This is a genomic window from Pseudomonas sp. W5-36, assembly GCF_046540455.1.
Taxonomy (GTDB): Bacteria; Pseudomonadota; Gammaproteobacteria; order Pseudomonadales; family Pseudomonadaceae; genus Aquipseudomonas; species Aquipseudomonas graminis_B.
The window spans coordinates 1-57,012 of record NZ_JAXCIQ010000005.1 but is presented as its reverse complement, the minus strand read 5'-3'; the positions used below and the strand labels follow the sequence as shown (position 1 = coordinate 57,012).

The following is a 57,012-nucleotide window of genomic DNA, read 5'->3' as shown; positions in this document are numbered from 1 at the left end:
GCCCAGACGCAGGATTAACGCCATGCTGATACCGATCCGGCGCGCCTTGGTACGCTGATGAACCGGCAGCTTGTTGGTGAGAATAGAGATAAAAATGAGGTTGTCGATACCGAGCACGATTTCCATGACGACCAGTGTCGCCAGAGCGATCCATGCCGTTGGGCTTGCAGCCAGTTCCAGAAGATATTCCATATAGCGAGTGTCCAGGATCAGTTCAGGGGATAGGGCAGCATTCTAGGGACGGAAACACTTCAGCAAAATTCGTATTTTTCAGGCGTATACTTCGGTTTTTCCGAAGTGACAGTGCCCATGCTCAATTACCGACAGCTGCACTACTTCTGGGTCGTGGCCAAGACCGGCAGTATTGTCCGCGCCTGCGAGCAATTGAACCTCACGCCCCAGACCATCAGCGGGCAAATCAGCCTGCTGGAGCAGACCTACGGCGTCGAGCTTTTCAAGCGCGTGGGCCGTCAACTGGAGCTGACCGAAACCGGTCGCGTTGCCCTGCCCTATGCCGAACAGATGTTCCAGCTGGGTGGGGAACTCGAAGCCGTTCTGAGCGCCCAGCCCGACGAGCAGCAAATCCTCTTTCGCGTCGGCGTCGCCGATGTCGTGCCCAAGTCCATCGTCTATCGTCTCATCGCGCCGAGCATGGCGCTCAACGAACTCGTGCGCATCAGTTGCCGGGAAGACCAGCTCGAACGCCTGCTGGCGGACCTCGCGATTCAGCGCCTGGACCTGGTCATTTCCGACAGCCCCATGCCTTCTCATCTGGACATTAAAGGCTATAGCCAGAAGCTCGGCGAATGCGGCGTGAGTTTTTTCGCCACCCGCGCCCTCGCCGCCCTGTACGGCAAGCACTTCCCCCACGGCATGCAAGGCGCGCCGCTGCTGGTTCCGGGCCAGCAGACGGTGGTGCGCAGCCGCCTGATGCGCTGGTTCGCCGAGCAGAATATCCAGCCGAAGATCGTCGGCGAGTTCGACGACAGCGCCCTGATGAAGGCCTTCGGCAAGTCCGGCAGCGGGATTTTCATTGCGCCGAGCGTGATCGCCGATGAGGTGATCGAGCAATATGACGTCGAGCTGATCGGTCACACCGACGCCGTGACCGAGTCGTTCTACGCGATCTCGGTGGAGCGCAAGGTCAAGCATCCCGGCATTGTGGCGATCACTGAAGGCGCACGCCGCCAGTTGTTCCCGGACTAGGCGTCGCAGGTCGCCGGGGTTGGGCGGACTGTCATCAGCAGCAAGGCCAGCAGAATCGACAGCAGGATGATGCCGGCCGCCGCGAAGCCCAGGCTGCCAAGGCCCAGGTGATCGATCACCCGTCCGCCGATGATCGCGCCAATGCCGATGCCCAGGTTGGCCCCCGCGATGTTCAACGAGGCGGCGAAGGCCGGGGCCTGTGGGGCGGCTTTCATCAGCCGCACATGGCTGACCAGAAACAGCGCCGCCTGGGTCGCGCCCCACACGGCCAGCGCCAGGGCCAGCGCAGGCAGCGAATGCATGCTCGGCACCACCATGACCATGCCGCCGATCATGAAGGTGCAGAAGGTCAGGCTGGCGATCAGCGGATGGCGGTCCACCAGGCGCCCGCCCAGGGAATTACCCAGCAAGCCCACCGCGCCGAAGCCCATCAGGCACCAGCCGACCACGGTGCCGTTGAACCCGGCGAGTCGCTCCAGCATGTCCGCCAGGTAGGTGTACGCGGTGAACATGCCGCTGAAAACCAGCACCGACAGCAGCACGTGGCCTTGCATCAAAGGACTGCGCAGAATCCGGAACTGGCTGCGGAAGGAGGCCTGATCCTTATGCACGCTGCGGGGCAGGTAAATGAACAGCAGCAACGCCTTGGCGAACGCCATCACCGCGAGGACGGCGAAGGCGCTGCGCCAGCCGATGGCGTCCGAGATCAAGGTGCCGACGGGGATGCCGAACACCGTGGCGCAGACGATGCCGAAGCCGATCTTGGCAATCGCGCGGCCGGCATGCTTCGGTCCGACGATGTCCACGGCGGTTTCGCTGGCCAGGGCCCAGAACACCGGCAGCCCGAGGGCCGGGATCAGCCGCGCGGCGGCCATCACCCAGATGTTGGGGGCCAGCGCTGCAACAACGTTTGAGACGCCAAACATGATCAGCACCGAAATGAACAGGCGCTTGCGCTCGAAGCGCGAGAAATACGCGGTCAGGAACGGCCCGAAGCAGGCCACCGTAAAGGCGAACAGCGTGACCAGCAAGCCGGCCTGGGGGATGGTGACGGCCAGGTCACGGGCGATCGCGGGCAGCAGACCGACGATGACGAACTCTGTGGTCAGCACGGTAAAGCCGGCGGCCGACAGCAGGTAGATGGGGAAGAACATGAAATCTCCAGAACGACAAAACGACCAGTCCTTGCGGAGCGGTCGATCGGATGTGGCGTGAATCAGGATGCGGAGGGTATCAGAGCCGTGCGTCTGGCTGGCAGACGCCGGACGAAACACGTATCGCTGCCCGGTTAGCGCCGGGCAGCGATGCAATCAGGCCGTGATCGCGTCAGGCAGTCTGACCGATCAGTAAGCGCCCATGTAGTCGCGCTTGCCGACTTCCACGCCGTTGTGGCGCAGCAGGTCATAAGCGGTGGTGACGTGGAAGAAGAACTGCGGCAGCGAGTAATGCAGCAGGTAGGTCTGGGTGTCCAGACGCTTTTCTTTTTCGGTGCCCGGGCGCAGCACGATTTCGCGCGCTTCGTTGCCATCGACCTGTTCGGCCTTGATCGTGTCGAGGAACGCCAGCACTTTGGTCAGCAGCGCTTGCAGGTCGGCAAAGGTGGTTTCGGTGTCTTCGTACTTCGGCGGCTCAAGGCCTGCCAGTCGTGCGCCGGCGCCTTTGGCGAAATCAACGGCGATTTGCACCTGACGCACCAGTGGGAACATGTCAGGGAACAGACGCGCCTGCAGCAGGGCATCGGGCTGAATGTTTTTTGCAGTGGCGTGGGCTTCGCCTTTGGCCAGCACGGCGCCGAGGGCGGTGAGCATTTGCTTGAAGACAGGAATCGAAGCGGCGTAAAGAGAAAGGGTCATGGCAGTTCCTGGGAAATGAGTCGCACGGAGGCGGACGCGAACGCGGCTTGTCTTTTACCTCATCCAGCCCCTACCCTCATAGCCTTTTCAACGCTTGGGGAATGGGTCATGTCTGACGAGCTGGATTCCGAAAACACCGTTGAAGCCTCGGATGCGCTGCAGTTGAGCAGCACCGAAGTGCGCATTCTGGGCTGTCTGATCGAGAAGCAGGCCAGCCATCCCGAGACTTACCCCCTGACCCTCAACGCCCTGGTGCTGGCCTGTAACCAGAAGACCAGTCGCGAGCCGGTGATGAACCTGACGCCCGGCCAGGTCGGCCAAAGCCTGCGCGCGCTGGAAAGCCTGCAACTGACGCGCCTGGTCATGGGCAGCCGGGCGGACCGCTGGGAACAGCGCGTCGACAAGACGCTGGAGCTGGTGCCGGCGCAACTCATCCTCACCGGCCTGCTGTTGCTGCGTGGCCCGCAAACCGTCAACGAGCTGCTGACCCGCAGCAACCGCATGCACGACTTCGAAGACGCCGACGCGGTGGTGCATCAGCTTGACCGGCTCATAGGCCGTGGGCTGGCGGTATTGATCCCGAAACAGGCAGGCCAGCGCGAAGACCGCTACCTGCACGCACTGGGCGATCCGGCTGACAGGGAGACAATCCTCGCCGCCCGGGCACACCCGACCGAGCGCAGCAGTTCAGCCAGCCCGGGCAGTTCGGCGCTGGCCGAGCGCGTCGAAGCCCTGGAAGCCCGCATCGCCGCCCTGGAAGAACGGCTGGCGTTGCTGGAGGGGTAAGCGCGCTAGCCCCGCGCGAACGCCGCCGCTGCGTGATACTGCTCCTGGGTTGGCGTCACACCGGTGTAAAGAATGAACTGCTCCAGGGCCTGGATTGCCGCGACCTGGTCGCCGGTGATCAGGCGTTTGCCGAGCCGCTCGGCCTCGACGATGAACGGCGTGCGCGCCGGCGTGGCGACGACATCAAACGCTGTGTCGGCGTGTTCGAGGGCGGACACCTCAAAAGCCAGCGCCTCGGCCTGATCACCGGCCATACCCAGCGGGGTGACGTTCACCAGCAGCGGCGGGCGTTCACTGCCCAGTTCGGCTTGCCACGCAAAGCCGCACGTCTGCGCGAGCGCCCTGCCCGCCTGCTCGTTGCGCGCCACGATCAGCCCGTCGGTGAAACCGGCGTCGCGCAGGGCGCAGGCGACGGCCTTGGCCATGCCGCCACTGCCACGCAGCGCAAATCGCGTGCGCGGCACTTCATGGGTGTCCACCAGTTGGGCGATGGCAATGTAATCGGTGTTGTACGCTTTCAAATGGCCATCGGTATTAACGATGGTGTTGATGGATTGAATGGCGGCGGCGGACGCGTCCAGTTCATCGACCAGCTCAAGAGACGCTTCTTTGAAAGGCATCGACACGCCGCACCCGCGAATGCCCAATGAACGCATGCCGGCGATGGCGGCGGACAGGTCGGTCGGCGAGAAAGCCTTGTAATAGAAGTTCAAGCCCAACTGTTGATAGAGGTGGTTATGGAAGCGCACGCCGAAGTTGCCCGGACGTCCGGCCAGTGACATGCACAACCGCGTTTCCTTACTGGCAGTGACCAACATGAAATCTCCCGAGTGGTATTAGAAGACGCCTGGGGAAAGGCGTAGAATCGCAACGCTTCGCCGGAATGGGCACAGCTGTTGTTATTAAAGTTGTCGAATACCTTACACAAAATTTACGCAACGGCCTCGCAGATATTTCCTGAACCGTTGTCTGAGAAGTTATCCCGTGGCAGTGCCTGAGCGTAACGCAGGCTCGCGACAACGGGACTGAACACCGAGGAACAGTCATGATTCGTCAGATCCCCAAAGTTGCCCTGTTGTTAGGCGCCCTCGCCCTGGCAGGCCAGGCTGAAGCCCATGGCGGCGGCCCGGGCTGGGGTGGAGCAGCCGTGATCGGCGCGGTCGTCGGCGGTGTCGTCGGCGCGGCAGTGGCGTCCGGTCCGGTTTATGCGTCGCCCGCTCCTGTGTACTACTCGGCCCCGGCGCCGGTTTATTACGCGCCACCGCCACCGCCGCCGGTTTACTACCAGCCGGCTTATGTCGTTGAACGCCCGGTCGTCTACGCCCCGCGTTACTACGGCCCGCCGCGTTATTACGGCCCACCACCGGGCTACTACCACGGTGGCGGTCGCTGGTAACAGCGGTTTGCTCCTGGCCTGAGGGCTGTGGCGTTATCAGCTCCAGCCTCACGTAACACTGACCCCGCCCCTCCGGCGGGGTTTTTGTGTCCGGGCGTTTTATACCGGACGCAAGTGCGGTTTAGAGACCCGTTCCATCACCGCCCCTACCCGCTCATCAATGACGACTATCGAGCGCGTTGATTTCTGGATCAACCTGTCGCGCCGTACAGTGGCGCCATAGATTGATGGAGGCCCCTATGACCAAGGTACAAATCATGTCGGTTGTCGGCAGCGCAGTACCCGCCCAGCTTCGTGAGCGCGGTCTGCTGGCGTGCTGGTACTTGATGCACGATGGCGAACCCGTCAGCGGCCCTTTGCCTTCACTGCCGGCCGCGCAAGCGCTGTCGCAGCAGCTTGAACACCCCCCGCTCAACAGCTGAAGCCCTGTTCCCTTATCCCTGCGAATCGTGCGTTGCTCCGCACACCCCTTTAGCCCGCCTCTTTAATGACGCGGGCTTTTTTTTGCGAGCCAATCCGGTTTTGATGCACGGCCATGACCGTCAGGCGCGCCATAAACAGCAATCCGACCCTTTTAAATACAGGCTTTTTGGATCCGCCACCTGAACCTGAGCTATACAACAGCGGTTTATTAGCGAAACCCCGCGCCAGCCCATCGACAACTTCAGAAACTTGCTCCTAAAATGCGCCGAACGTGTTGTCGTCCTTGAAGAAAGTCCGACGTTCCACGCTATTTCCATCATTAAGTGAGCGTTGCTCTTGAAAATCCGCCCAACCGTCATCGGCCTATTATTTGCACTTACAGGCTGCGCACTTTCCACCGTCACACTGGCCAAAGAATCACCGACCTTCAATCGCGATCCGGCCAATCTGCATCTGGCTTCCGGCAGCGCCATGATTACCGACCTGCAGACGGGTCAGGTGCTGTACGCGAGCAACCCCGACATCGTCGTGCCGATCGCCTCGGTGACCAAGCTGATGACCGCGATGGTCACCCTCGACGCCAAGCTGCCCATGGACGAGATGATCAAGGTCGACATCTCCCAGACCGCCGAAATGAAAGGCGTGTTCTCCCGGGTCAAGCTGGGCAGTGAGCTGAACCGCCACGACATGATGCTGATCACCCTGATGTCGTCGGAAAACCGCGCCGCGGCGAGCCTGGCCCACAGCTACCCGGGCGGCTACCCGGCCTTCATCCGGGCGATGAATGCCAAGGCCAAGGCGCTCGGCATGAACCACACCGTGTACATGGAGCCCACCGGCCTGTCGGTCTACAACGTTTCCACCGCGCGGGATCTGACCAAGCTGGCCCTCGCCGCACGCAACTACCCGATGCTGCGCGAGCTGAGCACCACGCCGGAGAAAACCGTGACCTTCCGCAAGCCGAATTACATCCTCGGCTTCAGCAACACTGACCACCTGGTGCGTAAATCCAACTGGGACATCAAGCTGACCAAGACCGGCTTCACCAACCAGGCCGGCCACTGCCTGGTGCTGTTGACCAGCATGGCCAATCGTCCTGTGTCGGTGGTGATTCTCGATGCCTTCGGCAAATACACCCACTTCGCCGATGCCAGCCGCATGCGCTTGTGGATGGAGACCGGCAAAAGCGGTCCGGCGCCGGAAGTCGCCCTGCAGTACAAGAAAGAAAAGAATCAGGTGCTGAGGCAGAAAGGTTTGCAGGCGTCGGAATAACACCTCCCGCCACGTTCAGTGGGAACCCGCCGGGCTCCCACTGATCACTGACTCGCCCGCGCCATGCGCTTGAGTATCACCACCATCCCCACGCCCAGCCCGGCCATGCCGACCAGCAACGCCGGATAACTGACCCACCACGGGACGGGCGTGGTCATCATGCTGAATTCCGACATCCCGCCGATCCCCGCCACCAGATTCAATGGCAAGAACACCACATTGATCAACGTCAGCTTGCGCAACAGATTGTTGGTGTTGTTGTTGACCAGATTGCCCCGCGCGTCCATCAGGCTGGCGAACACCGTGGAATAGATGTTCGCCTGTTTATGGCACTGCTCGTTCTCGATGATCATGTCTTCGATCAGCGCCAGGCTGTCGCCGGAAAACTGATGTTTGTGCGCATGATTGCGCAGGCGCGTCAGCACCGAGCCGTTGCTGTCGATGGCGTTGATGTAATAGACCAGGCTTTCGCTCAGGTTGAACATCTGCACCAGATGGCGGCTGTCCATCGAGGCATTGAACTGCTGTTGCAGTTCCCGTGCGATCATCTTGATCACCTTGAGGTGACCCAGATAATGATGGATGTTGTGGAACAACACCTCCAGCAACACGTCCAGCAGCGTGTGCATCGGCCGGTGCTGTCCCAGGTCGCCGAACTGTCGCTCGTCCGCGCAGATCAGCACCATGTGATGGGGGCTGAGCAGCACCCCGAACGATGACACGTCGAAGGAAAAGGTGTCCTTGCCCGAATAGTTTTCCGGGCGCTTCCAGATCATGAACAGCGCGTCCGGGTGAAATTCGATGCGCGACACCTCGTCGGGGTCGAGCGCCGAGGCCAGGGCGTGGTCGTCCAGATTGAAGCGCTCCAGCAGCAGGGTCTTTTCCGCTGCGTCCGGATCGCTGAACCACAGCACACTCGCATCGGCTTCGGCGCATTCCCGTAACCGGCCCGCCTCAAGGCGGTGAACCTTGACCACCGCCCTAACCCGCCAGACCGCGACGTTTGATGTCGAGCCGGCGAATGAACTCCTCCAGCACCAGCGCGTACAAGTCGTCCTGCAGCCAGGCGTCTTCGATGCCGGCGTCGAGGTTGGGGTTGTCGTTGACTTCGATCACCACCACGCGGTCGCCGGATTGCTTCAAGTCGACGCCATACAGCCCATCGCCGATCAGGTTGGCAGTCTTCACCGCCAGGTCCACCACGGCGCGCGGCGCATCATGAACGGCCAGGGTGCGGCACTCGCCGTTGATCTCCGCGTCGATGGCCTTGTGGTTGTAAATCTGCCAGTGCCCCTTGAACATGAAGTACTGACAGGCGAACACTGGCTTGCGATTGAGCACGCCAATGCGCCAGTCATATTCGGTGTAGAGGTATTCCTGGGCCAGCAGCAGCACCGAGTGCTCGAACAGCTCCCGCGCCGCATCCTGCAACTGCTTCGCGTCCTGCACTTTGATCACGCCCTTGGAAAAGCAGCCGTCGGGTATTTTCAACACCCAGCGGGAAACCCAGTCTCGCCGCCACCTGCTCCAGGTCGTCCGGTCGCTCCTTGTAAAGGATCTCCGTGGCCGGCATGCCCAGTTTGTGGCTCTTGAGCAGGTCGGTCAGGTAGACCTTGTTGGTGCAGCGCAGGATTGACGCCGGGTCATCCATCACCACCAGCCCTTCGCTCTCGGCCTTCTTGGCGAAGCGGTAGGTGTGGTTGTCGACGCTGGTGGTCTCGCGGATCAGCAGCGCGTCGTATTCGGCCAGCCGTGAGTAGTCCTTCTTCTCGATCAGCTCGACGTCCACGCCCAGTTGCTGGCCGACGCGGATGAAGTTGTCCAGCGCCTTGGGGTTGGACGGCGGCAGCGCTTCCTGCGGGTCGTGCAGAATCGCCAGGTCGTAGCGATAGGTACGACGTGACCGGGGCTGGCGCCAGATCTTGCGGCTGAAACTGTCCAGGGACTGGGCGAACTGGTCCTGCTGATGATCGCGCAGGCGGGTCAAGGCGCCGGTCTTGATGCCGACGATGTGCCAGTTGTCGCGCTTGCGAAACTCCACCAGCAGGATCGGCGCCGGAAACGCCTCGAACAGCTGACGGGCCATATCCTGCAACGGCGCGAGATCGGTCTGACCGAAATACAGGCTCAGGGTGAAGCCTTCGGTTTCGTCGTACGGATGGTCACGCAGCGCGTGTTCGAGGCGCTTGTCGAGGTCATCCAGCGCCAGGCCGTAGAGGGATTTGCGGGTCAGCTCGCTGATGGTTTTCACCGATGGAATCACGTGGTGACCCCGGGCTTCGGCCAGCAGCGAGCAGTAATAACCGTGGCCGAGATAGCGATAACTGCGGCACAGGTTAATCACCTGCACCCGCTGGCCGGCATTGTTCTGAGGCGGGTTTTCAAGATAGTCCTGGGCGCTGATCAAGTGTTCGCTGGGCAAGTAAGACGACCAGTCTTCGAGCCGCTCCACCACAATCAACAGTTGGCTTCGGGTTGAAACAGGTTTCAGCGGATTGACATTTAAAGTTGCCGAACGCTGAGGTTGTGCTGATACTTCGTCGGTCTTCACCGGCACCGCATTCATGAGTTGATCCTTCGGGAAACAGTCCTTTCTATAAAACATGGCTTTGTAGAAATGTCCCGTTTCGTTACTCACTCTTTACGGTGCCTGACATGAACTTTATATATCGCCTCGCCCAGCCGGCCGATGTGGACGAACTGCTGGTGCTGGAAAACCAGTGCTTTGAATCCGACCGCCTGAATGCGCGCAGCTTTCACTGGATGGTCACGCGGGCCAACGCGCGATTGATCGTGGCGCTGGGTGATCATCCCGAACAACGCCTGGCCGGTTATGCGCTGGTGCTGTTTCATCGCGGCACTTCTCTGGGCCGGCTTTATTCCCTGGCGATCAGCGACGATGCCCGGGGTCAGGGCCTCGGGCAGCATCTGTTGGCCCAGGCTGAACAGCATGCCCTTGAGCGTGAGTGTGCCTATTTGCGGCTCGAAGTCCGGCCGGACAACGCCCCGGCGGTTCGTCTTTACGAGCGCAACGGCTATCGGCTGTTCGACCGCATCGACGACTACTACGAAGACCACGCCCCGGCATTGCGCTACGAAAAACGCATCCGCGAACACGCCACCGGCGTCACTCGCCACGTGCCCTATTACCCGCAAACGCTGGACTTCAGCTGCGGTCCGGCGTGCCTGCTGATGGCCATGAAAGCCCTGCAACCGCCGCGCGTCATGCAACGTCACGAGGAACTGCAAATCTGGCGCGAGGCGACCACGGTGTTCATGACCTCCGGCCATGGCGGTTGCAGCCCCCAGGGTCTGGCGCTGGCGGCGTTGCGCCGTGGATTCGAGGTCGGTCTGCAGGTGTCGGTGCGCGGGCCGTTGTTTCTCGCCGGTGTGCGCAGCGAAGAAAAGCGCGAAGTCATGCGCCTAGTGCACGAAGAATTCAGCCGCGAGCTGGCTGAAAGCGCAGTTCGTCAACTGGGCAGTGCGCCGCTCAATCTCTGGCAACTGCAACAGGACCACGGTCTGGCGCTGGTGCTGATCAGCAGCTATCGGTTGACCCGTTCCAAGGCACCGCACTGGGTGCTGGTCACGGGGTGCGATGACGATTTCGTTTACTTGCACGACCCCGACATTGATCACAGCCAACAGCGTCAGGCCATGGACTGCCAATACATGCCGGTCAGTCATAAAGAGTTCGCCGGCATGAGTTGTTTTGGTGCCGACAAACTTCGCGCGGCGGTTGTTCTATATGCAGAGCGGCATCCGCAGGGGCAGGCGCCTATATAAACGGCGTCAGTCAAGACGTCGTTCGCGTAAAGATCCCGTCGTATTGATTGCAGTTGCACCTGCAAACGGAATGAATAGGCGCTCGGCCTTTAGGCGATGGGTGGAATAGGCGTGATGGATAACTTGGTGATCGGTCTGGTGATTGTTTCGGTGATAGCAGTATTTGGACTTTCGGCGTTTTACTTTGATTTCGTTCATCCGCGTCGCAAGCCACGCCTGGAAAAACGACGCCACCTGCAGAAATGAGCGACGGCGCCCCCGACGGATTATTTTTCTTGCCCCACTTGATCGGTCAAGGCGTAACGCCAACGACCCGCTACGCTTGTGCAGGTGACGCTTGCTTCGCACATCGCTCGGGGGAGTTCAAACATGCTCATCAAATGGGTACTGGCTGCGTTGCACCTGCTGGCGTTCGGTTTTGCGATAGCGGCGGTGCTGGCGAGGGGACGGGCGTTGCGGCGGCTGCGCACGGACGATCCGAGATCGTTCAGGGATGTGTTCGTGGTCGACAATATCTGGGGCGTCTCAGCAGGGGTTCTGCTGGTCACCGGGGCATTTCGGGCGTTCGGCGGGCTGGAAAAAGGCTCGTACTATTACCTGCATCAGCCACTGTTTCACCTGAAAATGGCGGCGTTCGTGGCCATTCTCGCGCTGGAAGTGGTGCCGATGTTCGCGCTGATCAAATGGCGCATCGCATTCAAAAAGAACCAGCCCATTGATACGTCCCTGTCGCGCCGTTTCGCCCGGATCAGCCACATGGAGGCGTTGCTGATGGTCATCATCGTCATCGCCGCCACGGGCATGGCGCGGGGGATATTGCTGAGTTGAGGCCGGGGCGATGCTCCTGACCTCTGTCTGTCAGACCACCCAGAAATACATGAGGGTCAGGTTCGCGCCCGAGATCAATCCGAACAGGCCCCAGGCCAGGGTTTTGGTCAGGCGACTGTTGGCGAACGGGCCCATCAATTGTTTGTCGCTGGTGAAGCGGATCAGCGGCCACAGCGCGAAGGGCAACTGCAGGCTGAGGACGACCTGGCTGAGCACCAGCATCTTGCCCACCGCGCCGTCGCCGAACCAGATCACCCCAATGAACGCCGGAATCAGCGCCAGGCCACGGGTGGCCAGACGGCGTTGCCAGCACGGGATCTTCGCTTTGAGAAACCCTTCCAGCACCACTTGGCCGGCGATGGTGCCGGTGAACGTTGAGCTCTGCCCTGCCGCCAGCAGCGCGACGCCGAACAGCACGCTGGCGACCGCGCCGCCCACCAGCGGATCAAGCAAGTGGTAGGCGTCCTGGATTTCCACAATGTCGGTGTGGCCGGAGCCGTGGAACGCGGCGGCCGCCAGAATCAGAATGGCCGCGTTGATCACCAGCGCCAGGCTCAGGGAGGCGATGGTGTCGACCCGGGCGTAACGAATGGCGCTGGCCTTGCTTTCCACCGACGTGCCGTTGACCCGGGTCTGCACCACCGATGAATGCAGGTACAGGTTATGGGGCATCACGGTTGCACCGAGAATGCCGATGGCGATGTACAGCGGTTCCTGATTACTCAGCATCTCCCACGACGGCTTGAGACCTGCGACGACGTCCGGCCAGAACGGTTTGATCAGCACCAGTTCGATAAAGAAACACGTTGCGATGGTCGCGATCAGCCCCAGCACGATGGCTTCGAGACGCCGGAAATTGGCGCCCTGCAAGGCCAGCACGATGACCGTATCAAACGCCGTCAGCGCCACGCCCGTGGTGATCGACACCCCCAGCAGCAAGTGAAACGCCAGCGCAGCACCCAGCACTTCCGCCAGATCGGTCGCAAGGATCGACAGCTCGGCGAGAACCCACTGGCCCATGCCGACCCGGCGGCTGTAGTGCTCGGAGGACAGCTGCGCCAGATCGCGGCCGGTGGCGATGCCCAGGCGCGAACACAGATTCTGCAGCACCATGCCCGAAAGACTGGCCAGCACCACCACGAACAGCAGCGAATAACCGAAGCGCGAGCCGGCTTCGATGGCGGTCGCCCAGTTGCCGGGGTCCATGTAGCCGATGGAAATCAACAGGCCGGGGCCGACGAACAGCATCAGCTTGCGCAGGAAAGACGCATTGGCGGGAATGGCGACGCTGTCGGTGGTCGCCGACGGGCAGAATGGCGCGGTGGCCGTGGTCGGGAGTTTGTACTTCACAGGAATCCGAAACGTGGTGGCAGTCAGTCCCGGAGCTTAAACGTGCAGAAATGTTTTGTCTTGAATCTCTGGGGCACTAACATGCTGCGTCTCACCGATCCGGAAAAAACAATAATGCATGCCGTGCCCGATAGCCCTGACAACGCCCATTCGACCCGTGACGGCGTCGACCCGATACGTGCTGCGCAGATTTCCGCGCGCATCGACCGACTGCCCGCCGTCGCCACGATCTGGAAGCTGGTGGCGCTGTTGTCCATTGGCGGTTTCTTCGAGCTCTACGATTTGTTTCAGACCGCCTATATCAGCCCCGGTCTGATGCGCGACGGGCTGTTCGCCACCGGGGCCCAGGGCGTGTTCGGCTTTTCCGATCAGGCGGCGTTTGCCTCGGCCACCTTTCTGGGACTGTTCCTCGGTGCCAGCCTGCTGAGCCCGATCGCCGACCGCTACGGCCGCCGCGCAATCTTCACCTTCGCGCTGATCTGGTACACCGTCGCCACGGTGCTGATGGGCATTCAGACCTCGGCACTGGGCATCATCTGCATGCGCTTTCTGGTGGGCATCGGCCTGGGCATCGAACTGGTGACCATCGACGCGTACCTCTCGGAACTGGTGCCCAAGCGCATGCGCAGCTCGGCGTTTGCCTTCGCGTTTTTCGTGCAGTTCCTGTCGGTGCCGTCGGTGGCATTGATGTCCTGGTGGCTGGTGCCGCAAGACCCGTTCGGTATCGCCGGCTGGCGCTGGGTGGTGTTGGCCAGTGCAGTGTTTGCGCTGTTCATCTGGTGGCTGCGCTCGCGCCTGCCGGAATCGCCGCGCTGGCTGGCGCAACACGGCCGTTTCAGCGAAGCCGAAAAGATCATGGATGACCTCGAAGCCCGCTGCGTGAAGGATCACGGTCAGGCGCTGGACGAACCGGAAACCCACAACGTGGCGGTCGAAGGCAAAGGCCGTTTCGCTGACATCTGGCAACCGCCGTACCGCCGCCGCGCGCTGATGCTGATTGTGTTTCATGTGTTCCAGGCGATCGGCTTTTTCGGTTTCGGTAACTGGCTGCCTGCGTTGCTGTCGGGTCAAGGCGTGAGCGTGACCCACAGTCTGGCGTATGCCTTCGTGATCACCCTCGCCTATCCCCTTGGGCCGTTGTTGTTTGTGAAGTTCGCCAATCGGTTCGAGAATAAGTGGCAAATTGTCGGCTCGGCGCTGGGCTCGATGATTTTCGGCACGCTGTTCGCGCAGCAGACGACGGCCGTCGGGCTGATTTTTTGCGGGGTGATGATTACGTTTTGCAATGCGTGGCTGAGTTTCAGTTATCACTCGTATCAGAGCGAGTTGTTCCCGACCAATATCCGCGCCCGGGCGGTAGGGTTCTGTTATTCGTTCAGTCGTCTGTCGACGGTGTTCAGCAGTTTGTTGATCGGGTTGTTTCTGGACCATTTCGGCACGCCGGGGGTGCTGACGTTCATTGTGATGAGTATGTTGATTGTGATCATTACGATTGGGGGGTTTGGGCCGAAGACGCGGAATCTGGCGCTCGAAGATATTGCTCATCGCTAGGGGACTGATTTATTTACAGCGCTTCACCGTAAATTAATCTGTCCCCGGTTGCGCGGTGCGGCTGAGAGAAGATCAAGATCCTTTAGATCAAGAGCGCCTGCCTGGGGGCAGGCTGTTTCGCCTTCGGCGACTTACTTTTGAAAAGCACCAAAAGTAAGCAAAAGTGCCTGCTCCTGGCTGGGCCCTTCCTTCGTCAGGGTTCCTTCACTTCGGTCTCGCTCCGTGGGCCCGCTGCCATCCGCCATCCATGGCGGGGGGCAGCTCTCGCCGCATCCATGCGGCTCGGCCCACTCCGCGAGACCTGCGTTCAGCCTGCACCAAAGTCGCGTTTGGTGGTGTCTGGAATTTCTGTGTATGAAGATCAAAAGCAGATCAGGGGCAGATCAGGCCTAGGGGACTTGTGGGAGTGAGCTTGCTCACGAAGGGATCGGTACATCCACCGGATCTTTGGTGTTAGAGATAAAGCATTCGCGAGCAAGCTCGCACAGTATGGGTGTGCGATCAGCAAAATTGTTGGTGCCTGGGCTGGCCTCTTCCCGGCTAAAGCCGGTCCCACTAAGAGCAGCGCATGCATCCAGTGGGATTGGCTCCGACTGTAGGACCGGCTTTAGCCGGGAAGCCGTTGCCGTTGCCGTTGCCGTTGCCGTTGCTTTTGATCTTTCTCCACAAAAAGTCCAGACGACACACATCGCGACTTGGGTGCAGGCTGAACGCAGGTCTCGTGGAGTGGGCCGAGCCGCATGGATGCGGCGAGAGCGCCGTTGCGGACATGGATGTCCGTTCGGCGCGGGCCCACGGAGCGAGACCGGAGTGAGGGTATTCCGACGAAGGAGGAACCAAACTGAGAGCAAGCACCCTTGGTTACTTGGGGTGCTTTTCCAAGTAACTCGCCGAAGGCGAAACAGTCTGCCCCTAGGCAGACGCCCTTGATCTTGACGTAGGAAGCCGCACCGCATACCCCGGGGACAGATTAATTTACGGTGAAGCGCTGTAAATAAATCAGTCCCCTTTGGCCTTAGTCCCCTTTGGCCTTGATTTAAAAAACCTACCGAATCCCGAGTCGCCGGGCCAGGCGACTGAGGTTAGCCCGATCAACAACCAGCTCCCGCGCCACATCCGCCCATTTCCCCTGATGCCGCTCCAGCGCCTCGCCGATCAACCGCTTCTGAAACCCATCCACCGCCCCCTTCAACCCCTCGCCCGGCTGAATCACCGGCATGACGCCATTCGAATGCAACACAACAGGAGCAGGCCCCCCTGACTCATCAAGCCCCAAAACATCCGCCTCGATCGTCAAAATCCGCGGCCGCTCACCCTGCACCGACAGCGCCTTGAGCACCGCGCGGCTGATCAGATGCTCCAGCTCCCGCACGTTCCCCGGCCATGCATACGCCAACAGCGCCGCCTGCGCTTCCGGGCTCATGCGCAAACTGCGCAGCCCCATCCGCGCCCGGTTCTCCTCGAGGAAATACCCCGCCAGCAACAACACATCGCGCCCCCGTTCGCGCAACGGCGGCACCACCAACGGGTAAACGCTCAGGCGGTGATAGAGATCCGCGCGGAAGCGCCCGGCGCGCACTTCTTCTGCCAGATCACGGTTGGTCGCGGCGATGATGCGCACGTCCACGCGATGCTCCTGATCGGACCCGACGCGCTGCAACTGGCCGCTCTGCAACACCCGCAGCAACTTCGACTGCACCGGCAGCGGCAGCTCGCCGACCTCGTCGAGGAACAACGAACCGCCATGGGCCAGCTCGAACTTGCCGCTGCGTCCGCTGACCGCTCCGGAGAACGCGCCTTTCACATGGCCGAACAGCTCGCTCTCCACCAACAGTTCGGGCAGCGCGGCGCAGTTAAGGCTGATCAGTGGCTTCGCCGCCCGCGGCGACTGAAGGTGAGTGGCCTCGGCGACCAGCTCCTTGCCGACGCCGGTTTCGCCCGTGATCAGCACCGTCAGCGGGCTGTTGCCCACCAATTGGATTTCCTGCTGCAAACGCTTGTGCACCAGGCTTTGACCGATCAGCTCCCGAGGCCCGCGTCCGCCTGCGGCACGTTTGTACACCTCGGCCAACTGGCGCTGATCCTCAAAGCCACGGGCCAGTTGGCTGATCCGTTCGCTGGCCATCACCGTTGCCGCCGCCAGGCTGGCAAACGCCTGGAGATTGCCCAGATCGGCCTGGCCAAAGCGTGCAGGATCCAGGGAATCCAGGGTCATCACCCCCCACAGCGTGTTCTGCACGTACAGTGGACAACCGAGGCAATCGTGCACTTCCAGGTCGCCGTGCACGCCTTCAACCAGCCCGTCGTAAGGGTCCGGCAGATCGCAGTCGGTGGAGAAGCGGGTCGGTTCGCGGTTTTGCAGAATGATGTCCAGCCGCGGGTGCTCCCCCAGTCGGAACCGTCGCCCCAGGGTATCCGGACTCAGTCCCTCGACCGACAAAGGCACCAGCGCCTCATCCTCCAGCTTGAGCAACGCCACGGCGTCACACGGGAACAGCTGGCGCAGTGACCGCAGCAGGCGTCGGTAGCGCTCATCGTCCGGCAGGTCCCGGGACAGGTCGGCGACCAGCGGAGTGAGCGCCAGCAGCAAAGGATGGGTCATGAGAACTCCCGGCAACGGCATGGGAAGGGGGCAGTGGCGAGTCATTATGACTGCGATGCCAGTCGAAACGACAGCGCCGTCGCCAACGCAGCTCCCGCCGGTCTGCAGGAAGCACGCTACACACACATAGCCGTGAATCGCCGTATTAAACACGGCACTAAACCGTCATTGCCGAGAAGTCATTAGTTGGTCGCCAATTCTCCGGCAGCGCTTGTGTAATAAATGAAAAACTGCCGCGCTCACTTTTCTCAAAAACTCGCTACTTAATTCTGACGCCACCTCGCCGACGTCACGCCCGGGGCCCTTTAATTTAAATGAAGTTGTGAACATCCGATTTTGTTTATAGTCAGCCGACCCCACAGGAGCACTCACTATGGCCAGAATTCAGGGACGAGTTCTTGAAACTTACCCTCCCTTGGTAGTTGATCTCGACGGCACGTTATTGCGCTCGGATTTGCTCATGGAGACGGCCATGGCGTTCATTCGCGGCCAGCCGCTGAAAACCCTGAAAATGCTGGGCTGGCTGTTCAAAGGCAAAGCCGCGCTGAAAGAAGGCCTGGCGCTGAGCACCGAAATAGACGTCTCCGTGCTGCCTTACGATCCGCAGATCATCGAAATGATCCAGCGCGAACGAGACACCGGCCGCATGGTGGTACTGGCCACGGCGAGTCATGTAAGCCTCGCCGAGCGAATCGCCGAACACTTGCAGTTATTCGATCTGGTGCTGGCGTCCAATACCCACCGCAACTTGTCCGGCCACAACAAACGTGACCTCTTAGTTGCGCACTTCGGCGAGGGCGGATTCGATTACATCGGCAACTCGAAAGATGACTTGCCCATATGGGATGTGTCCCGCCAGGCCTATGTGGTCAATCCCGACAGAGGCGTGGAAGCCCAAGTAAGAGCACAAGTCAGCGTCGAGCCGACTATCCGCAGCAACTCGCCGGGCCTGCGGGACTGGCGCAAGGCCCTGCGCTTGCACCAGTGGTTGAAAAACGCGCTGATCTTCGTGCCGCTATTGGCGTCCCATCGCTTGGCGCAGTTCGAGTTGATGCGCGACGGCGTCATCGCGTTCCTTTGTTTCGGCCTGTGCGCTTCCAGCGTCTACATCCTCAATGACCTGCTGGACCTGTGCGACGACCGCCATCACAAAAGCAAATGCAACCGACCGTTCGCCAGTGGCCGCCTGTCGATCAAGACCGGGCTGGTGATGGTGCCGGCGCTGCTGGCGATGGCCTTCGGCGCCGCGATGCTGCTGTTGCCGTGGCAGTTTTCAGCGGTGATGGCCGCCTACTACTGCCTGACCCTGACCTACTCGCTGAGACTCAAACGCCTGATGGCCTGGGACGTGATCGCCCTGGCGATGCTCTACACCGCGCGAATCATCGCCGGCGTCGCGGCGTTCAGCCTCACTCTGACGTTCTGGATCCTCGCCTTCTCGATGTTCATTTTCCTCAGCCTGGCCATGGTCAAGCGTTACGCCGAGCTGCGCGATGCCCGCGCCCGGGAGATCAACACGTTGGCGAGGGGTCGCGGTTACCACCCCGGCGACCTGGACATGATCGCCTCACTGGGAGCGTCGTCGGGTTACCTCGCGGTGATGGTCCTGGCGCTGTACATCCAGGACGCGAAAACCACTGAGCTGTACGTCACCCCGCACATCATCTGGCTGGCCTGCCCGCTGCTGCTGTTCTGGGTGACGCGGGTGTGGATGCTGACCCATCGCGGGCAGATGAACGAAGACCCGGTGGTGTTCGCCATCCGCGACCGCACCAGTCAGCTGATCGGCGCGGCGTTTCTGATGATGTTCTGGATCGCCGCATGAGCACGCCGTTGTATTCCTGGGGACGTTTCCCCCGTCGTCCGCAACGCGGTCATGGCTGTGGGTGGCTCGACGAATTGCCTGCGCAAATGGACCGCGTGATCGGCGCCCACCGCAGCAGCCTGCCCTACGGCAACGGCCGCAGTTACGGCGACAGTTGCCTGGCGGCCAGCGATGAGGTGCTGCACATGCGCTCGCTGGACCGGCTGATCGAAGCCGACTGGAGCACCGGCGTGATCAAGGCCGAGGCCGGCATCACCCTGGCGGAAGTGCTGGCCGTGGCCATCCCCCAAGGCTGGTTTTTGCCGGTGACGCCCGGGACCCAGTTCGCCACCCTCGGCGGCGCCATCGCCAATGACGTTCACGGCAAAAACCATCATGTGCGCGGCACCTTTGGCCGCTACCTGCTGAGCTTCGGCCTGTTGCGCCACGGCGAGCCGGAGGTGATCTGCTCGCCTGAAGATCATCCAGCCCTGTTCGCCGCGAGCATCGGCGGGCTCGGCCTGACCGGGGTCATTCACTGGGCGCAGATCCAGTTGATGCCGATCCGCGCCAGCCAGATCGACACCACCACGGTGCGCTTCGCCAATCTGGCCGAGTTTTTTGCGCTGTCGGCCGAGCTGGACGCGCGCCACGAATACAGCGTCGCCTGGGTCGACTGCCTGGCCAAGGGTGCAGAGACCGGACGCGGTGTGTTCATCGTCGGCGACCACGCGCAGTACGGCTCCCTTGACGTCGGTCAGCGCAAGAAACTCAGCGTGCCCCTGACGCCGCCGGTATCGCTGATCAACACAGTCTCCCTCAGCGCCTTCAACACCCTGTACTGGCGCCTGCACACCCGCCAGCGCAAGCAGGGCCGCAGCGCCTACGAACCGTTCTTCTACCCCCTCGACCGGATCCTGCACTGGAACCGGATTTATGGCCGCCGGGGGTTTCAGCAATACCAGTGCGTCGTGCCTGCGGCGAATGCCGAAGCCGCCATGGGCGAACTGCTGCGCACCATTGCCGACGCTGGCCAGGGGTCGTTCCTTGCCGTGCTCAAGCGCTGTGGCGATATAGCCTCGCCGGGGCTGCTGTCGTTCCCCCTGGAAGGCACCTCCCTGGCGCTGGATTTTGCCCAGAGCGAGGCGCTGGGGAACGTGTTGTTCCCGCGTCTGGACGACATTGTTCGCGCCGCTGGCGGGCGCTTGTACCCGGCCAAGGACGCCCACATGAGCGGTGCCGATTTCCGGCGGGCCTACCCCGCCTGGGAGCAGTTGGAAGCGCTGCGCGATCCCTCTTTGATGTCCCGTTTCTGGAGCCGTGTGATCCTATGAAAACTGCAGAGAAGAAAGTCCTGATCATCGGCGCCACCTCGGCCATCGCCAGCGCGTGCGCACGGTTGTGGGCCACGGAAGGCAGCGATTTTTTCCTGGTGGCGCGCAACGTCGAGAAGCTGCAGCAGACCGCCGCCGACCTCAAGGCGCGCGGAGCGACCCACGTCACGCTGCACGAGATGGACGCCAACGACATCGAGGCGCATCCGCTGATGATGGGCCGCTGTCTGACTGCGCTGGGACAGATCGACATCGCCCTGATCGCCCACGGCACGCTGCCCGATCAGAAGGCCTGTGAGCGCGACGTGCACCTGGCGCTGAAGGAATTCGCCAACAACTGCACCTCGGTGATCGCCCTGCTCACGGTGCTGGCGATGCAGTTCGAAACCCAGCGCTGCGGCAGTCTGGCGATCATTTCTTCGGTAGCGGCTGACCGGGGTCGCCCTTCCAATTACCTCTACGGCAGCGCCAAGGCGGCGGTGTCGACCTACTGCGAAGGCTTGCAGGCGCGGCTGTTCAAAGTCGGCGTGCACGTCACCACCATCAAACCGGGCTTTGTCGACACGCCGATGACCCAGGGGCTGTCGTTGCCGGCGGCCCTGCTGGCACAACCGGCGCAGGTCGCCCAGCGCATCGTCAAAGGCATCGCCAACAAGGTGCCGACGCTCTACGCACCGGGTTTCTGGGCGCTGATCATGCTGGTCATTCGTTCGATCCCGCAGCCGGTGTTCAAGAGGCTGAATCTATGAGCGAAGCGGTGCCCGAGACTTCGCACCTGTCCGGCTGGCGCTACCGCGCGGTGGTGCTGTCGGTGGTCGGCTCGGCGTTGGGCTATCTCGGCTTTTCGCTGTGGGGCGGCTGGCAGGCAGTGGGCGCTGCGGTGAGCGAGGTCGGGCTGGTGGGCATTGTCATCGCGCTGCTCATGTCATCGGTCAACTACGGCCTGCGCTTTGTGCGTTGGCAGACCTACCTGAAAGTGCTCGGCCATCCCATGCCGTGGCGGCCGAGCCTGAACATTTATCTGGCCGGCTTTGCCCTGACCACCACGCCGGGCAAGGCCGGAGAAGCGATGCGCGGCGTGCTGCTGAAACGCTGGGGCGTGCCCTACCCGCAGAGTTTCGCGGCGTTTTTCAGCGAGCGGCTGTCGGACCTGTTCGCGGTGGTCTTGCTGACCCTGTTCGGCCTGTCGCTGTACCCCCAGGCGTGGCCGATGATCGTGGTCGGCGTGGCGCTGGTGGCGGTCGGGCTGGTGGTGCTGTCGCAACGTCGCCTGCTTGAGCGGATCACCGACATGGTGCCTGTGGGTGGCGGCAAGGTGCTCGGGCTGCTGCGCCATCTGCTGCAAGTGCTGGTGCATGCGCAGCAATGCCATCGTCTGCGCCTGATGCTCGGGCTGACCGCATTGAGCGTGGTCGCCTGGAGCGCCGAAGCCCTGGCGTTCGACTGGATTCTGAAATGGATGGGCGCGGATATCCCGGTGACGTTCGCGGTGTTTGTCTACGCCCTGGCAATGCTGGCCGGCGCAGTGAGTTTCATGCCTGGTGGACTGGGCGGCGCGGAGGCGGTGATGGTTGGCCTGCTGGTCTGGAAAGGCATGGACAGCGCCGACGCCGTGGCCGCCACCGTGCTGATTCGTCTGGCTACGCTGTGGTTCGCCGTGGCCATCGGCGCGGTGATGCTGATCAGGCTCAAAAGCGAGGCTGCAACGCCTCAGGCTCAACCGGTTCAATAACGCTTTTCGACGGGATTAAAGGGACAGGAGTGCAAGTCATGGTGGCAGCAGTACGTTATCGAGCGTTATTCGGCATTCCCCTGTTGCTGGCGGTGGCCGCCGTGGTCTGGAGCTTTCTGGCCTCCAGCGGCCCGATTCAATGGATGGACAACGGCATCTTCATCGCAGACGCCTCGCAGGGTCGCTATTTCAGCGACACCCTCGGCCCGCTGGATCACCCGTTGTACCTGTTCGTGACCACGGCGCTGTTCGCTCACTTCGGCCCGCTGGTGCTGAGTTTCATGAACTCGATGCTGCTGATCCCGCTGGGCTGGGCGATCTTTCGTCTGGCCAGAGGCGTCGGTGCGACGTCGCAGCAGGCCTTGCTGGCGATTGCCGCGGCGGTGTTGTGCCATTGCGTGTTCTGGGTCTCGACCAAAGCCGAGGTTTATCTGCTGCACACGCTGCTGGTAACCCTGGCCTACATGGTGCATTTTCGCGATAAATCGCGCTTGGGCCTGCTCACCGCGCTGTTCGTCATCGGCATCCTCACCGGCCTCGCCGCCGCCATTCACCAACTGACGTTCATCGTGCTGTTCCCGCTCTACGTGCAGCTGGTCTGGCAGCACAGGGCGCGGGTGCTGTTGACGATCCCGGGGTTTGTGCTGGGCTTTGCGGTGGCGATCCCCGGTATTCTGCAGGAGCTGCAAAACGGCTTGAGCCTGATCGACATCGGCCACCGTTACCTGATTGGCATCCCCGACAAGACCACGGAACAGAGCTGGCAGGGTTCGCTGTTTCGCTTCGACGACATGTGGCACGAGAAGAACTCGGTAGTGCTGCTGATGCTTTCCCTGCTCGGCCCGCAACTGGTGGCGCTGGTGCTGTTCCCGAAAAGCCGGCGGCTGCGGCTGCTGTGGTGCGCGGCGGTGCTGAACTTCCTCTTCGCCGTGTCATACAACGTAACCGACCGCTTCACGTTTTTTCTGCCTGGCGCGGTGCTGCTGAGCATCATCGGCGTGATCCATGTGCAGGCGTGGCTGGCGCGGCACAATGCCGCCGTTGTCGCCTATGCCCTGCCCCTCAGCGGCCCGGTGACCCTTCTGACGGTGTACGCGATTTACGCCAGCGGTGTCGTTGCGCTGCCCACCCACAAGGAAGCGCTGCCTTTCCGTGACGATATCCATTACTTCATGGCGCCGTACCTGCGCGATCGTTCGGCGGAGGCGTTCGTGCACAGTTACGAACAATCAGCTCCCCTAGGCGCGCTGATTGTTGCGGACTGGACGCCCAACGGCGCATTGCGTTCGGCGCAAGCCAGCGGCCTGCTCAAAGGACGAACCGTGGCGCTGTGCGAAGGCGCAAAAAACATCGAGTCGTACTTGAACGGCCCGGGTGCCTTCCTGGCGCGGACCAGTTACTGCTCGAGCATCTCGGATCGCTTTGATCTGCAGACGTTGGCGGTGGGGTACGAATTGCGCGCGAAAAAAGCGGACGGGCAAAGCAGCCCAAACGTGCTCGTGAATCCACTGAGAGGCGGATGACCGTCCGTCGGATCGAATGCACCTCTTGCGTTGGCGGGTTGACCAATAGGTATCCATGACAACAAAGGGATTCACATCATGATCAAGACTAAATTGACTGCCCTGACACTCGCTGGCCTGATGGTTGTTGCTACTGGCTCCGCGTTCGCTGGTTCCACCGGCCCAACCGATCCGATCGACAAGAATGGCCCGAAGCCAAGCACCTCGACCAGCGGTCAAAACAACGACGGCAGCTCCCCAGGCACGTCGACCCCAGGCACTAAAGGCATGGGCAGCACCAACGGCACCAACCGTGGTGACGCTGACGGCGGCGGCATGACCAATGGCAGCGGCATGGGCGGCAGCGGCGGCGGTACCGGTGGTGGCGCGAGCGGTTCCAGCGGCAGCAAGTAAATCGCTGTGCTGACCGTGTGCCTCTGAGCGAACGTAGCGCCGAGGCAGCACTGAATACGATGAAGGGCCGAATAAGATTCGGCCCTTTTTTCGTTTCTCGTTCCCGGAAAAGGCCGACCGCCTCACGCCACTGCCCAAAGGTTATCAAGGGTGGACCACCCGGCCTCTTCCCGGCTGAAGCCGGTCATCCGATGGAATTGCGGCATTCCGCAGGACTGCTTTAGCCGGGAAAGCGTATGACTTTTCATTGCAAAACCCGAGGAGAAACACGGGCCTAAATTTTCCGCCGTCGCTGTCGATACGCTATTTGTAGAGCCCCAATAGCGGGTTGGACCCGATCAGTGAAAGGCAAAAGCATGTACACAAACATTTTTCTGCTGGTAGAGCATGGCCGCGATCAAGGTGAAGTATCTGTTTTGGGCTGGTTCGATGACGAACGCGCCGCGCAGGACACCGCCGAAGCCATGGAGTGGAAAGCATATCGCGATGAAGCCAAACGTCATCATCAATGGTCGAGCCAGCCGTTGCTGCCGCCGGACCAGACGGCCCATCGACGATTCTGGGTCAAAGGCATCTCGAAATTCAGCCACACCCCGGCGCCCCGTTCGTGGGCGGTGCATTGATCTCTGTTGAGCAGAAACTCAGCGCAGCGGGCACCGCCGAGGTGCCCTGCTACTTGTAATTGCCCGACGCTGGCTCGTCAGCAGAACTGATTCAAGACAGAGTCGGTCGCTCGACAACCTCGCCCTCCCACACGCCTTCATGCCGACGGGCAATCACCAGGCAGTCGCCCGTACCCGTCGCGCTTACCACCCGCTCACCTCCGGGTGACCAAAATGCGCTGCGTCCCGCGCAGGCCCAGCCTCCCGACGGTCCGCCATGGTTGGCCATCAACACGCCCATCGAATGCGCACAGGCATAGCTCTGCAGCAATTCAGCGTCTCGCGCATAGCCTTCTTCGCTGATCAAGACGCTGCTGGCGTACAGACTGGCGCCAACTTGCGCCGCTGCCTGGGCGTGGCCGGCGTGGGTAAAATCCGCACAGACCGACAGCGCAATGCGCTCGGCGCCGATATCCACCAGCGCACCGCCCTCCCCGCCACTGAAAACCGCCTCTTCTCCCGGATGAAGATGCTGCTTGGTGTAGACCGACTGCGATCCATCGGCGGCCATCACCAGTGCGCCAATCAGGATGATTTCGCTGCCGGGTTGACGCAGTGGCAGCCCCACCACGGTGGTCATCCCTGACTGCGACGCGAGCTCACGCAGCGGTTGCAAACACTCGGCGTCAGGTGTCTGAGCGAGTTCGCGCGCGAGGAACGGCTCGTAGCCGGTCAAGGACAACTCGGGGAACAGCAGAAACTGAACGCCATGCTCGACCGCGCGGCGCATGGTGTGAAGATGCCGGTCGATGTTGACGTTGATGTCACCGGCGACCGAGCAGTATTGAGCAGCACATATCACGAGGTTTGTCATAGGAACTCGTTTTTTTCAGACAGCGAGGCAGTGACGAATGCTTCGATCAACTGACGTTGCGGCGGCGGCAAGCGGTCAGGCACGCGCAGTGTATTCTTCACGCTGCACAGCTCCTCGACCCGTCTGACATCGCGGAGACTCCCTAGCGGTTTTTCTGGGTATTAACAAAGTTTAGAAAATCCTGAGAGGGCAATGCTTTCGAATATAACCAACCCTGGGCGTAATCCACCTTATACAGTCGCAGGTAATCTGCCTGATGGGGGCTCTCGATGCCCTCGGCAACAATTTCCAGACCCAGCGTTTTAGCCATTGCAATAATATGCGTCACCACCGAACTGGACGCTGAAGATTTATCGATGGCGTCCACGAAGGATTTATCAATCTTGAGCACATTGACAGGAAGGCGCTCAAGGTATTGCAAGCTGGAGTACCCCGTACCAAAGTCATCGATTGCAATCTTGAAGCCCAGCGCTCGCGCTTTTTTTAATGTCGTAACGGCCGATTCAACATCAACGAAGCCTCGCTCAGTGGCCTCTATCCATATTTGACTGTTGTTAATCATCGAGCCTTTCAACGCTTGATGAAGCGTGTCAAGAAAACGCCCGGATTTTAGATCATCTGCACAGATGTTGATGGACACATGAAGACGGCGGTTATCTCGTAGAAGGTGCGCCATGTCTCTGACGACGCCCTGGATGACCTGGTCAGTGATGGGCAAAATCAGCCCTGTTTCTTCAGCCAGCGGAATGAACTGATCAGGGGCCACAACCGTGCCGTCTGGTCTCAGCCACCGAACCAACGCCTCGGCCCCAGTACATTCCTCAGTTTCAAGATCAATGATCGGTTGATAGTGAACAGTGAACTCCCGCTGGGCGATTGCGATCTGCATCTCGGCCATCGGCGAGAGTCTGATTCGCATGATCCGGATGACTGACATTACGACAATCAAGCCGATCCCCAGGCCTATGGGCAACATCCAGGCCAACTCGCTATAAAAGCTGGTGTCGACGCTTTTTATCGGCTCAGCCACAAGGGAGGACCAGTCGTCTTGAGTGGAAACAGCATAGAGATAGTCTTTACTCTTGCGATCTCGGTTTGATACGAGTTGGGAAATCGTCTTCTCATCCGCTCCCTGGGAAATATTCACCAATTGGCCTTGGTAGAAAACACCGAGTTGCATTCGATCATCCAGAATGATGTCGCTGAGCCTTCCTGCATTTATAAGGACGCGGTAGGCGCCACGATGCATGATCGTGATCGGCTGGATCCCCTGGTCACTCGGGATCAGGCGAACATTGGATTTTATAGCCTCTCGCATCGGTATAAGTCGACGTCGTCGATTCAGACAGTATCGACGTGCCCCCCCATGATGTGCAGGCAAGCGACCCTCGCTCCAGATAATCAATTTCTTCGACCGCACGGGTGTTCACGGTCGCTTTTCGCATTAACGAAATATGCTCTGGAGAACACGGCACCCCAGCCCAGTTCTCCATCTGCGCTATAACATTGAGCCCTTGTTGCAATGACAAGCTAATGTTTTTGAGCGCTCGCTCGGAGTAAGTCGCCAAATGAGTCCTTTCTTTGGCCAGCGCCCTTTCCCAGGAAATGTAAGCCATCGTGATCATAGGAAGAACTGCCCCTATCAGCCCTGACAGGGTGGCTATGATGATGACTCTGGATTTACGCATTCCCTTGCCTCAAAAAATGGACTCATCCTGTACTGATGCTCATTACCTCTCGTTCAGAGTGTGATTTATCCGGAACGACCGAGCAAGAAGGCGCGGAACGTTTTCACCCCTAAGACATTCTGCGCACCCCATCGCCGCTCGAAAACCCAAAGGCCACTCACTGGACGGACGTCCGGCACCTGAGATAGCGTGCGGCTCCGACCGACTTCCAGGCAGCCTCCCATGACCGACCGTCAACTCATCGTCCCGGATGAAATGCGCCTGCTCGCCGAACGCGCAGGCTATGCCCCTGCCGTCAAGGTCGGCAAAACCCTCTACTGTGCCGGCCAGGTCGGTCGAACCCATGAGCTGGCCGTGATCGAAGACCCGGAGCAGCAATTCCTGGCAGCGTGGGAAAACCTGCGGCGTGTATTGGCCGCTGGAGGATGCACCTTCGAGGACATCGTCGATCTGACCACCTACCACATCGATCTGCACCGCCATATGCCCGTATTCAGGGCGGTGAAGGACAGCGTCTTCCCTCGTGGCACCTGTGCATGGACATGCCTGGGCGTCAGCGACCTCGCAAAGCCTGGCCTGCTGGTGGAAATCAAATGCGTCGCGGTGCAGCGCTGATCATGAAGGGGGTGCCTTGCGCGGGACACGCAAGGCGAAAGGGCTCGGATAACGCAGGCTGACCCGCCGGGTATTCCGACACGTCAGCCTGGCGATTTGCCTCAACGCGCGGTGATTTTCCAGGCGCGGTGGATTTTGCCGTTGCGTGCAAAGTCCGGGTCGACCGTGTGCTGGGTGATTTCTTCCACCGCATAACGCTCGACCAGCGTCTCTTCGAGCTGGAATTTGCGGAAGTTGTTGGAGAAATACAGCACGCCGCCCGGCGCCAGGCGCGCCATCGCCAGGTCGATCAGTTGAACCTGATCGCGCTGCACGTCGAACACGCCTTCCATGCGCTTGGAGTTGGAGAAGGTCGGCGGGTCGATGAAGATCAGGTCGTACTCATCGCGACTGGCCTCCAGCCACACCATCACGTCGCCCTGCTCCAGACGGTTCTTGTCCGAGAAACCGTTCAGCGACAGGTTGCGACGCGCCCAGTCCAGATAGGTTTTCGACAGGTCGACGCTGGTGGTGCTGCGCGCCCCGCCCTTGGCCGCGTGCACGCTGGCGGTCGCGGTGTAGCAGTACAGGTTGAGGAAACGCTTGCCCGCCGCTTCGCGCTGAATGCGCATGCGCATCGGCCGGTGATCGAGGAACAGGCCGGTGTCCAGGTAATCGGTGAGGTTGACCAGGAGCTTCACGCCGCCTTCGTTGACCTCATTGAATTTGCCCTGGGCGCTCTGGCGTTCGTACTGCTTGGTGCCGCTCTGCCGTTCGCGGCGCTTGACTACCACGCGGCTCTTGTCGATGCCGAGCGCCTGGGGAATGGCCGCCAGGGCGTCGAACATGCGGATCGAAGCCTTTTCCGGGTCGATGGACTTCGGCGCGACGTATTCCTGAACGTGGACCCAGTCGTGGTACAGGTCGATGGCCATGGCGTACTCGGGCATGTCCGCATCGTAGACGCGGTAGCAATCGATGCCTTCGCGCTTGACCCACTTGCTCAGCGCCTTGACGTTCTTCTGCAAGCGATTGGCGAACATCTGCCCGCCCTCGCTCAGGCGCGGTTGCTCGATGACCGGCGCAGGGGCCGGCATCGGCTTGATCGGGTTGCCATTCTTGTTGTACTGGCGCTCTTGGGGTTCGTCCGGCGCCTGATCGTAAGCGGCTTGCTCACGCTCGGCCTGACGCTGCTCCGGGGTGCGACGCTCGCCGGTGACGAACTGATCCGGCAGCACTTTGATCAACAACAGCTTGCAGGGCAGTGCGCCGTTCCAGAACGCGTATTGCTTGTGGCTGCGAATGCCCATGCGCTTGCCCAGATCGGGCGCGCCGGTGAACACCGCCGCTTCCCAGTTCAGGCAGGCCTGACGCAGACGCTCGCCGAGGTTCTGATAGAGGTACAACAGGCTCGCCTCGTCGCCAAGACGCTCGCCGTACGGCGGGTTGCAGATCACCAGACCGGTCTGGTTCTGGTCGGGACGCGGCTCGAACGTCGCCACTTCGCCCTGGTAGATCTTGATCCACTCGCTCAGGCCTGCGCGCTCGACGTTGTTGCGGCCTGGCTGAATCAGGCGCGGATCGGCTTCGTAACCACGAATCCACAGCGGCGGCTTGGCCAGGCCTGCTTGCGCACGTTCCTGCGCTTCGTCATGCAGCTTGCGCCAGATCGCCGGCACATGGCCGAGCCAGGCGGAGAAACCCCAGCGCTCGCGCTTGAGGTTGGGCGCGATGTCGGCGGCAATCATCGCCGCCTCGACCAGGAACGTACCCACGCCGCACATCGGGTCAGCCAGCGCGCCGCCTTCAGCGGCAATGCGCGGCCAGCCCGAACGGATCAGGATCGCGGCGGCGAGGTTTTCCTTGAGCGGCGCGGCGCCCTGCTGCAGACGATAGCCGCGCTGGTGCAGGCTGTGGCCGGACAGATCCAGGGACAGAATCGCTTCGCCCCGGTCCAGACGCAGGTGCACGCGCAGATCCGGGTTGAGCTTGTCGACCGACGGGCGTACGCCGTCTGCCGTGCGCAGGCGGTCTACGATGCCGTCCTTGACCTTCAAAGCACCAAAATGGGTGTTGTCGATGCCCGAACCGTGACCGCTGAACTCCACGGCCAGCGTGCCTTCCGCTTCCAGATGGTCAGCCCACTCGATGTCGTGCACGCCGTGGTAGAGGTCCTCGGCGTCCTTCATCGGGAAACGCTTGAGCACCAGCAGCACCCGGTTGGCAAGCCGCGACCACAGGCACAGCCGGTAGGCAGTTTCCATGTCGGCGGTGCCGCGGATGGCGGAAGTGTGTTCGCGGGTTTCCTCGAGACCGAGGGCGGTGGCTTCCTCGGCCAGCAAGCCTTCGAGGCCTTTTGGGCAGGTGAGGAAAAGTTCGTAACGGTCCGACATGAGTATTCCAGAGCCTAAGGCTATAGCGGCCGGACAACGCATTGTCCGACCCGATTCCAACAAACGCCTTTCAAGGAGGACGCCTGCGCGGCACACAGTTTGTGCCTGTCCCTCGCACCGATACATTTCGAGTGCGACGGTCCGCCAGCACTTGAGCGCCGACGTTTTGATCCTAAAAAAACACTATTCAGCACGACGGCGGCTGCAATAAAAAGTCACATCGCTGACCCTTCGTCGTTTTTCCTCTGAGCGCAAACCGCCAGTACTCTCAATTGCGAAACACTTGCACTGCGACGTGAAAGCCCCGTTTAAAAGGGGCCCCCGCAAAAAACACTGGTCAAACGAGTGAATGCTTATGGTCGTAATGCCTGAATGGTTACGTTCTTATGACAAAACGATCATTCACAGCGCATCTTTCATTGGTTAGAAATCACTCAAGGTCATCGCCGCAACGGCGGTGGCATCAAGCCCGCGACGCCGGCAGCGGGCCGCTAACGGCAGAAGATTTTCTGCCGGACCTCAACCTGAGGTCTCCAGGGACATTACAGTCAACAAACGAGGGCAATACCCTATGAGAAGACTTAAGCGTGATCCGATGGAAAGAGCATTTTCGCGCGGATACCTATACGGCGTATCCGGTAAATCCCGTGAGCTTTGCCCATTTACTCTACCGTCAGTGCGTCAAGCCTGGATCAACGGCTGGCGAGAAGGACGCGGCGACAACTGGGACGGTATGACCGGCACTGCGGGCATTCATAGACTCAACGAACTTCACGCGGTCGGCTGACGCAACCCTCATGTTACAGCCTGACCTAAAGCTTCTTGACCCAACGCTGGTTATAAATAGCTGATCGCTTCACCGTTACCACGCACGCCCCACCCGGGCGGCGGGCCAAGGCCCAAGAGGGGTTCCAGTCGGAGCCCCTCTTTTCGTCTGGATGATCAGCGGGACATCGACGCGATCGCGTCCACCGACTGGCGAATCAACGCCGGCCCCTTGTAGATAAAGCCTGAATAAATCTGCACCAGACTCGCACCTGCCGCGATCTTATCGGCCGCGTGCCTGCCTTCGGTGATGCCGCCGGCGGCAATGATCGGCAAGCGCCCGCCCAGCTCACCGGCCAGCACCTTGACGATGTGCGTGCTCTGCTCGCGCACCGGCGCGCCCGACAGGCCGCCTGCCTCGTCGCCATGGGGCAACCCTTCGACGCCCTGACGGCTGAGGGTGGTGTTGGTCGCGATCACCGCGTCCATGCCCGACTCCAGCAGCGCGCCGGCAACCAGCACGGTCTCTTCGTCGCTCATGTCCGGGGCAATCTTGATGGCGAGCGGCACGCGTTTGCCGTGGATCAGCGTCAGCGCTTCCTGACGCACCCGCAGGGCTTCGAGCAGTTGCTTGAGTGAATCGCCGAACTGCAGGCTGCGCAGGCCCGGCGTATTGGGCGAGCTGACGTTGACGGTGACGTAACTGGCGTGGGCGTACACTTTGTCCAGGCAGATGAGGTAATCATCCACGGCGCGCTCCACCGGCGTGTCGGCGTTCTTGCCGATGTTGATGCCCAGCACGCCGTTGTATTGCGCGGCCTGCACCCGGCTGACCAGGTTGTCGACGCCCAGGTTATTGAAACCCATGCGGTTAATGATGGCTTCGGCGTGGGGCAGACGGAAAATGCGCGGTTTCGGGTTGCCCGGTTGCGGGCGCGGCGTGACAGTGCCGACCTCGACGAAACCGAAGCCCAGCTGCGAGAAGCCGTCGATGGCCGCGCCGTTCTTGTCCAGCCCCGCCGCCAATCCGACCGGGTTGGGGAAGCGCAGGCCCATGACGGTCACCGGCAGCTGCATCGGCGCCTTGTTGAACAGGCCGTTGAGCCCCAGACGCCCGCCCGCTCCGATCAGGTCGATGGACAGATCGTGGGAAGCTTCGGGGGAGAGTTTGAACAGTAACTGGCGGGCCAGGTTATACATGGGCGGGGGCGGCTCGATTGCGGCTGGGATCAGCGGCGGATTATAAACGCCGGTGCAGGCGAAGCGCGAGGCATGTCGCGAACTTTGCTGACTGACCTGTTCGCCGCTGGCATATCGCTTGCTTTAAGTCCTGCATCGACTCGATCCAATGGCGGAGCGAGACACAGGACAATGACGTCGCTGTCGCCCCGGTTTCAATCGGGGCGAGGCGGCGTTTTTTTTGGACGACCGGCAGCGTTGAAAGGCGCGTCGGCCTCCACGCGGAATGGCACTCATGAATGACACGCTCACCCCCTCGCTGGCCTGGGTCAACGGCAGCGATGCACCGGAGCTGGCCAGCGTCGACCTCGGCTTCATGGCGCTCACCGACAGCGCCTCGCTCATCGTCGCCGCGACCCAGGGCTTCGCCCAGCCCTATGGCCTGCACATCAATTTGCACCGGCAGTCATCGTGGGCCAACCTGCGCGACAAACTGGTCAGCGGCGAACTGCACGCGGCCCACAGCCTTTATGGCCTGGTCTACGCCGTGCAACTCGGACTGGCCGGACCGGCGAAGAACATGGCGGTGCTGATGGGGCTGAACCAGAACGGTCAGAGCATCAACCTGTCGAGGGCGCTGCAGGACGCAGGCGTGACCACTCCTGATGCACTCGATCGACGCACGCACCAAAGCGACCCAAAACTCACGTTCGCCCAAACCTTCCCCACCGGCAACCACGCCCTGTGGCTGTATTACTGGCTCGCGAGCCAAGGCATTCACCCACTGCGCGACGTCGACAGCGTGGTGGTGCCGCCGCCGCAGATGGTCGAGCACCTGCAGGCCGGTCGCATCGACGGCTTTTGTGTCGGCGAGCCGTGGGGTGCCAGCGCCGTTCAGCAGAACCTGGGCTTCACCCTGGCGACGTCCCAGGCCATCTGGCCGGATCACCCGGAAAAGGTGCTGGGGTGCAGCCTGGAATTTGTCGAGCAATACCCGAACACGGCGCGCGCGCTGGTGATGGCCGTGCTTGAAGCCAGTCGCTTCATCGAAGAAAGCGCTGACAACCGCCGAAGCACCGCGCAGTTGCTCGGCGCCCCCGAGTACGTCAATGCACCCGTCGGCGCTATCGAATCGCGGCTACTGGGCGAGTACGACGACGGGCTCGGCAGCCGGTGGCACGACCACCATGCCATCCGCTTCCATGATGAAGGCCGGGTCAACATGCCGTGGCTGTCTGACGGCATGTGGTTCATGACCCAGTTTCGCCGCTGGGGCTTGCTGCGCGAAGACCCGGATTACCTCGGCGTCGCCCGCACCGTCCAACAGCTTGGCCTGTACCGCGAGGCCGCCGAGGCACTGGGCATCGCCGTGCCGCCCTCGCCCATGCGCAGCAGCCAGTTGATCGACGGCAAGATGTGGGACGGCAGCGACCCGGCGTGTTATGCCCGCAGCTTCAAGCTGCACGCGCTGGCCGATGCCGCCCTCGCTCATGCCGATCGCTGAGGAGACGCCACCATGCTGCGAATCCTGCTGATCAATGACACCCCCAAAAAAGTCGGTCGCCTGAAAGCGGCGCTGACTGAAGCCGGTTTCGAGGTCATCGATGAATCCGGGCTGATCATCGACCTCCCCGCACGGGTTCAGGCCGTGCGACCGGACGTGATCCTCATCGACACCGAATCACCGGGGCGTGATGTGCTGGAGCAAGTGGTGCTGGTGACCCGGGATCTGCCGCGCCCGATCGTGATGTTCACCGACGAGCACGACCCCGGCGTGATGCGCCAGGCGATCAAGTCCGGGGTCAGCGCCTACATCGTCGAAGGCATTCACGCGCAACGCCTGCAGCCGATTCTGGACGTCGCCATGGCCCGCTTCGAAAGCGACCAGGACCTGCGCGCGCAACTGCACGCCCGCGATCAGCAATTGGCCGAACGCAAGCGCATCGAGACGGCGAAAGGCCTGCTGATGAAGATGAAGCAGTGCAACGAGGAAGAGGCCTACACCCTGATGCGACGCCAGGCCATGAGCCGGCAGGAGAAACTGATTCAGGTGGCGGAGCAGATCATTGCCATGAGCGAACTGTTGGGCTGAGCCCCTCCACGTCCGAACCGCGCGCGCTGATTTCATTCCGCCTGCATACCGGCGCACCTTTGGCCCATGTATTGCTAGTCACACCTCACAGGTAGCCAACGGCGGTTGCCCACTCACGACAAAGACGTCGCACCCCTTCGCACAAGCGCACAGGGCTGCGGCGTTTTTTCGTTTTTGCCTTGAACACGTCGAGGCGGGTGGAGTGCCGGTCTGGTGCTTCGCCTGCATGACCTGACCCGTAGCGGTGCGAGCAACACCTCCACCGAACACGAATCCCTGCAGATGAGGTGTTAGATGAACACGAGTTTCTGGAAAGCCGGCCACAAACCGACATTGTTCGCAGCGTTTCTGTATTTCGACCTGAGCTTCATGGTCTGGTACCTGCTTGGCCCGATGGCCGTGCAGATTGCCGCCGACCTGCACCTGACCACCCAGCAACGCGGCCTGATGGTGGCGACGCCGATTCTCGCGGGTGCCGTGCTGCGCTTCATCATGGGCATGCTGGCCGATCAGTTATCGCCGAAAACCGCCGGAATCATCGGCCAGGTGATCGTCATCGCCGCGCTGCTCTGCGCCTGGCAACTGGGCATTCACAGCTATGAGCAGGCGCTGCTGCTCGGTGTGTTCCTCGGCATGGCGGGCGCGTCGTTCGCCGTGGCGCTGCCGCTGGCTTCGCAGTGGTATCCGCCGCAGCATCAGGGCAAAGCGATGGGCATCGCCGGCGCCGGCAACTCCGGTACCGTGTTCGCGGCACTGATCGCACCGGTGCTCGCCGCCAGCTTCGGCTGGAACAACGTGTTCGGCTTTGCCGTGGCGCCGCTGCTGCTGACCCTCATCGCGTTCTCGCTGATGGCAAAAAACGCTCCGGAACGCCCGAAAGCCAAATCCATGGCTGACTATTTCAAAGCCCTGGGCGACCGCGACAGCTGGTGGTTCATGTTCTTCTACAGCGTGACTTTTGGCGGCTTCATCGGCCTGGCCAGTGCCCTGCCCGGCTATTTCAACGATCAATACGGCCTGAGCCCGGTGACCGCGGGTTACTACACCGCGGCCTGCGTCTTCGGCGGCAGCATGATGCGCCCACTGGGCGGCGCACTCGCCGATCGCTTTGGCGGCATTCGAACGCTGTCCGGCATGTACGCCGTCGCGGCGATCTGCATCGCCGCCGTCGGTTTCAACCTGCCCAGCTCGTGGGCAGCGCTGGCACTCTTCGTCGCGGCCATGCTCGGCCTTGGTGCCGGCAACGGCGCGGTGTTCCAGCTCGTGCCGCAACGCTTTCGCAAAGAGATCGGCGTCATGACCGGCCTGATCGGCATGGCCGGCGGCATCGGTGGCTTCCTGCTCGCCGCCGGGCTTGGCGCCATCAAGCAGAACACCGGCGAGTACCAACTGGGCCTGTGGCTGTTTGCATTCCTGGGTGTGCTCGCCTGGTTCGGCCTGATGAACGTCAAGCGTCGTTGGAGAACCACCTGGGGTTCGGCCGCTGTCACCGCTGCCCGCGTTTAGACCGTGAGCGTCAATCAGCCGCTGACGCCGGTCGCGCCCACCACGACCGGCTTGCAGTTGCGCGTTGCCGAATTCAGCGCAACCGGGCCGCGGGCGGAGAATCAGGACGCCATTCGCGTGGTAACTCCTGCTCCGGCGCTGGCGGCCAGCAAGGGGTACCTGTTCGCCCTCGCCGACGGCGTCAGTCAATGTGCCGACGGCGGACTGGCGTCCCGGGCCACGCTGCAGGCGCTGGCCATGGATTACTACGCAACCCCGGAAACCTGGAGCATCGCCCAGGCCCTCGACCGCCTGCTGCTGGCGCACAATCGCTGGCTGCTGGCCAACGGCTTATTGACCACGCTGAGTGCGCTGGTCCTGCGCGGGCGCCGCTTCACCCTCGCCCACGTCGGCGACTGTCGCGTGTACCGCTGGCACACAGGGCAGCTCCAGCGCATCAGCCAGGACCACGTTTGGGAACAGCCGGACATGCAACACGTGCTGAAACGCGCGCTGGGTCTGGATCAATACGTGGTCATGGATTACCTCGACGGCGAACTGCGCCAGGGCGAGCGCTTGCTGCTGGTGAGCGACGGCGTGTGGGCAACGTTGGGCGATGAACGAATCGCCTCGATTCTCAACGAACAGGCCGATCTGGATACGGCTGTCCGAACGCTGATCAACGCCGCTCATCTGTCTGGCAGCGCCGATAACGCGAGCGCGTTGCTGATTCAGGTCGATCAGTTGGGCTCCGACAGCCTGGGCGAAACGCTGCTGCAACTTCAGCAATGGCCTGTCCCGCCCCTTCTCAAGGCAGGCCAGACGTTTGAAGGTTGGCAAGTCGAGACACGTTTGACCGACTCGCGACAGTCCCTTGTGTATCGCGTACGCGACAGCCAGCAGCAACATTGGTTATTGAAGACGCTGCCGCCTTCTCGCTTTGACGAGGCCGGCGCGGCGGAGGCTTTGCTGCTGGAGGAGTGGTTCTTGCGTCGCGTCGCGGGTCGCTTCTTTCCAGCCCTGCACCCCCTCGGCCAGCGCCAGCATCTGTACTACGTGATGCGTGAGTACTCCGGCCAGACCCTGGCTAAAATCTTCGATCAGGAAGGGCCAATGGCGCTGTCGCCGTGGCTGAGTCTGGCCCGGGAACTGATCGCTGCCGTGGGTCTGCTGCACCGGCGCAACATCATCCATCGAGACATCAAGCCTGAGAATCTGCTGCACGAGCAGGCGGGAGGTTTACGCATTCTGGATTTCGGGCTTGCCTACAGCCCGGGCCTGTCAGTGGATCAAAGCGGCGATGTACCCGGCACCCCCAGCTTTATGGCCCCTGAAGCCTTCGACGGCGCAGGGCCAAGCCCAGACTTTGATCTGTATGCCGCCAGCGTCACGCTGTACTTCCTGCTGACCGGCCACTACCCCTACGGCGAGATCGAACCCTTTCAGCGCCGCCGCTTCGGTAATCCGCTGCCCGTCAGCCGTTACCGACCGGATGTCCCGGAGTGGCTGGATCAGCATCTGCAGCGCGCCCTGCAAGCTGATCCGCAGAAGCGCTTCGAGACCGCAGAGCACTGGCTCGTGCACTTTCAACAGGGAGAGCTTTCGCCGCTGAATACACGTACGACACCACTGCTGGAGCGTGAGCCCCTTAAGGTCTGGCGCGCAGTGGCTTTGTTGTCGCTGCTGATCAATCTGGTTTTGTGGGTGTTGCTGGTCAAACGCTAGTGCGGACTTAGTCGTTTAAGTGGATCCGCTTAGAGGGATCCAGTGTGACCCCGGTCTCTTTGCTTAGACGGCCGGACAGCGAATCAGGGGGACTGCGGGGTTAAATCGCAGGCAAAGAAAAACCCGGCCTGAGCCGGGTTTTTCGTGAAGCGGGGCTAATTACTTAGCTTGGGCTTCTACTTGTGCTTCTACGCGACGGTTTACAGCGCGGCCAGCGTCAGTTGCGTTGTCAGCAACTGGGCGGGATTCGCCGTAGCCAACCGAGTTTACGCGGTTAGCGCCAACACCGTACTGGTTAACCAGAACTTGCTTAACGGCGTTTGCACGACGCTCGGACAGCTTCTGGTTGTAAGCGTCAGGACCGACGGAGTCAGTGTGACCTTCAACAGTGGTGGTGGTCTGTGGGTACTGCTTCATGAAGTCAGCCAGGTTCTTGATGTCGCCGTAGCTGTTTGGCTTCACAACCGACTTGTTGAAGTCGAATTTAACGTCCAGCTCAACACGTACGACTTCAGCAACAGCTGGGCAGCCGTTAGCGTCAACAGTCACGTTTGCCGGGGTGTCTGGGCACTTGTCAACGTTGTCGCAGACGCCGTCGTTGTCGCTGTCGGAGCACACTTCAGCTACTGGAGCTGGTGCTGCTTCAACTTTCTTCGAACCGCCGCCGAAGTTCACACCGATACCGACGCTTGGCGCCCACTCGGTGTCGCCTTGGTCGATGTTGTACTGAGCTTCAACGCCAGCACGGGCATAGAAGTTGTCAGTGAAGTACAGCTTGGCACCGCCGCCGATGTTGGCGAAGGTGGAGCGGTTACGACCGTTGCTGCCGTTCTGATCGATGCTCTGATCGGAGAAACCAGCCGAAACGTATGGACGCAGCATGTCACCCGGGTTGTTGAAGTGGTACAGAGCGTCCAGAGCGGTGTTCGCGCCCTTGATGTTCTGGCCATTGTCGCTACGGACGTTGTGCACTTCGTCATAGCCCAGACGCAATTCAACGTCGTCGGTTAGGAAGTAGCCAACAGAACCGCCGAACAGGTTGCCGTCGTTTTTGAAGTTACGAGCGCTGTCGAACTGTTCTTTCTTGGCGAAGCCTTCGATTTCGACTGCGCCTTGGCCTTGAGCCAGAGCGCCGAACGAAGTTGCGGCAACAATAGTACCAATGGCCAAGCCCAAGGTGTTTTTCAGTTTCATCCGTTAAATCCCCATCTGGTGATTGTAAAGCAGTCCCCCTTAGCGAGAGACAACTCGTCGGCAAGTCTATCAGAACTTGCCTGCTCGTTAGAGATATTTGCACCGAGTTAAGTTTCGGTAACGCCTGCAAATTTCTCACGTAATTTATCAAGTGCCCGTTTGTAACGCATTTTCGTGGCACTCAGGCCCATGTGCATGATGTCTGCGATCTCCTGAAATTCCAGTTCTGCGACAAATCGTAGCACCAGAATTTCCCTGTCGATCGGGTTCACATGCACAAGCCAACGATCAAGCCCGCCCTTTTCTTCTGGTTTCGGCGTCTTTTCTTCCGACGCTTCCTCGAGGGGGTCAAGACTCAAAGCGTCCAGTAACCGACGCTTTCGCCGCTCCTTCCTGTACTGCGTGATGCATTCGTTGTACGTGATGCTGTAGAGCCAGGTTTTGAACTTCGATTTACCCTCGAAGTTTTTCAAGCCATACAACACCTTAAGCATCACTTCCTGACAGACATCATCAGCATCGCGATCGTTCCCCAGATACCGTGCGCAGACGTTAAAAAGTGTCCGCTGGTAACGACGCATCAGCTCTTCGTAGGCACGCGTCACATGAAACAGCTCGGCGTGCGAACGCGCAACCAGCTCCTCATCGGAGAGCTCGCGTGGGTCGTAGCGCAAAGAGGGCGTTTGAACGTTATTCAAAACAAGTCGTGCCGACAGTCGGGTAGATGTCCGCCGCGCCCGGGAATCGCCCGGGTTTTGCGGCGGCATACATTAGCAGATTCGCCGGCTCAACGGCTGCTCACTCGCTGCTCGAGGAGAGCCCGGTTGGACATCGATACCAACTCGCCTTCCTCGGTCAGCAGGGTGGTCTTCACCGTGCCAATTTCTTCGATCTGCCCTTCGACCTCTCCAACACGCACTTGTTGCCCCACCTGGTACAACTCACGTACATAAATTCCTGCCAGGATCTGGCTCGCGATCTCGCGACTTCCCAGCCCAATGGCCAGCGCAACGGCCAGACCAACGGTAATCAATCCGATAACGATCACATGGTTCAGCAGGTCGGTCTTGACCTCCAGCTGACTGATCGCCACCGAAATACTGATGATGATCACCAGCCACTGGGCGATTCGCCCCAGGCCAGCCGAGTAATCCAGGCCTACGCCTTCCGCAGCGCCGCGAACAATACCGTTGACTAACTGCGCGAGCAAGACCCCGACCAGCAGCACCAGTGCAGCGCCGAACACCTTCGGCAGGTACAGCGCCAGCATGTCCAGCGTCGCGGAAACCCGCTCCAGCCCCAGCGATTCTGCCGCCGACACCAGGAAAATCAAGAGCACGAACCAGTAAACGATCTTGCCGATCAGCGTCGATATCGGGACCTGAATACCCGCGCGGCTGATCAGCTTGGTCAACCCGGTGCCGCCCATCAGGCGATCCAGACCGAGCTTGGCCAACAACTTGGAAAGCAGGGTATCGAGCAGCTTTGCCACCACGAAACCCAGAAGCACCACGACCAGCGCGCCGAACAGATTCGGGATGAAGTTCGCGACTTTGGTCCACAACGCAGTCATTGCAGTAACCAGGCTCTGCGTCCAGAGATCCAATTCCATATTCAATCAGCCTTGTCTTGTACACGGGTCCCGGCAAACGCAGTACCGGTACCTTTCGCCTTGCGGCGGGAAACGGGTGAAACGTGGGCGGAGCCGTTATTCACGGCAATCATCAAAGCCTGCGTGCAACGACCCAGAAGACTGAACAGATCACCGGCGCCGACCTGACGGTTGGCGGTCTTCAACACTCGGCCCAGAACGGCATCATCGTCCCGGCTGCTGGACGAAGCGTTGAGCATGTCGCGCAGTGATTCTTCAAACGGGTCGTGCATAGGCACCTCACGCAATATCACTGAAAGACGCAGCCAATTCTGCTGGAGTCACACGACACTCGTGTGCGCCTTCCGTTTTTTTACACTCACACCCACCGCAATCGCTTGAACAACCACATTTGCCCCACCGCGACGGCCAGCATCAACAGGCAGGCGTACACAAATCCGTAGGGGTTTTCCGATCCCGGGATGCCTCCCACGTTGATACCCAACAAACCGGTCAGGAAGCTCATCGGCAGGAAGATGCCGGTGATGACTCCAAACCGATAGACGGTCCTGTTCATGCGCTCGTTGCGGCGTCTGTCTTCGGCCTCAAGCACAAGCCCCACGCGCTCTTTGGTCAGTTCCAGCTCTTCGAGATAGCGTGTCAGGCTGTTGTTCAACTCGTTCCAGTAATCGGCGTCATCCTCCACAAACCACGGCATCTTGCTGCGCGTCATCTGGGCGTAGATCTCCCGCTGCGGCGCCAGGAACCTTCGCAGCCCCGCCGCTCGCCGACGGATGTGCACCATGTTGCCGTGCTCGGGCAGATACCGTTCGTCAGCATCTATGCGCTCTTCCATGTCATCGACCAGTTCTGTGAGCTCGCCCACCACCGCTTGAACCTTGTCGGTGAGGAACTGAGCCAGATACAACAGCAATTCCGAGGCTGTTTTCGGGCCCTTGCCTTCATCCAATGACGCGATCAGTTCGTCGGTTGCCCGCAGCGAACGAAGGCGCAACGAGATAACGCGCTGGGCGGCGGCAAAAATACGCACCGACACCATGTCTTCGGGCTCGGCGCCAGGGTTCAGGTTGATCCCGCGCAGAAACAACAGCAATTCGTCGTCCGGCAAGGCCAGCAGCCGTGGCCGGGTGTTCTCTTCCAGCATCAGGTCACAGACAAACTCGCTGAGACCGCTGGTCTTGCGCAACCACGTCTGGGTCTGCGGATGGCTGCGGTCCCAGTGGAGCCACACACTTTCGTGGGGCTCCAATTGAAGGCCATCCAGTGCAGTGCGGGGGATTGAACGCGCCCCGCCCTTTCCGTCCAACACGAGGGCATGAACCAGCCCCCACTGCGCGTTTGTTTCGTCGAACATTCGTGTCCTTGCTGAGTGAATCGCTAACCGCGTAAAGAATAATCAGTCCGGCATTTTCAGTGCGCTGGGCGAGACGATGATGCCGTTGTTGTCGGCATAGATGAATTCGCCCGGCTTGAAGGTCACACCGCCGAAGCTCACCACCGTGTTCAGATCACCCAGGCCGCGCTTTTCAGTCTTGAGCGGGTGACTGGCCAATGCCTGCACACCCAGATCGGTCTGCGCGAGGACGTTGACGTCACGCACGCAGCCGAAAATCACCATGCCCTCCCAGCCGTTTTTCGCCGCCTTCTCCGCGATCATGTCGCCGAGCAGTGCGCAGCGCAGAGAGCCACCACCGTCCACGACCAGGACTTTGCCGTGCCCAGGCTGGTCAGCCTGCTCACGCACCTTCGAATTGTCTTCGAAGCACTTGAGCGTGACGATCTCGCCACCAAATGAATCACGGCCACCAAAATTGCTGAACATCGGCTCTACCACCTGAATCAGCTCAGGGTAGGCGTCGCACAAGTCCGGGGTGATGTAGTGCATGGGTAACTCCTGTCAGGAAAGCTCTGTGATGAGGGTAGACAGCCACTAGGATAGACGGCTACGAGAATAGACTGTCTGTTTGAACGACCGACGCTCCCCGCGCATTGCATCCTTATATAGCACCTCATGGCGCACAGAAAAATCTGACCAACGCGTCGCCACCTGCCGTTCGGCCCCGGTGTCGAGAATGGGTGCAGCTTATCGCCAAGTCAGCGCCCAAGGAATGGCTGAAACCGCGACTATGACGGAGTTGCCATCATGTTCAGCGTTGATTCAGCCTTTGCCACCGGAACATGGCGATTCAGCCAGTCCGCCACGCGCGGCCACACCTGGGTTTGCGCGGCTTTGCTGACCAGCATCGGCACGTGGCCGAAGTCTTCGCTGAAGCCCTGTTCGCGGCCCAGGACGAGAAACGTCTTGTCGTCGCTGCCGAAGCGCTCGAAGAGCTCGCGGCAGGCCCATTCCGGGTCCTGATGATCGCCAGCGCCAGCCACGCACAGCAGCGGGACCGTGACCTGTTGCAGCCCGGCCCACCAGTCATCCTTCTTGTGGCCGAAGCTGCCGAACAGGCCGCGCCAGCGCATGTTCTCCAGAAGGACGCCCATGGGTTCGTCTTCCGGGCCACGCTTGAAACGCGGGCCCGAAACGTGCTCGAAGCGCTTGAGCAGCAGCCGAGCGGTCCATTGCAGCGGCGGCACTTTCAGCGGCCAGTGGCTGCGGGTGACCTGACTGCCGAACAGCGCCACCGACGCTGCGTCGTCCGCCGCCAGATACTGCCCGCCCAAAGCCGCAGCGAGGGTCGTGCCGCCCAGGGAATGGCCGATCCAGTGGGGCGCCTCGCCAGTCTGCTCGCGCACGAACCCGGCGATGGCCGGCAAGTCAAAGCGCGCATAGTCAGCGACGCCGTTGGATTTATAAGCGCTGTTACGCGCCGAGAGGCCGTGCCCGCGCATTTCCGGGATCCACACATCGAACCCGGCACGGGCCAGATAAGCGCCCAGTCCGATGCCTTTGGGGGAGTACCAGAAGCGTCGATTGGAAAAGCTGCCGTGCAGCAGGACCACCGGCACGCCTCGGGCATCCGGGGCGGACACAAGACCCAGCCGGGTGACGGCGATTTCGACGGTGAAATCCGGGCTGTTGCCGGGCTTCAAACGGTAGACGTCCTCGGTCAGGTCGCCACGACGCTCGGCACTGATCAAGGCCACGGGAAAGAGATGACTGCTGCTTTGCATGGTGCTTTTGCTGGATGCTCTTGGTGGAGGGGGAACGGCGGTTGGGCTAGACAGCAGGTTGACGCTGCCAGCGCGCTGAAAATCACCCACAAAAAAGGGCGGATTCGTTAAAGAACCGCCCTCTCGGGAAACCGGCCCATGGAAACGGGCCGGCATCTTACTCGATCTGCATCAGGTGGGAGCGTCCTCTTCGGACAGGAAGAACCAGGTCTCCAGTACCGAATCAGGATTGAGGGACACGCTTTCGATGCCCTGCTCCATCAACCAGCGCGCGAGATCCGGATGATCGGACGGGCCCTGACCGCAAATGCCGATGTACTTGCCGGCCTTGTTACAAGCCTGAATGGCGTAGGACAGCAGCTTCTTGACCGCAGGGTTACGCTCGTCAAACAGGTGGGCGATGATCCCGGAGTCACGGTCCAGCCCCAGGGTCAGCTGGGTCAGGTCGTTGGAGCCGATGGAGAAGCCGTCGAAGAATTCGAGGAATTCATCGGCCATCAGGGCGTTGGACGGCAGCTCGCACATCATGATCACGCGCAGACCGTTCTCGCCACGGGCCAGCCCGTTTTCGGCGAGCAGATCGATGACCTGACTCGCTTCGCCCAGGGTGCGCACGAACGGCACCATGATTTCGACGTTGGTCAGGCCCATCTCGTTGCGCACACGCTTGAGGGCACGGCACTCCAGCTCGAAACAGTCGCGGAAGTTTTCGCTGATGTAACGGGACGCGCCACGGAAGCCCAGCATCGGGTTTTCTTCTTCCGGCTCGTAAAGCTTGCCGCCGATGAGGTTCGCGTATTCGTTGGACTTGAAGTCCGAGAGGCGCACGATGACTTTCTTCGGCGAGAACGCCGCCGCCAGGGTGCTGATGCCTTCCACCAGCTTCTCGACGTAGAAACCGACCGGATCGTCGTAACCGGCGATGCGTTTGTCGACGCTTTCCTTGATGTCCTGAGGCAGGTTGGCGTAGTTCAGCAGCGCCTTGGGGTGCACGCCGATCATGCGATTGATGATGAATTCCAGACGCGCCAAGCCGATGCCGGCGTTGGGCAACTGGGCGAAATCAAACGCGCGGTCGGGGTTGCCAACGTTCATCATGATTTTGAACGGCAGGTCAGGCATGGCGTCGACGGAGTTCTGCTTGATGTCGAAGCCCAGCTCGCCCTCGAAGATGTAACCGGTGTCGCCCTCGGCGCAGGACACGGTGACACCCTGACCTTCCTGCAACAGCTCGGTGGCGTTGCCGCAACCCACTACTGCCGGAATGCCCAGCTCGCGGGCGATGATCGCCGCGTGGCAGGTGCGCCCGCCGCGATTGGTGACGATGGCGCTGGCGCGCTTCATCACCGGTTCCCAGTCCGGGTCGGTCATGTCGGAGACCAGTACATCGCCGGGCTGGACCTTGTCCATCTCGGACACGTCCTTGATGATCCGCACCTTGCCGGCGCCGATGCGCTGGCCGATGGCGCGGCCTTCCACCAGAACGGTGCCCTTCTCTTTCAGCAGATAGCGTTCCATGACATTGGACGAGCTGCGGCTTTTAACGGTCTCGGGACGCGCCTGCACGATGTACAGCTTGCCGTCGTCGCCGTCTTTGGCCCACTCAATGTCCATCGGGCACTGATAGTGTTTTTCGATGATCATCGCCTGGCGTGCCAGGTTGCTGACTTCCTCGTCGCTGAGGCAGAAACGCGCGCGATCGGCGAGGTCAACGTCGATGGTCTTGACCGATTTACCGGCCTTGGCTTCTTCGCCGTAGATCATCTTGATCGCCTTGCTGCCCAGGTTGCGGCGCAGGATCGCCGGGCGACCGGCTTCAAGGGTGTTTTTGTGAACGTAGAATTCGTCCGGGTTGACCGCGCCCTGAACGACGGTCTCGCCCAGGCCGTAGGCACCGGTGATGAAGACGACATCGCGGAAACCGGATTCGGTGTCCAGGGTGAACATGACGCCTGCGGTGCCGGTTTCAGAACGCACCATGCGCTGCACGCCAGCGGATAACGCCACCAGCTTGTGGTCGAAACCCTGATGCACGCGGTAGGAAATGGCGCGGTCGTTGAACAGCGACGCGAAGACTTCTTTCGCCGCGCGGATCACGTTTTCCACGCCACGGATGTTCAGGAAGGTTTCCTGCTGACCGGCGAAGGAGGCGTCCGGCAAATCTTCTGCGGTGGCGGAGGAGCGCACGGCAACGGCGATGTCCGGGTTGCCCGCCGACAGCGCGGCGAAAGCGGTACGGATTTCGGCGTTGAGCTGCTCGGGGAATTCAGCCTCCATGATCCACTGACGGATCTTCGCGCCGGTTCTGGCCAGCTCGTTGACGTCGTCGACATCCAGAGCGTCGAGGGCCTGATGGATCTGATCGTTCAGGCCACTCTGCTCAAGAAAATCACGGTAGGCCTGAGCGGTAGTGGCAAAGCCACCGGGAACGGACACGCCTGCGCCCGCCAGGTTGCTGATCATCTCGCCGAGGGATGCGTTCTTGCCCCCCACGTGCTCAACATCATGTTTGCCGAGCTTATCGAGGGAAACTACGTACTCTACCAAGGTGATCTCTCCACTAACCGGTTATTGTTGGGAACGCTTTTGGTGCGGGAATCGCGGCGATTGAAAACAGGTAGAATGCGGCCAGTCATGGCCCGCAAGCCGGCCTATCATATCCACAAATTGTCTTCAGCTTAAGGCCCCGGGGCGCAAATGAAACGATCCGCTTTTTTCATCTCCGATGGCACCGGCATCACCGCCGAAACCCTTGGCCAGAGTCTGCTAGCGCAATTTGAAAACATTACATTCAACAAGTTCACGCGCCCCTATATCGACAGCGTCGAGAAGGCGCGGGCCATGGTGCAGCAAATCAACAAGGCCGCCGAGAAGGACGAAGCCCGTCCGATCATTTTCGACACCATCGTCAACCAGGACATCCGCGAGATTCTCGCGACCTCCGACGGCTTCATGATCGATATCTTCTCGACCTTCCTCGCCCCGCTGGAGCTGGAGCTTAGTTCACACTCGTCCTACTCGGTGGGGAAATCCCACTCGATCGGGCACAACTCCAACTACATGGAGCGGATCGAGGCGGTGAACTTTGCGCTGGACAACGACGACGGCGCCAGAACCCATTACTACGACAAGGCCGACATCATCCTGGTGGGGGTGTCGCGCTGCGGCAAAACCCCGACCTGCCTGTACATGGCCATGCAGTTCGGCATCCGCGCGGCCAATTACCCGCTGACCGAAGATGACATGGAGCGCCTGCAGTTGCCTGCCGCGCTGAAGCTGCACCGGGACAAGCTGTTCGGCCTGACCATCGATCCCGACCGCCTCACCGCGATCCGCCACGAACGCAAACCCAACAGCCGCTACGCCAGCTACGCCCAGTGCGAGTTCGAGGTGCGCGAAGTCGAGGGCCTGTTCCGCCGCGAAAACATCCCGCACATCAATTCCACGCATTTTTCGGTGGAGGAAATCTCGGCCAAGGTGCTGGTGGAGAAAGGCGTCGAGCGGCGGTTTAAGTAGCTGCGCAGCGGCAAGTTTGAAGCTGCAAGCTGCAAGTTGGCCGGAGCAGGCCATGCGCTCCGGTCAGAAGCTGTTGCCCGGCACTCGCACCCATCCTTCCATCAATACCCGGGCGCTGCGGCTCATGATGGCTTTTTTGACTTGCCAGTCGCCGTCGACCAACACCGCTTCAGCGCCGACACGCAGGGTTCCGGAAGGATGGCCGAAGCGCACGGCACTGCGCTCGCCGCCGCCCGCTGCCAGATTGACCAGCGTTCCGGGAATCGCGGCTGCCGTGCCGATGGCCACTGCTGCGGTGCCCATCATCGCGTGGTGCAGCTTGCCCATGGACATGGCGCGCACCAACAGATCGGTGTCTGCGGTGGTGACCCGTTTGCCGCTGGAAGACAGGTAGTCCGCAGGCGCGGCCACGAACGCTACTTTGGGCGTGTGCTGACGCGTCGCTGCCTCCTCGACCGTGCCGATCAGCCCCATGCGCAAGGCGCCATAGGCCCGGATCGTTTCGAACATGCTCAGGGCCTTCGGATCGCTGTTTATTGCGTCTTGCAATTCGCTGCCGGTGTAGCCGATGTCCCGGGCGTTGACGAAAATCGTCGGGATGCCGGCATTGATCATCGTCGCCTTGAACGTCCCCACGCCCGGCACTTCAAGCTCGTCCACCAGATGGCCGGTGGGGAACATCGAGCCGCCTGCGCCCTCCTCGTCTGCGGCAGGGTCCATGAATTCCAGCTGCACTTCCGCCGCCGGAAAGGTCACGCCGTCGAGCTCGAAATCGCCGGTTTCCTGCACCGCGCCGTCGGTCATCGGCACGTGGGCGATGATGGTTTTGCCGATGTTGGCCTGCCAGATGCGCACCACCGCCACGCCTTTCCAAGGAATGCGCGCCGGGTCAACCAGACCGTTGCTGATCGCGAACGGGCCGACTGCCGCTGACAGATTGCCGCAATTGCCGCTCCAGTCGACGAAGGGCTTATCGATGGCCACTTGACCAAACAGGTAATCGACGTCGTGATCGGCTTTCTCGCTCTTTGACAGGATCACCGTTTTGCTGGTGCTCGACGTCGCGCCGCCAATGCCATCGATCTGCTTGGCGTAGGGGTCGGGGCTGCCGATCACCCGCAACAGCAAGGCATCACGGGCCGCACCGGGGGTTTGCGCGGCTTCAGGCAGGTCGTCCCGGAGGAAAAACACGCCCTTGCTGGTGCCGCCGCGCATATAGGTCGCGGGAATCTTGATCTGTGCGGTGGAAGCCATCAACTGCTCCTTCTTTATATAGAGCGCGCGTCATAAAGAGCGCGCGTCGGCTCAGGCGACGGCGGAGGATTCGAGGAAGTCCTGGGCGAAGCGTTGCAGCACGCCGCCGGCCTCGTAGATCAACACCTCTTCCCCCGTGTCGAGACGGCAGGTCACCGGCACCTCCACACGCTCGCCATTCTTGCGCTGGATGATCAGCGTCAGCGTTGCGCCCGGCGTACGCGCGCCGATCACGTCGAAGGTTTCAGTACCGTCGATACCCAGGGTCAGGCGATTGGTGCCCGGTTTGAACTCCAACGGCAGCACGCCCATGCCCACCAGATTGGTGCGATGGATACGCTCGAAGCCCTCGGCGACGATGACTTCAACGCCCGCCAGACGCACGCCCTTGGCGGCCCAGTCCCGGGACGAACCCTGACCGTAATCGGCGCCGGCAATGATGATCAGGGGCTGCTTGCGCGCCATGTAGGTTTCGATGGCCTCCCACATCCGCGTGACCTGGCCTTCCGGTTCGATCCGCGCGTAGGAACCCTGCTTGACCTTGCCGTTCTCCACCACCATTTCATTGAACAGCTTGGGGTTGGCGAACGTGGCGCGCTGGGCCGTCAGGTGATCGCCGCGATGGGTGGCGTAGGAGTTGAAGTCCTCTTCCGACAGGCCCATTTTCTCCAGGTATTCGCCAGCGGCGCTGTCGAGCATGATCGCGTTGGAGGGCGACAGATGATCGGTGGTGATGTTGTCCGGCAGCACCGCCAGCGGACGCATGCCCCTGAGGGTTCGTTCGCCGGCCAGGGCGCCTTCCCAATACGGCGGGCGACGAATGTAGGTGCTCATCGGGCGCCAGTCGTACAACGGCGCGACTTTCGGGCCGGTGTCTTCGTGGATGGCGAACATCGGGATGTACACCTGACGGAACTGCTCCGGCTTGACCGAGGCCTTCACCACCTGGTCGATCTCGGCGTCGCTCGGCCAGAGGTCTTTCAGGCGGATTTCTTCGCCGTTGGGGCCGAGGCCCAGCACGTCTTTCTCGATATCGAAGCGGATTGTTCCGGCGATGGAGTAGGCCACCACCAGCGGCGGCGAGGCGAGAAACGCCTGCTTGGCGTAAGGGTGAATGCGCCCGTCGAAGTTGCGGTTGCCCGACAACACCGCCGTGGCGTACAGGTCGCGGTCGATGATTTCCTGCTGGATCACGGGATCCAGCGCGCCGGACATGCCGTTGCAGGTGGTGCAGGCGAACGCGACGATGCCGAAACCCAGTTGCTCCAGCTCGCCGGTCAGCCCTGCTTCATCCAGGTACAGCGCGACGGTTTTCGAGCCCGGCGCCAGGGACGACTTCACCCAGCGTTTGCGCGTCAGCCCCAAGCGATTAGCGTTGCGCGCCAGCAGACCTGCGGCGATGACGTTGCGCGGGTTGCTGGTGTTGGTGCAGCTGGTGATGGCGGCAATGATCACCGCGCCATCCGGCATTTCGCCCGGGATCTCCTGCCACGGCGCCGCGATGCCTTTGGCGGCCAGATCGGCCGTCGCTACACGTGCATGGGGGTTGGACGGCCCGGCCATGTTGCGCACCACGCTGGACAGGTCGAAACGCAGGACGCGCTCGTATTCGGCGGTGGTCAGGCTGTCGGCCCAGAGCCCGGTGTGGCGGGCGAAGGTCTCGACCAGCTGCACTTGCTGGTCTTCGCGGCCGGTCAGCCTGAGGTAGTCGATGGTCTGTTGATCGATGCTGAACATGGCGGCGGTCGCGCCGTATTCCGGGGCCATGTTCGAGATGGTTGCGCGGTCGCCGAGGGTCAGCGCGCGGGCGCCCTCGCCGTAGAACTCCAGGTACGCGCCGACGACCTTTTGCTGACGCAGGTATTCGGTGAGCGCCAGCACCACGTCGGTGGCGGTAATGCCTGCCTGCGGACGGCCCGACAGTTCGACGCCGATGATGTCCGGCAGGCGCATCCACGAGGCGCGGCCGAGCATGACGTTCTCGGCTTCGAGGCCGCCGACGCCGATGGCGATGACGCCCAGCGCATCAACGTGAGGGGTGTGGCTGTCGGTGCCGACCAGCGTGTCCGGGAAGGCGACGCCGTTCAGCGTCTGGATCACCGGTGACATCCGCTCCAGATTGATCTGATGCATGATGCCGTTGCCCGGCGGGATCACTTCGACGTTCTTGAAGGCCTGCTTGGTCCAGTTGATGAAGTGGAAACGGTCTTCGTTGCGACGGTCTTCAATCGCCCGGTTTTTGCTGAAGGCATCCGGGTCGTAGCCCCCGCATTCGACCGCCAGCGAGTGGTCGACGATCAACTGCACGGGCACCACCGGATTGACCTGCGCGGGGTCGCCGCCCATGTCGGCGATGGCGTCGCGCAAGCCGGCCAGATCAACCAGCGCGGTCTGGCCGAGGATGTCGTGGCAGACCACGCGCGCGGGAAACCATGGGAAATCGAGGTCGCGCTTGCGTTCGATCAGTTGTGTGAGCGAGGCCGTCAGCGTCGTCGGATGGCAACGGCGCACCAGGTTTTCGGCGAGCACGCGGGAGGTGTACGGCAGCGTGGCGTAGGCACCGGGCTTGATCCCATCGACCGCCGCGCGGGCGTCGAAGTAATCCAGCGCCGTGCCGGGCAGCGATTTGCGGTATTCAGTGTTCATCGTCAGGACTCGATCACGGAAAAGTTACGGGTGGAGAGCCCCGTGGAACTCTCCTTTGCCCATCAGCGCTGTTCGATGGGCACGAATGTGCGCTGTTCGACGCCGATGTATTCGGCGCTCGGTCGGATGATTCGGTTGTTGGCGCGCTGTTCGAACACGTGGGAGGCCCAGCCGGTCAGGCGCGAGCAGACGAAGATCGGGGTGAACAGCTGAGTCGGGATGCCCATGAAGTGGTACGCCGAGGCGTGGTAGAAGTCGGCGTTGGGGAAGAGTTTCTTCTGCTCCCACATGGTCTTGTCGATGGCTTCGGAGACCGGAAAGAGCACCGTGTCGCCCACCTCCTCCGCGAGCTTTTTCGACCAACCCTTGATCACCTCGTTACGCGGGTCGTTGTCCTTATAGATCGCGTGGCCGAAGCCCATGATCTTGTCCTTGCGTTCGAGCATCGCCAAAGTGCCCTTCGTCGCTTCTTCGGCGGAGGCGAATTTCTGGATCATCTCCATCGCCGCTTCATTGGCGCCGCCGTGCAAAGGCCCGCGCAGGGTGCCGATGGCCGCTGTGATGCAGGAAAACAGGTCGGACAGGGTCGATGCGCAAACTCGCGCGGTAAAGGTCGAGGCGTTGAATTCGTGCTCGGCGTAGAGAATCAGCGACACGTCCATGACCTTGCGGTGCAGTTCGCTCGGCGCCTTGTCCAGCAGCAGCTTCAGGAAGTGCCCGGCGATCGACACCTCGTCAGTGACGCAGTCGATGCGCTTGCCCTCGTGGCTGAAGCGGTACCAGTAGCACATGATCGCCGGGAACGCTGCCAGCAGCCGGTCGGTGGAATCGAGCTGCTGGGCGAAGCTGGCTTCGGGCTCGAGATTGCCGAGCATCGAGCAGCCGGTGCGCATCACGTCCATAGGGTGGGTGTCGGCGGGAATGCGCTCGAGCACTTCTTTCAGCGCCTGGGGCAGGTCGCGCAGGCCCTGGAGTTTCTTCAGGTAGCCGTCGAGTTGCGCCTGGGTCGGCAGATCGCCGTGCAGCAGCAGGTACGCGACTTCTTCGAATCGGGCGTCGGCGGCGAGTTCACGCACGTCGTAGCCGCGGTAGGTCAATCCGGCGCCGGCCTGGCCCACGGTGGACAACGCGGTCTGCCCGGCCACCTGGCCTCGCAGGCCTGCGCCGCTCAATACTTTTGCTTCAGCCATTGCTGTCTCCAGTCTTGTAGTTGTGTGGGAATCGGCAATTCATTTGCGGCTTTTCTACGATTTCTTCTGCGCAAACAGCGCATCAAGCTTTTGCTCGAACGCGTGGTAGTCAATGCGCTCGTACAACTCCATGCGCGTTTGCATGGTGTCGATGACGTTCTTCTGGGTGCCGTCGCGACGAATCGCCGTGTAGACGTTTTCCGCTGCTTTGTTCATTGCCCGGAAGGCCGACAGCGGGTAAAGCACCAACGCCACTTCAGCGGACTTCAGCTCGTCGGTGGTGAACAGCGGCGTCGAGCCGAATTCGGTGATGTTGGCGAGGATCGGCGCCTTTACCCGCGAGGCAAACAGCTTGTACATCTCAAGCTCGGTGATCGCTTCCGGGAAGACCATGTCCGCACCCGCTTCGATGCACGCTGCGGCGCGGTCCAGTGCCGATTCCAGCCCTTCCACCGCCAGCGCATCGGTGCGCGCCATGATCACGAAACTGTCGTCGGTTCGCGCATCCACCGCCGCCTTGATGCGATCAACCATCTCCTGCTGCGAGACGATTTCCTTGCCGGGCCGGTGACCGCAGCGCTTGGCGCCGACCTGGTCTTCGATGTGCATCGCCGCCGCGCCGAACTTGATCATCGACTTGACCGTGCGCGCCACGTTGAACGCCGAAGCACCGAAACCGGTGTCGACGTCCACCAGCAGCGGCAGGTCGCAGACGTCGGTGATGCGGCGCACGTCGGTGAGGACGTCGTCCAGGCCGGTAATGCCGAGGTCCGGCACCCCCAGCGAACCCGCCGCCACACCGCCGCCGGACAGGTAAATCGCCTTGAAGCCGGCCCGTTGCGCCAGCAGCGCATGGTTGGCGTTGATCGTGCCGACCACTTGCAGCGGATGTTCACTGGCGACAGCGTCACGGAAGCGTTGGCCGGGAGTGGTGCTTGTGGTCATTGTTCACCTCGGGCAGTGGCAGCGTGAAAGCGCTGCTCAATATTGCGTTTGGACGCGGCAATGTGTCGGCGCATCAACAGCTCGGCCAGCTCACCGTCACGTTCGGCGATGGCATCGAGAATACGGTGGTGCTCGGCGAACGCCTGGCGCGGACGATTGGGCGTCGTCGAGAACTGGATGCGGTACATGCGCACCAGTTGGTAGAGGTCATCGCAGAGCATCTGGGTCAGCGTGCTGTTACGCGCGCCCTGAATGATCCGGTAATGAAAGTCGAAGTCGCCTTCCTGCTGGTAATAGCCGACGCCGGCCTGAAAGGCGCTGTCACGCTCATGGGTTTCCAGCACGCGGCGCAGTTCGTCGACCTCTTCAACGGTCATGCGCTCGGCGGCGAGGCGACAGGCCATGCCTTCAAGGGATTCGCGGATTTCATAGAGCTCGACCAGCTCGGCATGGCTCAGGGAAACCACGCGAGCGCCGACGTGGGGAACGCGCACCAACAGGCGCTGGCCTTCGAGCCGGTGGATGGCCTCGCGCAATGGCCCACGGCTGATGCCGTAGGTGCGCGCCAGCTCGGGCTCGGAGATCTTGCTGCCGGGGGCGATGTCGCCCTTGACGATGGCCGCCTGTATGCGGCGAAAGACGTTCTCGGACAGCGTCTCGGCATCGACCGGCGAAGCAGGGAGAATGTCTGCGGCATTCAACATTGTTGACACCTGAAGAGTGAATGCCAGTAAATCTAGCGAAACACGGCTATTACGTCAAAGCTAAATGATTGATTGTCGACAATCGTCTAATGGCGACACGTTCTGGCGAAGTGTCTGACGGCACCTGTCCGCGCCGCCCCTCGGTCGCGCCACAAAAGCTTCATGCTAGAATGCCGGCCGCTCCAGCCCTCAAGGGGCAGCAAGCGGCTTCGCAGGATCGGCACCCTTGGTCAAACCAAAACCCGATTTCGGCGTCAAAGCAGCTCTTTCACTTTTCATCGCGCCTGGACTTATGAGCCGCCACCCTCTTCTCTTCCTCTTATCCCTGTACCTGCCGGGCCTATTTCTGCCCGGGTTTTTTCTCCCCAGTCTGGCCTTAGCCGCTGAAAAGACCGTCTATGGCCTGAACGAATACGCGGAGCTTGCCGACATCGACCTGCAGGTTGCGGCCAAACTGGACACCGGCGCCAAAACCGCCTCCCTGAGCGCTCGAGACATCAAACGCTTCAAGCGCAATGGCGAATCCTGGGTGCGTTTTTACCTGGCCATCGACGATGCCCACGAACACCCCATCGAACGTCCCCTGGCCCGGGTCAGCAAGATCAAGCGCCGCGCCGGCGACATCGACGCCGATGACGATAAGAAGTACACCGCCCGCCCGGTCATCAGCCTGGATGTCTGCATGGGCGGGGCGCTGCGCACCATAGAAGTGAACTTGACCGACCGCAGCGCATTCCAATACCCGCTTTTGATTGGCTCCGAAGCCCTCAAGCACTTCGATGCGCTGGTTGATCCAAGTCTGAAATACGCAGCCGGCAAGCCTGCCTGCGTCACCGATGCTCAAACCGCAGAGTAACGACATGCGCTCTCTTACCCTCCATCTGAAAATCCTGATCGCGACCCTCGTCACGCTGGGCATCGCGATCACGGCTTACCAGATATTGGTGCTCGGCATTCCGGTGACCGAAGACGAAACCGACGACCTGTGGAACATCGACGCCAAGGTCGAGTTCGTCGCCAACCCGAAGGACACGGTCAAGGTGCAGATGTACGTGCCACCACTGTCCCGGGATTACATCAGCCTCAATGAAAGCTTCATCTCCAACAACTACGGCGTGAACGTCAATCGTGCCGACGGCAACCGCAAGGTCACCTGGTCCGCGCGCCGGGCCAACGGCAATCAGACGTTGTACTACCGGCTGGTGTTGACCAAGCGCTACAGCGGCGAGAAAGCCAAGATCAAAGGGCCGATCTTCCGCGACAGCATCGTTGTGGAAGGCCCGGAAAAAATCGCCGCCGACGCGCTGCTTGCGCCGATCCGGCAACATTCCGCCGACGTCGAAACCTTCGTCAGCGAAGCCATCAAACGTGTCAATAATCTGAGCGACGACAACGTCAAGTTGCTGCTGGCCGGCGACACGTCGGTGCAGAACAAGGCGCGGATCACTGAAACCCTGCTGTCCATCGCCCACGTGCCGGTGGAGAAAGCCCATACCATTCGCCTGGTCGCCGATCAGCCGCAGTCACCCGAACTGTGGCTGCGCAGCTTCAATGGCAAGGACTGGCTGTATTTCAATCCGGAAACCGGCGAAGCGGGCCTGCCCCAGGACCGCCTGCTGTGGTGGATCGGCAACGACAACCTGATCTCCGTGGAGGGTGGCAAAAAGGCCACCGTGAGTTTCAGCCTGAACAACAGCGAGATGAACGCGATTCGTCTGGCCAAGCTGACCGATGAAAGCACCGACGCCGACTTCCTCGAATACTCGCTGTACAGCCTGCCGCTGCAAACCCAGCAGACTTTCATGATCATGGTGATGATCCCGATCGGCGTGCTGGTGATCCTGATCCTGCGCAACCTGGTGGGCCTGCAGACGCTGGGGACCTTCACCCCGGTGCTGATCGCGCTGGCGTTTCGCGAGACCCAGCTGGGCTTTGGCATCGTGCTGTTCACCATCATCACGGCACTGGGCCTCTCCCTGCGCTCGTACCTCGAACACCTGAAGCTGCAAATGCTGCCGAGGCTGTCGGTGGTGCTGACCTTCGTCGTGGTGCTGATTGCCGCCATCAGCCTGTTCAGTCACAAGCTGGGCCTTGAGCGCGGACTGTCGGTGGCGCTGTTCCCGATGGTGATTCTGACCATGACCATCGAACGCCTGTCGATCACCTGGGAAGAACGTGGCGGCGGCCATGCGATGAAGGTCGCCATCGGCACGCTGTTTGCGGCGTCCCTGGCGCACATCATTATGAGCATCCCGGAGTTCATCTACTTCGTGTTCACCTTCCCGGCCATCCTGCTGATCCTGGTGGGTTTCATGCTGGCGATGGGGCGTTATCGCGGTTATCGGCTGACCGAACTGGTCCGCTTCAAGGCCTTCCTCAAGGAAGACGCCGAGCGGGAAACCCATAAATGATCGGCTGGTGGAAAACCTGGAAGGCGCTGGAAGCCAAGGGGATCATGGGCATCAACCGGCGTAACGCCGACTACGTGCTCAAGTACAACAAGCGCAGCCTCTACCCCATCGTCGATGACAAGATCATCACCAAGGAGCGGGCGATCGCGGCGGGCATTCACGTGCCCGAGATGTACGGGATCATTTCCACCGAGAAGGAAATCGACAAGCTCGACACGATCATCGGCGGGCGCAGCGATTTCGTCATCAAGCCGGCCAAGGGTGCAGGCGGCGACGGCATTCTGGTCATCGCCGACCGATTCGAAGAGCGTTTCCGCACGATTTCCGGGCGCATCATCAGCCACGACGAAATCGAGCATCAGATTTCCAGCATTCTCACCGGGCTGTATTCCCTGGGCGGCCACCGTGATCGCGCGCTCATCGAATACCGGGTTACGCCAGATCAGATTTTCAAGAGCATCAGTTACGAGGGCGTCCCGGACATCCGCGTGATTGTGCTGATGGGTTACCCGGTGATGGCGATGCTGCGCCTGCCCACCCGGCAGTCCGGCGGCAAGGCCAACCTGCACCAGGGCGCCATCGGTGTCGGCGTCGATCTGGCAACCGGCCTGACGCTGCGCGGCACCTGGCTGAACAACATCATCAGCAAGCACCCCGACACCACCAATGCGGTGGATGGCGTGCAACTGCCGAACTGGGACGGTTTCATGAAGCTCGCGGCAGAGTGCTACGAGCTGTGCGGCCTGGGTTATATCGGCGTCGACATGGTGCTGGACCAGGACCGCGGGCCGCTGATTCTGGAGCTGAATGCCCGGCCGGGGCTGAACATCCAGATCGCCAATGACTGCGGACTGACTCACCGGACCGTGGCGGTGGAAAAGCGGCTCGAAGAGCTGGCGGCGGACGGTGTTCAGGAGAGCCCGGAAGAGCGGGTCAAGTTTGCCCAGGGGTTGTTTGGGCACGTTTGAGTTGTGTCGATTGATCAGGCTGATCGGTGTTCGCCGACAAACTGATGGCGATCACACCGGTCCCTTCCCGGCTAAAGCCGGTCCTACCAGGCAGCGCACACATTCGTAATTGGATGGACTCGCCCAAGCCGAGGCGTCAGTAGCGCCACGGTGGCATTCTTAAGAAGCCAACGACAGCGAGGGCGAGCCCATGAAAAAGCATACGATCAAAAGTAA

The 57,012-nt window shown here is 61.1% G+C and carries 51 protein-coding genes and 1 pseudogene (1 of these 52 only partly in view); 26 read left to right on the top strand and 26 right to left on the bottom strand.

All coding sequences use genetic code 11. The features are described 5' to 3' along the window. On the bottom strand, positions 1–192 hold the beginning of the coding sequence (locus tag SLW74_RS10815; RefSeq protein ID WP_065988779.1) for a TerC family protein. Its footprint begins 573 nt before the window's first position; 192 of the gene's 765 nt are visible here — the first part of the coding sequence; its start codon is at positions 190–192; its stop codon lies beyond the left edge, outside the window. 117 nt (positions 193–309) lie between these two features. Here SLW74_RS10815 and nhaR point away from each other — a divergent pair, with 117 nt between their 5' ends. Then, the gene (gene nhaR / locus SLW74_RS10810; RefSeq protein WP_065988778.1) at positions 310–1,206 is read left to right on the top strand and encodes a transcriptional activator NhaR; all 897 of its coding nucleotides are present in this window, start codon (positions 310–312) and stop codon (positions 1,204–1,206) included. Here the strand turns inward: nhaR and SLW74_RS10805 are convergent. Beyond that, positions 1,203–2,360, bottom strand: a complete 1,158-nt coding sequence (locus SLW74_RS10805; protein ID WP_296309100.1) for an MFS transporter — start codon at positions 2,358–2,360, stop codon at positions 1,203–1,205. The two genes, nhaR and SLW74_RS10805, sit on opposite strands and share 4 nt — an antisense overlap. Positions 2,361–2,549: 189 nt before the next feature. Beyond that, positions 2,550–3,059 carry a DUF1993 family protein gene (locus SLW74_RS10800; RefSeq protein WP_065988776.1) on the bottom strand — a complete coding sequence of 170 codons (510 nt, stop codon included), beginning with the start codon at positions 3,057–3,059 and terminating at the stop codon, positions 2,550–2,552. Between the two features lie 108 nt (positions 3,060–3,167). Between SLW74_RS10800 and SLW74_RS10795 the strand changes: the two genes are divergently transcribed. After that, on the top strand, positions 3,168–3,845 hold the full coding sequence (locus SLW74_RS10795; protein WP_065988775.1) for a YceH family protein: 678 nt from the start codon (positions 3,168–3,170) through the stop codon (positions 3,843–3,845). A gap of 5 nt (positions 3,846–3,850) precedes the next feature. On the opposite strand, the gene SLW74_RS10790 is transcribed toward SLW74_RS10795, so the two are convergent. Next, positions 3,851–4,663, bottom strand: a complete 813-nt coding sequence (locus SLW74_RS10790) for a shikimate 5-dehydrogenase (protein ID WP_410928854.1) — start codon at positions 4,661–4,663, stop codon at positions 3,851–3,853. Positions 4,664–4,890: 227 nt separating this feature from the next. Here SLW74_RS10790 and SLW74_RS10785 point away from each other — a divergent pair, with 227 nt between their 5' ends. The 3 genes from SLW74_RS10785 (at position 4,891) to pbpG (ending at position 6,936) form a co-directional block, all read left to right on the top strand. Then, the gene (locus tag SLW74_RS10785; protein WP_065988773.1) at positions 4,891–5,241 is read left to right on the top strand and encodes a hypothetical protein; all 351 of its coding nucleotides are present in this window, start codon (positions 4,891–4,893) and stop codon (positions 5,239–5,241) included. 239 nt (positions 5,242–5,480) lie between these two features. Further along, a complete protein-coding gene (locus tag SLW74_RS10780) occupies positions 5,481–5,663 on the top strand; it encodes a hypothetical protein (protein ID WP_065988772.1) in 183 nt (60 codons plus the stop codon). 337 nt (positions 5,664–6,000) lie between these two features. Then, positions 6,001–6,936 (top strand): D-alanyl-D-alanine endopeptidase, encoded by a 936-nt coding sequence (gene pbpG / locus SLW74_RS10775; protein ID WP_065988771.1) that lies wholly within the window; start codon positions 6,001–6,003, stop codon positions 6,934–6,936. Between the two features lie 44 nt (positions 6,937–6,980). Here the strand turns inward: pbpG and SLW74_RS10770 are convergent, their stop codons facing one another. Beyond that, positions 6,981–7,913, bottom strand: coding sequence for a magnesium transporter CorA family protein (locus tag SLW74_RS10770; RefSeq protein ID WP_410928853.1), 933 nt, complete (start codon positions 7,911–7,913; stop codon positions 6,981–6,983). Between the two features lie 4 nt (positions 7,914–7,917). Then, positions 7,918–9,502: pseudogene (locus SLW74_RS10765) on the bottom strand (RimK family protein). Positions 9,503–9,591: 89 nt separating this feature from the next. Between SLW74_RS10765 and SLW74_RS10760 the strand changes: the two are divergent. The 3 genes from SLW74_RS10760 (at position 9,592) to SLW74_RS10750 (ending at position 11,550) form a co-directional block, all read left to right on the top strand. After that, entirely contained in the window at positions 9,592–10,722 is a 1,131-nt protein-coding gene (locus SLW74_RS10760; protein WP_410928852.1) for a GNAT family N-acetyltransferase/peptidase C39 family protein, read from the top strand. Positions 10,723–10,836: 114 nt separating this feature from the next. Continuing rightward, positions 10,837–10,968: a hypothetical protein gene (locus tag SLW74_RS10755; RefSeq protein WP_410928851.1), complete on the top strand. Its 132-nt coding sequence runs from the start codon at positions 10,837–10,839 to the stop codon at positions 10,966–10,968. A 123-nt stretch (positions 10,969–11,091) separates the two neighbouring features. Beyond that, positions 11,092–11,550 carry a DUF2214 family protein gene (locus SLW74_RS10750; protein WP_410928850.1) on the top strand — a complete coding sequence of 153 codons (459 nt, stop codon included), beginning with the start codon at positions 11,092–11,094 and terminating at the stop codon, positions 11,548–11,550. Between the two features lie 30 nt (positions 11,551–11,580). Here SLW74_RS10750 and SLW74_RS10745 read toward each other — a convergent pair whose 3' ends face one another. Next, positions 11,581–12,900 (bottom strand): Nramp family divalent metal transporter, encoded by a 1,320-nt coding sequence (locus SLW74_RS10745; protein WP_410928849.1) that lies wholly within the window; start codon positions 12,898–12,900, stop codon positions 11,581–11,583. Between the two features lie 114 nt (positions 12,901–13,014). Here SLW74_RS10745 and SLW74_RS10740 point away from each other — a divergent pair, with 114 nt between their 5' ends. Then, positions 13,015–14,451, top strand: coding sequence for an MFS transporter (locus SLW74_RS10740; RefSeq protein ID WP_410928848.1), 1,437 nt, complete (start codon positions 13,015–13,017; stop codon positions 14,449–14,451). Positions 14,452–15,496: 1,045 nt separating this feature from the next. Here SLW74_RS10740 and norR read toward each other — a convergent pair. Next, positions 15,497–17,074: a nitric oxide reductase transcriptional regulator NorR gene (gene norR / locus SLW74_RS10735; protein WP_410928847.1), complete on the bottom strand. Its 1,578-nt coding sequence runs from the start codon at positions 17,072–17,074 to the stop codon at positions 15,497–15,499. 352 nt (positions 17,075–17,426) lie between these two features. Here norR and SLW74_RS10730 point away from each other — a divergent pair, with 352 nt between their 5' ends. The 7 genes from SLW74_RS10730 (at position 17,427) to SLW74_RS10700 (ending at position 24,462) form a co-directional block, all read left to right on the top strand. Beyond that, positions 17,427–18,878: a UbiA family prenyltransferase gene (locus tag SLW74_RS10730; protein WP_410928846.1), complete on the top strand. Its 1,452-nt coding sequence runs from the start codon at positions 17,427–17,429 to the stop codon at positions 18,876–18,878. Continuing rightward, the gene (locus tag SLW74_RS10725; RefSeq protein WP_410928845.1) at positions 18,875–20,191 is read left to right on the top strand and encodes an FAD-dependent oxidoreductase; all 1,317 of its coding nucleotides are present in this window, start codon (positions 18,875–18,877) and stop codon (positions 20,189–20,191) included. Before SLW74_RS10730 ends, SLW74_RS10725 begins: the two co-directional genes overlap by 4 nt. Beyond that, positions 20,188–20,940: an SDR family oxidoreductase gene (locus SLW74_RS10720; protein ID WP_410928844.1), complete on the top strand. Its 753-nt coding sequence runs from the start codon at positions 20,188–20,190 to the stop codon at positions 20,938–20,940. Before SLW74_RS10725 ends, SLW74_RS10720 begins: the two co-directional genes overlap by 4 nt. Beyond that, positions 20,937–21,923 carry a lysylphosphatidylglycerol synthase transmembrane domain-containing protein gene (locus SLW74_RS10715; protein ID WP_410928843.1) on the top strand — a complete coding sequence of 329 codons (987 nt, stop codon included), beginning with the start codon at positions 20,937–20,939 and terminating at the stop codon, positions 21,921–21,923. The genes SLW74_RS10720 and SLW74_RS10715 overlap by 4 nt, the downstream gene beginning before the upstream one ends. Positions 21,924–21,961: 38 nt before the next feature. Beyond that, positions 21,962–23,446 (top strand): DUF2723 domain-containing protein, encoded by a 1,485-nt coding sequence (locus SLW74_RS10710; RefSeq protein ID WP_410928842.1) that lies wholly within the window; start codon positions 21,962–21,964, stop codon positions 23,444–23,446. 78 nt (positions 23,447–23,524) lie between these two features. Then, complete coding sequence (locus tag SLW74_RS10705; RefSeq protein ID WP_410928841.1) at positions 23,525–23,839, top strand: hypothetical protein; 315 nt, start codon at positions 23,525–23,527, stop codon at positions 23,837–23,839. A 356-nt stretch (positions 23,840–24,195) separates the two neighbouring features. Beyond that, positions 24,196–24,462, top strand: coding sequence for a hypothetical protein (locus SLW74_RS10700; RefSeq protein ID WP_065988488.1), 267 nt, complete (start codon positions 24,196–24,198; stop codon positions 24,460–24,462). Positions 24,463–24,553: 91 nt separating this feature from the next. On the opposite strand, the gene SLW74_RS10695 is transcribed toward SLW74_RS10700, so the two are convergent. From SLW74_RS10695 to SLW74_RS10685, 3 genes are all read right to left on the bottom strand, one after another. Then, a complete protein-coding gene (locus SLW74_RS10695) occupies positions 24,554–25,315 on the bottom strand; it encodes a carbon-nitrogen hydrolase family protein (RefSeq protein ID WP_410928840.1) in 762 nt (253 codons plus the stop codon). Positions 25,316–25,457: 142 nt separating this feature from the next. Continuing rightward, the gene (locus SLW74_RS10690) at positions 25,458–26,564 is read right to left on the bottom strand and encodes an EAL domain-containing protein (RefSeq protein WP_410928839.1); all 1,107 of its coding nucleotides are present in this window, start codon (positions 26,562–26,564) and stop codon (positions 25,458–25,460) included. 25 nt (positions 26,565–26,589) lie between these two features. Then, a complete protein-coding gene (locus SLW74_RS10685; RefSeq protein ID WP_410928838.1) occupies positions 26,590–27,003 on the bottom strand; it encodes a CSS-motif domain-containing protein in 414 nt (137 codons plus the stop codon). Positions 27,004–27,225: 222 nt separating this feature from the next. Here SLW74_RS10685 and SLW74_RS10680 point away from each other — a divergent pair, with 222 nt between their 5' ends. Then, the gene (locus tag SLW74_RS10680) at positions 27,226–27,618 is read left to right on the top strand and encodes a RidA family protein (RefSeq protein ID WP_410928837.1); all 393 of its coding nucleotides are present in this window, start codon (positions 27,226–27,228) and stop codon (positions 27,616–27,618) included. Between the two features lie 101 nt (positions 27,619–27,719). Here SLW74_RS10680 and rlmKL read toward each other — a convergent pair whose 3' ends face one another. Beyond that, complete coding sequence (gene rlmKL / locus SLW74_RS10675; RefSeq protein WP_410928836.1) at positions 27,720–29,990, bottom strand: bifunctional 23S rRNA (guanine(2069)-N(7))-methyltransferase RlmK/23S rRNA (guanine(2445)-N(2))-methyltransferase RlmL; 2,271 nt, start codon at positions 29,988–29,990, stop codon at positions 27,720–27,722. Between the two features lie 571 nt (positions 29,991–30,561). Here rlmKL and rmf point away from each other — a divergent pair. After that, the gene (gene rmf, locus SLW74_RS10670; protein ID WP_410928835.1) at positions 30,562–30,777 is read left to right on the top strand and encodes a ribosome modulation factor; all 216 of its coding nucleotides are present in this window, start codon (positions 30,562–30,564) and stop codon (positions 30,775–30,777) included. Between the two features lie 155 nt (positions 30,778–30,932). Here rmf and SLW74_RS10665 read toward each other — a convergent pair whose 3' ends face one another. Next, on the bottom strand, positions 30,933–31,955 hold the full coding sequence (locus SLW74_RS10665) for a quinone-dependent dihydroorotate dehydrogenase (protein ID WP_296307238.1): 1,023 nt from the start codon (positions 31,953–31,955) through the stop codon (positions 30,933–30,935). Between the two features lie 274 nt (positions 31,956–32,229). Between SLW74_RS10665 and SLW74_RS10660 the strand changes: the two genes are divergently transcribed. The 4 genes from SLW74_RS10660 (at position 32,230) to SLW74_RS10645 (ending at position 37,236) form a co-directional block, all read left to right on the top strand. Further along, positions 32,230–33,438: a CmpA/NrtA family ABC transporter substrate-binding protein gene (locus SLW74_RS10660; protein WP_410928834.1), complete on the top strand. Its 1,209-nt coding sequence runs from the start codon at positions 32,230–32,232 to the stop codon at positions 33,436–33,438. 12 nt (positions 33,439–33,450) lie between these two features. After that, positions 33,451–34,026 (top strand): ANTAR domain-containing response regulator, encoded by a 576-nt coding sequence (locus SLW74_RS10655; protein WP_410928833.1) that lies wholly within the window; start codon positions 33,451–33,453, stop codon positions 34,024–34,026. 294 nt (positions 34,027–34,320) lie between these two features. Further along, on the top strand, positions 34,321–35,532 hold the full coding sequence (locus SLW74_RS10650) for a nitrate/nitrite transporter (protein WP_192130242.1): 1,212 nt from the start codon (positions 34,321–34,323) through the stop codon (positions 35,530–35,532). Positions 35,533–35,583: 51 nt separating this feature from the next. Continuing rightward, positions 35,584–37,236: a protein kinase domain-containing protein gene (locus SLW74_RS10645; protein ID WP_410929045.1), complete on the top strand. Its 1,653-nt coding sequence runs from the start codon at positions 35,584–35,586 to the stop codon at positions 37,234–37,236. Positions 37,237–37,395: 159 nt separating this feature from the next. Here SLW74_RS10645 and SLW74_RS10640 read toward each other — a convergent pair whose 3' ends face one another. The 8 genes from SLW74_RS10640 to ppsA form a co-directional block, all read right to left on the bottom strand. Continuing rightward, positions 37,396–38,430 (bottom strand): OmpA family protein, encoded by a 1,035-nt coding sequence (locus SLW74_RS10640; protein ID WP_065988496.1) that lies wholly within the window; start codon positions 38,428–38,430, stop codon positions 37,396–37,398. A gap of 107 nt (positions 38,431–38,537) precedes the next feature. After that, positions 38,538–39,128, bottom strand: coding sequence for an RNA polymerase sigma factor SigX (gene sigX / locus SLW74_RS10635; RefSeq protein WP_065988497.1), 591 nt, complete (start codon positions 39,126–39,128; stop codon positions 38,538–38,540). 89 nt (positions 39,129–39,217) lie between these two features. Further along, positions 39,218–40,042 (bottom strand): mechanosensitive ion channel family protein, encoded by an 825-nt coding sequence (locus SLW74_RS10630; RefSeq protein ID WP_410928832.1) that lies wholly within the window; start codon positions 40,040–40,042, stop codon positions 39,218–39,220. 2 nt (positions 40,043–40,044) lie between these two features. Then, on the bottom strand, positions 40,045–40,314 hold the full coding sequence (locus tag SLW74_RS10625) for a CrfX protein (RefSeq protein WP_410928831.1): 270 nt from the start codon (positions 40,312–40,314) through the stop codon (positions 40,045–40,047). Positions 40,315–40,400: 86 nt separating this feature from the next. After that, positions 40,401–41,396, bottom strand: a complete 996-nt coding sequence (locus SLW74_RS10620; RefSeq protein WP_410928830.1) for a zinc transporter ZntB — start codon at positions 41,394–41,396, stop codon at positions 40,401–40,403. A 42-nt stretch (positions 41,397–41,438) separates the two neighbouring features. Then, entirely contained in the window at positions 41,439–41,927 is a 489-nt protein-coding gene (gene rraA, locus SLW74_RS10615; RefSeq protein ID WP_410928829.1) for a ribonuclease E activity regulator RraA, read from the bottom strand. A gap of 239 nt (positions 41,928–42,166) precedes the next feature. Further along, complete coding sequence (locus tag SLW74_RS10610) at positions 42,167–43,162, bottom strand: alpha/beta fold hydrolase (protein WP_410928828.1); 996 nt, start codon at positions 43,160–43,162, stop codon at positions 42,167–42,169. 171 nt (positions 43,163–43,333) lie between these two features. Next, the gene (gene ppsA, locus SLW74_RS10605) at positions 43,334–45,709 is read right to left on the bottom strand and encodes a phosphoenolpyruvate synthase (protein WP_065988503.1); all 2,376 of its coding nucleotides are present in this window, start codon (positions 45,707–45,709) and stop codon (positions 43,334–43,336) included. 150 nt (positions 45,710–45,859) lie between these two features. On the opposite strand from ppsA, the gene SLW74_RS10600 reads away from it, so the two are divergent. Beyond that, positions 45,860–46,678: a pyruvate, water dikinase regulatory protein gene (locus SLW74_RS10600; protein ID WP_074887131.1), complete on the top strand. Its 819-nt coding sequence runs from the start codon at positions 45,860–45,862 to the stop codon at positions 46,676–46,678. A 63-nt stretch (positions 46,679–46,741) separates the two neighbouring features. Here the strand turns inward: SLW74_RS10600 and prpF are convergent, their stop codons facing one another. From prpF to SLW74_RS10575, 5 genes are all read right to left on the bottom strand, one after another. Beyond that, a complete protein-coding gene (gene prpF / locus SLW74_RS10595) occupies positions 46,742–47,932 on the bottom strand; it encodes a 2-methylaconitate cis-trans isomerase PrpF (RefSeq protein ID WP_410928827.1) in 1,191 nt (396 codons plus the stop codon). A 51-nt stretch (positions 47,933–47,983) separates the two neighbouring features. After that, positions 47,984–50,578, bottom strand: coding sequence for a Fe/S-dependent 2-methylisocitrate dehydratase AcnD (acnD, locus tag SLW74_RS10590; protein WP_410928826.1), 2,595 nt, complete (start codon positions 50,576–50,578; stop codon positions 47,984–47,986). Between the two features lie 62 nt (positions 50,579–50,640). Beyond that, on the bottom strand, positions 50,641–51,768 hold the full coding sequence (gene prpC / locus SLW74_RS10585) for a 2-methylcitrate synthase (protein ID WP_410928825.1): 1,128 nt from the start codon (positions 51,766–51,768) through the stop codon (positions 50,641–50,643). A 54-nt stretch (positions 51,769–51,822) separates the two neighbouring features. Beyond that, on the bottom strand, positions 51,823–52,713 hold the full coding sequence (prpB, locus tag SLW74_RS10580; RefSeq protein ID WP_192130233.1) for a methylisocitrate lyase: 891 nt from the start codon (positions 52,711–52,713) through the stop codon (positions 51,823–51,825). Next, positions 52,710–53,417, bottom strand: coding sequence for a GntR family transcriptional regulator (locus SLW74_RS10575; protein WP_410928824.1), 708 nt, complete (start codon positions 53,415–53,417; stop codon positions 52,710–52,712). Before SLW74_RS10575 ends, prpB begins: the two co-directional genes overlap by 4 nt. A 292-nt stretch (positions 53,418–53,709) precedes the next feature. On the opposite strand from SLW74_RS10575, the gene SLW74_RS10570 reads away from it, so the two are divergent. The 3 genes from SLW74_RS10570 to SLW74_RS10560 are packed head-to-tail and all read left to right on the top strand — an operon-like array spanning position 53,710 to position 56,796. Next, a complete protein-coding gene (locus SLW74_RS10570) occupies positions 53,710–54,273 on the top strand; it encodes an ATP-dependent zinc protease (protein WP_296308985.1) in 564 nt (187 codons plus the stop codon). 4 nt (positions 54,274–54,277) lie between these two features. Beyond that, positions 54,278–55,828 carry an inactive transglutaminase family protein gene (locus SLW74_RS10565; RefSeq protein ID WP_065988742.1) on the top strand — a complete coding sequence of 517 codons (1,551 nt, stop codon included), beginning with the start codon at positions 54,278–54,280 and terminating at the stop codon, positions 55,826–55,828. Continuing rightward, complete coding sequence (locus SLW74_RS10560; protein ID WP_167355790.1) at positions 55,828–56,796, top strand: alpha-L-glutamate ligase-like protein; 969 nt, start codon at positions 55,828–55,830, stop codon at positions 56,794–56,796. Before SLW74_RS10565 ends, SLW74_RS10560 begins: the two co-directional genes overlap by 1 nt. The last annotated feature ends 216 nt before the right edge of the window (positions 56,797–57,012 follow it).

What these genes read in the sequence shown, in the direction of transcription:
- nhaR (WP_065988778.1), top strand. Translation starts at nt 310, where the DNA reads ATGCTCAATTACCGACAGCTGCACTACTTCTGGGTCGTGGCCAAGACC.
- SLW74_RS10805 (WP_296309100.1), bottom strand. Translation starts at nt 2,360, where the DNA reads ATGTTCTTCCCCATCTACCTGCTGTCGGCCGCCGGCTTTACCGTGCTG.
- SLW74_RS10800 (WP_065988776.1), bottom strand. Translation starts at nt 3,059, where the DNA reads ATGACCCTTTCTCTTTACGCCGCTTCGATTCCTGTCTTCAAGCAAATG.
- SLW74_RS10795 (WP_065988775.1), top strand. Translation starts at nt 3,168, where the DNA reads ATGTCTGACGAGCTGGATTCCGAAAACACCGTTGAAGCCTCGGATGCG.
- SLW74_RS10790 (WP_410928854.1), bottom strand. Translation starts at nt 4,663, where the DNA reads ATGTTGGTCACTGCCAGTAAGGAAACGCGGTTGTGCATGTCACTGGCC.
- SLW74_RS10785 (WP_065988773.1), top strand. Translation starts at nt 4,891, where the DNA reads ATGATTCGTCAGATCCCCAAAGTTGCCCTGTTGTTAGGCGCCCTCGCC.
- SLW74_RS10780 (WP_065988772.1), top strand. Translation starts at nt 5,481, where the DNA reads ATGACCAAGGTACAAATCATGTCGGTTGTCGGCAGCGCAGTACCCGCC.
- SLW74_RS10760 (WP_410928852.1), top strand. Translation starts at nt 9,592, where the DNA reads ATGAACTTTATATATCGCCTCGCCCAGCCGGCCGATGTGGACGAACTG.
- SLW74_RS10755 (WP_410928851.1), top strand. Translation starts at nt 10,837, where the DNA reads ATGGATAACTTGGTGATCGGTCTGGTGATTGTTTCGGTGATAGCAGTA.
- SLW74_RS10750 (WP_410928850.1), top strand. Translation starts at nt 11,092, where the DNA reads ATGCTCATCAAATGGGTACTGGCTGCGTTGCACCTGCTGGCGTTCGGT.
- SLW74_RS10740 (WP_410928848.1), top strand. Translation starts at nt 13,015, where the DNA reads ATGCATGCCGTGCCCGATAGCCCTGACAACGCCCATTCGACCCGTGAC.
- norR (WP_410928847.1), bottom strand. Translation starts at nt 17,074, where the DNA reads ATGCCGTTGCCGGGAGTTCTCATGACCCATCCTTTGCTGCTGGCGCTC.
- SLW74_RS10730 (WP_410928846.1), top strand. Translation starts at nt 17,427, where the DNA reads ATGGCCAGAATTCAGGGACGAGTTCTTGAAACTTACCCTCCCTTGGTA.
- SLW74_RS10725 (WP_410928845.1), top strand. Translation starts at nt 18,875, where the DNA reads ATGAGCACGCCGTTGTATTCCTGGGGACGTTTCCCCCGTCGTCCGCAA.
- SLW74_RS10720 (WP_410928844.1), top strand. Translation starts at nt 20,188, where the DNA reads ATGAAAACTGCAGAGAAGAAAGTCCTGATCATCGGCGCCACCTCGGCC.
- SLW74_RS10715 (WP_410928843.1), top strand. Translation starts at nt 20,937, where the DNA reads ATGAGCGAAGCGGTGCCCGAGACTTCGCACCTGTCCGGCTGGCGCTAC.
- SLW74_RS10710 (WP_410928842.1), top strand. Translation starts at nt 21,962, where the DNA reads ATGGTGGCAGCAGTACGTTATCGAGCGTTATTCGGCATTCCCCTGTTG.
- SLW74_RS10705 (WP_410928841.1), top strand. Translation starts at nt 23,525, where the DNA reads ATGATCAAGACTAAATTGACTGCCCTGACACTCGCTGGCCTGATGGTT.
- SLW74_RS10700 (WP_065988488.1), top strand. Translation starts at nt 24,196, where the DNA reads ATGTACACAAACATTTTTCTGCTGGTAGAGCATGGCCGCGATCAAGGT.
- SLW74_RS10695 (WP_410928840.1), bottom strand. Translation starts at nt 25,315, where the DNA reads ATGACAAACCTCGTGATATGTGCTGCTCAATACTGCTCGGTCGCCGGT.
- SLW74_RS10690 (WP_410928839.1), bottom strand. Translation starts at nt 26,564, where the DNA reads ATGCATCGTGGCGCCTACCGCGTCCTTATAAATGCAGGAAGGCTCAGC.
- SLW74_RS10685 (WP_410928838.1), bottom strand. Translation starts at nt 27,003, where the DNA reads ATGCGTAAATCCAGAGTCATCATCATAGCCACCCTGTCAGGGCTGATA.
- SLW74_RS10680 (WP_410928837.1), top strand. Translation starts at nt 27,226, where the DNA reads ATGACCGACCGTCAACTCATCGTCCCGGATGAAATGCGCCTGCTCGCC.
- rlmKL (WP_410928836.1), bottom strand. Translation starts at nt 29,990, where the DNA reads ATGTCGGACCGTTACGAACTTTTCCTCACCTGCCCAAAAGGCCTCGAA.
- rmf (WP_410928835.1), top strand. Translation starts at nt 30,562, where the DNA reads ATGAGAAGACTTAAGCGTGATCCGATGGAAAGAGCATTTTCGCGCGGA.
- SLW74_RS10665 (WP_296307238.1), bottom strand. Translation starts at nt 31,955, where the DNA reads ATGTATAACCTGGCCCGCCAGTTACTGTTCAAACTCTCCCCCGAAGCT.
- SLW74_RS10660 (WP_410928834.1), top strand. Translation starts at nt 32,230, where the DNA reads ATGAATGACACGCTCACCCCCTCGCTGGCCTGGGTCAACGGCAGCGAT.
- SLW74_RS10655 (WP_410928833.1), top strand. Translation starts at nt 33,451, where the DNA reads ATGCTGCGAATCCTGCTGATCAATGACACCCCCAAAAAAGTCGGTCGC.
- SLW74_RS10650 (WP_192130242.1), top strand. Translation starts at nt 34,321, where the DNA reads ATGAACACGAGTTTCTGGAAAGCCGGCCACAAACCGACATTGTTCGCA.
- SLW74_RS10640 (WP_065988496.1), bottom strand. Translation starts at nt 38,430, where the DNA reads ATGAAACTGAAAAACACCTTGGGCTTGGCCATTGGTACTATTGTTGCC.
- SLW74_RS10630 (WP_410928832.1), bottom strand. Translation starts at nt 40,042, where the DNA reads ATGGAATTGGATCTCTGGACGCAGAGCCTGGTTACTGCAATGACTGCG.
- SLW74_RS10625 (WP_410928831.1), bottom strand. Translation starts at nt 40,314, where the DNA reads ATGCACGACCCGTTTGAAGAATCACTGCGCGACATGCTCAACGCTTCG.
- SLW74_RS10620 (WP_410928830.1), bottom strand. Translation starts at nt 41,396, where the DNA reads ATGTTCGACGAAACAAACGCGCAGTGGGGGCTGGTTCATGCCCTCGTG.
- rraA (WP_410928829.1), bottom strand. Translation starts at nt 41,927, where the DNA reads ATGCACTACATCACCCCGGACTTGTGCGACGCCTACCCTGAGCTGATT.
- SLW74_RS10610 (WP_410928828.1), bottom strand. Translation starts at nt 43,162, where the DNA reads ATGCAAAGCAGCAGTCATCTCTTTCCCGTGGCCTTGATCAGTGCCGAG.
- SLW74_RS10600 (WP_074887131.1), top strand. Translation starts at nt 45,860, where the DNA reads ATGAAACGATCCGCTTTTTTCATCTCCGATGGCACCGGCATCACCGCC.
- prpF (WP_410928827.1), bottom strand. Translation starts at nt 47,932, where the DNA reads ATGGCTTCCACCGCACAGATCAAGATTCCCGCGACCTATATGCGCGGC.
- acnD (WP_410928826.1), bottom strand. Translation starts at nt 50,578, where the DNA reads ATGAACACTGAATACCGCAAATCGCTGCCCGGCACGGCGCTGGATTAC.
- prpC (WP_410928825.1), bottom strand. Translation starts at nt 51,768, where the DNA reads ATGGCTGAAGCAAAAGTATTGAGCGGCGCAGGCCTGCGAGGCCAGGTG.
- prpB (WP_192130233.1), bottom strand. Translation starts at nt 52,713, where the DNA reads ATGACCACAAGCACCACTCCCGGCCAACGCTTCCGTGACGCTGTCGCC.
- SLW74_RS10575 (WP_410928824.1), bottom strand. Translation starts at nt 53,417, where the DNA reads ATGTTGAATGCCGCAGACATTCTCCCTGCTTCGCCGGTCGATGCCGAG.
- SLW74_RS10570 (WP_296308985.1), top strand. Translation starts at nt 53,710, where the DNA reads ATGAGCCGCCACCCTCTTCTCTTCCTCTTATCCCTGTACCTGCCGGGC.
- SLW74_RS10565 (WP_065988742.1), top strand. Translation starts at nt 54,278, where the DNA reads ATGCGCTCTCTTACCCTCCATCTGAAAATCCTGATCGCGACCCTCGTC.